This window comes from Amaricoccus tamworthensis (assembly GCF_049800875.1).
In the GTDB taxonomy this organism is placed as follows: Bacteria; Pseudomonadota; Alphaproteobacteria; order Rhodobacterales; family Rhodobacteraceae; genus Amaricoccus; species Amaricoccus tamworthensis.
The window spans coordinates 1-57,195 of sequence record NZ_JBNAFV010000007.1; the positions used below are offsets into that span (position 1 = coordinate 1).

Annotated in this window: 53 protein-coding genes and 3 pseudogenes (1 of these 56 only partly in view); 20 read left to right on the plus strand and 36 right to left on the minus strand. The window is 60.5% G+C overall.

The window, feature by feature from the left end; all coding sequences use genetic code 11:
* Positions 1-109 precede the first annotated feature (109 nt).
* From tnpA to ACP15P_RS12690, 4 genes are read left to right on the plus strand one after another with little or no spacing between them, the layout of a single operon-like run.
* Positions 110-493, plus strand: coding sequence for an IS66-like element accessory protein TnpA (gene tnpA / locus ACP15P_RS12675; protein ID WP_424928839.1), 384 nt, complete (start codon positions 110-112; stop codon positions 491-493).
* Complete coding sequence (tnpB, locus tag ACP15P_RS12680) at positions 490-843, plus strand: IS66 family insertion sequence element accessory protein TnpB (protein ID WP_424928840.1); 354 nt, start codon at positions 490-492, stop codon at positions 841-843. The genes tnpA and tnpB overlap by 4 nt, the downstream gene beginning before the upstream one ends.
* Before the next feature lie 52 nt (positions 844-895).
* On the plus strand, positions 896-2,410 hold the full coding sequence (tnpC, locus tag ACP15P_RS12685; protein WP_424928841.1) for an IS66 family transposase: 1,515 nt from the start codon (positions 896-898) through the stop codon (positions 2,408-2,410).
* The gene (locus ACP15P_RS12690; RefSeq protein WP_424928842.1) at positions 2,386-3,768 is read left to right on the plus strand and encodes a YecA family protein; all 1,383 of its coding nucleotides are present in this window, start codon (positions 2,386-2,388) and stop codon (positions 3,766-3,768) included. The genes tnpC and ACP15P_RS12690 overlap by 25 nt, the downstream gene beginning before the upstream one ends.
* Positions 3,769-3,930: 162 nt before the next feature.
* On the opposite strand, the pseudogene ACP15P_RS12695 reads toward ACP15P_RS12690, so the two are convergent.
* Both ACP15P_RS12695 and ACP15P_RS12700 read right to left on the minus strand, forming a co-directional pair.
* A pseudogene (locus ACP15P_RS12695) lies at positions 3,931-4,203 on the minus strand (helix-turn-helix domain-containing protein); the annotation flags it as partial.
* Between the two features lie 209 nt (positions 4,204-4,412).
* On the minus strand, positions 4,413-5,060 hold the full coding sequence (locus ACP15P_RS12700) for a CPBP family intramembrane glutamic endopeptidase (protein ID WP_424928979.1): 648 nt from the start codon (positions 5,058-5,060) through the stop codon (positions 4,413-4,415).
* Between ACP15P_RS12700 and ACP15P_RS12705 the strand changes: the two are divergent.
* The 3 genes and pseudogenes from ACP15P_RS12705 to ACP15P_RS12715 form a co-directional block, all read left to right on the plus strand.
* Positions 5,061-5,387: pseudogene (locus tag ACP15P_RS12705) on the plus strand (aldehyde dehydrogenase family protein); the annotation flags it as partial. It lies immediately after the preceding gene.
* A complete protein-coding gene (locus ACP15P_RS12710; protein WP_424928843.1) occupies positions 5,384-5,998 on the plus strand; it encodes a glutathione S-transferase family protein in 615 nt (204 codons plus the stop codon). The pseudogene ACP15P_RS12705 and the gene ACP15P_RS12710, both read left to right, overlap by 4 nt.
* A 17-nt stretch (positions 5,999-6,015) precedes the next feature.
* On the plus strand, positions 6,016-6,609 hold the full coding sequence (locus ACP15P_RS12715) for an SDR family oxidoreductase (RefSeq protein ID WP_424928844.1): 594 nt from the start codon (positions 6,016-6,018) through the stop codon (positions 6,607-6,609).
* A 101-nt stretch (positions 6,610-6,710) separates the two neighbouring features.
* Here ACP15P_RS12715 and ACP15P_RS12720 read toward each other — a convergent pair whose 3' ends face one another.
* Positions 6,711-7,295 (minus strand): sulfatase/phosphatase domain-containing protein, encoded by a 585-nt coding sequence (locus tag ACP15P_RS12720; protein ID WP_424928845.1) that lies wholly within the window; start codon positions 7,293-7,295, stop codon positions 6,711-6,713.
* 578 nt (positions 7,296-7,873) lie between these two features.
* Here ACP15P_RS12720 and ACP15P_RS12725 point away from each other — a divergent pair.
* Positions 7,874-9,673 carry a hypothetical protein gene (locus ACP15P_RS12725; RefSeq protein WP_424928846.1) on the plus strand — a complete coding sequence of 600 codons (1,800 nt, stop codon included), beginning with the start codon at positions 7,874-7,876 and terminating at the stop codon, positions 9,671-9,673.
* A gap of 17 nt (positions 9,674-9,690) precedes the next feature.
* Here ACP15P_RS12725 and ACP15P_RS12730 read toward each other — a convergent pair whose 3' ends face one another.
* Positions 9,691-10,170, minus strand: coding sequence for a hypothetical protein (locus tag ACP15P_RS12730; protein WP_424928847.1), 480 nt, complete (start codon positions 10,168-10,170; stop codon positions 9,691-9,693).
* A 142-nt stretch (positions 10,171-10,312) separates the two neighbouring features.
* Here ACP15P_RS12730 and ACP15P_RS12735 point away from each other — a divergent pair, with 142 nt between their 5' ends.
* Positions 10,313-10,750 carry a hypothetical protein gene (locus tag ACP15P_RS12735; RefSeq protein ID WP_424928848.1) on the plus strand — a complete coding sequence of 146 codons (438 nt, stop codon included), beginning with the start codon at positions 10,313-10,315 and terminating at the stop codon, positions 10,748-10,750.
* A gap of 138 nt (positions 10,751-10,888) precedes the next feature.
* On the plus strand, positions 10,889-11,338 hold the full coding sequence (locus ACP15P_RS12740; protein ID WP_424928849.1) for a hypothetical protein: 450 nt from the start codon (positions 10,889-10,891) through the stop codon (positions 11,336-11,338).
* Between the two features lie 1,202 nt (positions 11,339-12,540).
* On the opposite strand, the gene ACP15P_RS12745 is transcribed toward ACP15P_RS12740, so the two are convergent.
* Positions 12,541-12,780, minus strand: coding sequence for an integrase core domain-containing protein (locus ACP15P_RS12745; protein ID WP_424928850.1), 240 nt, complete (start codon positions 12,778-12,780; stop codon positions 12,541-12,543).
* A gap of 890 nt (positions 12,781-13,670) precedes the next feature.
* Positions 13,671-14,312 (minus strand): DUF3047 domain-containing protein, encoded by a 642-nt coding sequence (locus tag ACP15P_RS12750; protein ID WP_424928851.1) that lies wholly within the window; start codon positions 14,310-14,312, stop codon positions 13,671-13,673.
* A 743-nt stretch (positions 14,313-15,055) separates the two neighbouring features.
* Here ACP15P_RS12750 and ACP15P_RS12755 point away from each other — a divergent pair.
* The gene (locus ACP15P_RS12755) at positions 15,056-16,102 is read left to right on the plus strand and encodes an ABC transporter ATP-binding protein (RefSeq protein ID WP_424928852.1); all 1,047 of its coding nucleotides are present in this window, start codon (positions 15,056-15,058) and stop codon (positions 16,100-16,102) included.
* A gap of 15 nt (positions 16,103-16,117) precedes the next feature.
* On the opposite strand, the gene ACP15P_RS12760 is transcribed toward ACP15P_RS12755, so the two are convergent.
* A complete protein-coding gene (locus tag ACP15P_RS12760; protein ID WP_424928853.1) occupies positions 16,118-17,794 on the minus strand; it encodes an ABC transporter permease in 1,677 nt (558 codons plus the stop codon).
* Positions 17,795-17,818: 24 nt separating this feature from the next.
* Between ACP15P_RS12760 and ACP15P_RS12765 the strand changes: the two genes are divergently transcribed.
* Positions 17,819-18,433 carry an isochorismatase family protein gene (locus ACP15P_RS12765; RefSeq protein WP_424928854.1) on the plus strand — a complete coding sequence of 205 codons (615 nt, stop codon included), beginning with the start codon at positions 17,819-17,821 and terminating at the stop codon, positions 18,431-18,433.
* A gap of 225 nt (positions 18,434-18,658) precedes the next feature.
* Positions 18,659-18,880 (plus strand): SDR family oxidoreductase, encoded by a 222-nt coding sequence (locus ACP15P_RS12770; RefSeq protein WP_424928855.1) that lies wholly within the window; start codon positions 18,659-18,661, stop codon positions 18,878-18,880.
* 337 nt (positions 18,881-19,217) lie between these two features.
* Here the strand turns inward: ACP15P_RS12770 and ACP15P_RS12775 are convergent, their stop codons facing one another.
* From ACP15P_RS12775 to ACP15P_RS12800, 6 genes are all read right to left on the minus strand, one after another.
* Positions 19,218-19,883, minus strand: a complete 666-nt coding sequence (locus tag ACP15P_RS12775; RefSeq protein WP_424928856.1) for a hypothetical protein — start codon at positions 19,881-19,883, stop codon at positions 19,218-19,220.
* Entirely contained in the window at positions 19,880-20,362 is a 483-nt protein-coding gene (locus ACP15P_RS12780; RefSeq protein WP_424928857.1) for a hypothetical protein, read from the minus strand. The genes ACP15P_RS12775 and ACP15P_RS12780 overlap by 4 nt, the downstream gene beginning before the upstream one ends.
* Positions 20,363-20,374: 12 nt before the next feature.
* Positions 20,375-21,145: a class I SAM-dependent methyltransferase gene (locus ACP15P_RS12785; RefSeq protein ID WP_424928858.1), complete on the minus strand. Its 771-nt coding sequence runs from the start codon at positions 21,143-21,145 to the stop codon at positions 20,375-20,377.
* Between the two features lie 147 nt (positions 21,146-21,292).
* Positions 21,293-21,928, minus strand: coding sequence for a sulfotransferase family protein (locus tag ACP15P_RS12790; RefSeq protein WP_424928859.1), 636 nt, complete (start codon positions 21,926-21,928; stop codon positions 21,293-21,295).
* Positions 21,929-21,975: 47 nt separating this feature from the next.
* On the minus strand, positions 21,976-22,428 hold the full coding sequence (locus ACP15P_RS12795) for a cupin domain-containing protein (RefSeq protein ID WP_424928860.1): 453 nt from the start codon (positions 22,426-22,428) through the stop codon (positions 21,976-21,978).
* A 134-nt stretch (positions 22,429-22,562) separates the two neighbouring features.
* Complete coding sequence (locus tag ACP15P_RS12800; RefSeq protein ID WP_424928861.1) at positions 22,563-24,062, minus strand: winged helix-turn-helix domain-containing tetratricopeptide repeat protein; 1,500 nt, start codon at positions 24,060-24,062, stop codon at positions 22,563-22,565.
* Positions 24,063-25,779: 1,717 nt separating this feature from the next.
* On the opposite strand from ACP15P_RS12800, the gene ACP15P_RS12805 reads away from it, so the two are divergent.
* On the plus strand, positions 25,780-27,495 hold the full coding sequence (locus ACP15P_RS12805; protein ID WP_424928862.1) for a hypothetical protein: 1,716 nt from the start codon (positions 25,780-25,782) through the stop codon (positions 27,493-27,495).
* Positions 27,496-27,733: 238 nt separating this feature from the next.
* Here ACP15P_RS12805 and ACP15P_RS12810 read toward each other — a convergent pair whose 3' ends face one another.
* The 15 genes and pseudogenes from ACP15P_RS12810 to ACP15P_RS12880 all read right to left on the minus strand — a co-directional run bounded on the left by ACP15P_RS12810 (position 27,734) and on the right by ACP15P_RS12880 (position 41,010).
* On the minus strand, positions 27,734-28,441 hold the full coding sequence (locus ACP15P_RS12810) for a copper homeostasis protein CutC (protein ID WP_424928863.1): 708 nt from the start codon (positions 28,439-28,441) through the stop codon (positions 27,734-27,736).
* 619 nt (positions 28,442-29,060) lie between these two features.
* Positions 29,061-29,168, minus strand: a pseudogene (locus ACP15P_RS12815) (hypothetical protein); the annotation flags it as partial.
* A 43-nt stretch (positions 29,169-29,211) separates the two neighbouring features.
* Positions 29,212-30,099, minus strand: a complete 888-nt coding sequence (locus ACP15P_RS12820; RefSeq protein ID WP_424928980.1) for an aldose epimerase family protein — start codon at positions 30,097-30,099, stop codon at positions 29,212-29,214.
* Between the two features lie 21 nt (positions 30,100-30,120).
* Positions 30,121-30,876, minus strand: coding sequence for a FadR/GntR family transcriptional regulator (locus ACP15P_RS12825; protein ID WP_424928864.1), 756 nt, complete (start codon positions 30,874-30,876; stop codon positions 30,121-30,123).
* A 6-nt stretch (positions 30,877-30,882) separates the two neighbouring features.
* Positions 30,883-31,830, minus strand: coding sequence for an ABC transporter permease (locus ACP15P_RS12830; protein ID WP_424928865.1), 948 nt, complete (start codon positions 31,828-31,830; stop codon positions 30,883-30,885).
* Positions 31,831-31,868: 38 nt separating this feature from the next.
* Positions 31,869-33,404, minus strand: a complete 1,536-nt coding sequence (locus ACP15P_RS12835) for a sugar ABC transporter ATP-binding protein (RefSeq protein WP_424928866.1) — start codon at positions 33,402-33,404, stop codon at positions 31,869-31,871.
* Between the two features lie 72 nt (positions 33,405-33,476).
* Complete coding sequence (locus ACP15P_RS12840) at positions 33,477-34,442, minus strand: substrate-binding domain-containing protein (RefSeq protein ID WP_424928867.1); 966 nt, start codon at positions 34,440-34,442, stop codon at positions 33,477-33,479.
* Between the two features lie 28 nt (positions 34,443-34,470).
* Positions 34,471-35,232 (minus strand): SDR family oxidoreductase, encoded by a 762-nt coding sequence (locus ACP15P_RS12845; protein ID WP_424928868.1) that lies wholly within the window; start codon positions 35,230-35,232, stop codon positions 34,471-34,473.
* Entirely contained in the window at positions 35,232-36,404 is a 1,173-nt protein-coding gene (dgoD, locus tag ACP15P_RS12850; protein WP_424928869.1) for a galactonate dehydratase, read from the minus strand. Before dgoD ends, ACP15P_RS12845 begins: the two co-directional genes overlap by 1 nt.
* 244 nt (positions 36,405-36,648) lie before the next feature.
* Positions 36,649-36,957 carry a hypothetical protein gene (locus ACP15P_RS12855; RefSeq protein WP_424928870.1) on the minus strand — a complete coding sequence of 103 codons (309 nt, stop codon included), beginning with the start codon at positions 36,955-36,957 and terminating at the stop codon, positions 36,649-36,651.
* 55 nt (positions 36,958-37,012) lie between these two features.
* Positions 37,013-37,504: a hypothetical protein gene (locus ACP15P_RS12860; protein ID WP_424928871.1), complete on the minus strand. Its 492-nt coding sequence runs from the start codon at positions 37,502-37,504 to the stop codon at positions 37,013-37,015.
* 119 nt (positions 37,505-37,623) lie between these two features.
* Positions 37,624-38,466, minus strand: coding sequence for a transglutaminase-like domain-containing protein (locus ACP15P_RS12865; RefSeq protein WP_424928981.1), 843 nt, complete (start codon positions 38,464-38,466; stop codon positions 37,624-37,626).
* Between the two features lie 34 nt (positions 38,467-38,500).
* Entirely contained in the window at positions 38,501-39,310 is an 810-nt protein-coding gene (locus ACP15P_RS12870; protein WP_424928872.1) for a hypothetical protein, read from the minus strand.
* Entirely contained in the window at positions 39,307-39,693 is a 387-nt protein-coding gene (locus ACP15P_RS12875; RefSeq protein ID WP_424928873.1) for a hypothetical protein, read from the minus strand. The genes ACP15P_RS12870 and ACP15P_RS12875 overlap by 4 nt, the downstream gene beginning before the upstream one ends.
* Positions 39,694-39,810: 117 nt before the next feature.
* Entirely contained in the window at positions 39,811-41,010 is a 1,200-nt protein-coding gene (locus ACP15P_RS12880) for a DEAD/DEAH box helicase (RefSeq protein WP_424928874.1), read from the minus strand.
* 456 nt (positions 41,011-41,466) lie between these two features.
* Between ACP15P_RS12880 and ACP15P_RS12885 the strand changes: the two genes are divergently transcribed.
* Positions 41,467-41,673 carry a cold-shock protein gene (locus ACP15P_RS12885; protein ID WP_424928875.1) on the plus strand — a complete coding sequence of 69 codons (207 nt, stop codon included), beginning with the start codon at positions 41,467-41,469 and terminating at the stop codon, positions 41,671-41,673.
* A gap of 367 nt (positions 41,674-42,040) precedes the next feature.
* Here ACP15P_RS12885 and ACP15P_RS12890 read toward each other — a convergent pair whose 3' ends face one another.
* On the minus strand, positions 42,041-42,844 hold the full coding sequence (locus tag ACP15P_RS12890; protein WP_424928876.1) for a class I SAM-dependent methyltransferase: 804 nt from the start codon (positions 42,842-42,844) through the stop codon (positions 42,041-42,043).
* Between the two features lie 308 nt (positions 42,845-43,152).
* Here ACP15P_RS12890 and ACP15P_RS12895 point away from each other — a divergent pair, with 308 nt between their 5' ends.
* From ACP15P_RS12895 to ACP15P_RS12905, 3 genes are read left to right on the plus strand one after another with little or no spacing between them, the layout of a single operon-like run.
* Positions 43,153-43,380, plus strand: a complete 228-nt coding sequence (locus ACP15P_RS12895; RefSeq protein ID WP_424928877.1) for a DNA-binding protein — start codon at positions 43,153-43,155, stop codon at positions 43,378-43,380.
* Between the two features lie 26 nt (positions 43,381-43,406).
* On the plus strand, positions 43,407-45,569 hold the full coding sequence (locus tag ACP15P_RS12900) for a tyrosine-type recombinase/integrase (RefSeq protein WP_424928878.1): 2,163 nt from the start codon (positions 43,407-43,409) through the stop codon (positions 45,567-45,569).
* A 4-nt stretch (positions 45,570-45,573) separates the two neighbouring features.
* On the plus strand, positions 45,574-46,971 hold the full coding sequence (locus ACP15P_RS12905; protein ID WP_424928879.1) for a hypothetical protein: 1,398 nt from the start codon (positions 45,574-45,576) through the stop codon (positions 46,969-46,971).
* 509 nt (positions 46,972-47,480) lie between these two features.
* Here ACP15P_RS12905 and ACP15P_RS12910 read toward each other — a convergent pair.
* From ACP15P_RS12910 to ACP15P_RS12940, 7 genes are all read right to left on the minus strand, one after another.
* Positions 47,481-48,305 carry a carbohydrate ABC transporter permease gene (locus tag ACP15P_RS12910; RefSeq protein ID WP_424928880.1) on the minus strand — a complete coding sequence of 275 codons (825 nt, stop codon included), beginning with the start codon at positions 48,303-48,305 and terminating at the stop codon, positions 47,481-47,483.
* Complete coding sequence (locus ACP15P_RS12915) at positions 48,302-49,189, minus strand: carbohydrate ABC transporter permease (protein ID WP_424928881.1); 888 nt, start codon at positions 49,187-49,189, stop codon at positions 48,302-48,304. Before ACP15P_RS12915 ends, ACP15P_RS12910 begins: the two co-directional genes overlap by 4 nt.
* A 77-nt stretch (positions 49,190-49,266) precedes the next feature.
* Positions 49,267-50,541, minus strand: coding sequence for an extracellular solute-binding protein (locus tag ACP15P_RS12920; protein ID WP_424928882.1), 1,275 nt, complete (start codon positions 50,539-50,541; stop codon positions 49,267-49,269).
* A gap of 70 nt (positions 50,542-50,611) precedes the next feature.
* Positions 50,612-51,688: an ABC transporter ATP-binding protein gene (locus ACP15P_RS12925; protein ID WP_424928883.1), complete on the minus strand. Its 1,077-nt coding sequence runs from the start codon at positions 51,686-51,688 to the stop codon at positions 50,612-50,614.
* A gap of 10 nt (positions 51,689-51,698) precedes the next feature.
* On the minus strand, positions 51,699-53,210 hold the full coding sequence (gene arfA / locus ACP15P_RS12930; protein WP_424928884.1) for an arabinosylfuranosidase ArfA: 1,512 nt from the start codon (positions 53,208-53,210) through the stop codon (positions 51,699-51,701).
* 120 nt (positions 53,211-53,330) lie between these two features.
* Positions 53,331-54,260 (minus strand): ArsR/SmtB family transcription factor, encoded by a 930-nt coding sequence (locus ACP15P_RS12935; protein ID WP_424928885.1) that lies wholly within the window; start codon positions 54,258-54,260, stop codon positions 53,331-53,333.
* 124 nt (positions 54,261-54,384) lie between these two features.
* Positions 54,385-55,281, minus strand: a complete 897-nt coding sequence (locus ACP15P_RS12940; protein WP_424928886.1) for a LysR family transcriptional regulator — start codon at positions 55,279-55,281, stop codon at positions 54,385-54,387.
* Between ACP15P_RS12940 and ACP15P_RS12945 the strand changes: the two genes are divergently transcribed.
* Both ACP15P_RS12945 and ACP15P_RS12950 read left to right on the plus strand, forming a co-directional pair.
* Positions 55,276-56,559: an MFS transporter gene (locus ACP15P_RS12945; RefSeq protein WP_481736473.1), complete on the plus strand. Its 1,284-nt coding sequence runs from the start codon at positions 55,276-55,278 to the stop codon at positions 56,557-56,559. The genes ACP15P_RS12940 and ACP15P_RS12945 overlap by 6 nt on opposite strands.
* A gap of 143 nt (positions 56,560-56,702) precedes the next feature.
* On the plus strand, positions 56,703-57,195 hold the 5' portion of the coding sequence (locus ACP15P_RS12950) for an aldo/keto reductase (protein WP_424928887.1). Its footprint extends 332 nt past the window's final position; 493 of the gene's 825 nt are visible here — the first part of the coding sequence; it begins with the start codon at positions 56,703-56,705; its stop codon lies off the right edge, out of view.

Here is a 57,195-nt window from a genome sequence, read left to right on the forward strand (position 1 = left end):
GTAAGCGGTGTTTTGATCCCACCTTCCTGAAGGCTTCCTGATCTGCGAGTCCGTTTCCGAGTATAGATTGGAATTGGAGGCTGGGTTGGTAGGAGATATATCGCTCCATATGGAGGATACTGGCCGTATGGATGTCATGGTCGGTCCTTCCGGGAAACGGCGCTGGTCTGATGCCTATAAGGGCCGTGTGGTCGCCGAAACACTGGTGCCGGGTGTTACCGTCAATGAAGTGGCGCGGCGGCACGAACTGCTGCCAAATCATTTGTCGGCGTGGCGTCGGCTGGCGAAGGAAGGCAGGCTGGCGGTTCCGGATCTGGCCGGAGCGGAGTTTGAGTTTGCGTCGTTGGTGGTTGAGCCTGTGACCGCGCCGGCTCCCGCCGCGTCCAGTGATGCGGTTGAGATCCTCTGTGGCGATGTCACGGTTCGTCTGGGGGCTGATACATCTCCCGAGCGGATAGCGGGGATTGTTCGTGCCCTGTCCGGGTCCGGATGATCTTCCCATCACAACGGGTTCGGATTGTTGTGGCGACGAAGCCGGTGGATTTCCGCAAGGGCCACAATGGACTGGCGGCTCTGGTAAAAAATGAACTGCATAAGGAGCCGTTCACCGGAACCGTTTTTGTGTTCCGCTCGAAACGTGCGGACCGTCTGAAGCTGCTCTACTGGGATGGGACGGGACTGGTTATGACGTACAAGCGGCTGGAGGAGACGACTTTCACGTGGCCTGCGGTTCGAAACGGTCTGATGTCACTTAGCCACGCGCAGTTTGAGGCCCTGTTCTGCGGTCTGGACTGGCGGAAAGTGAAGGCCCTGTCGGCCCGTCCACCGACTGCGGCAGAGTAAAAAACCATCCTTTACCCTGGTCCCCGGGCACTGGTTTTGGTAGTCCGGGATCATGATTTCGACGGCTGATCTTCCGGATGACGTGGATGCGCTCAAGGCCATGATCGTGGCGCAGAGTGAACGGAATGACCGTCTGGAAACTCTGGTTGCATCCCTCAGACAGGCCCTGTTCGGACGAAGATCCGAAAAATCCGATCCTGACCAGTTTGAACTGGCCCTCGAAGATCTTGAGACCGGTATTGCTGAGGTGGAAGCCGAACGTGAGGCTGATCCAGCGGGTGCGCAAACCCGGACCTCAAAGCCGCGCGCAACCAACCGGGGGGCGCTGCCCAAACACCTGCCGCGCATTGAGGAGGTGGTCGAGCCGGACAGCACGATCTGTCGTTGCGGTACCGAACGCCATGTTATTGGCGAAGACGTGAGTGAACGTCTGGACATTGTGCCGGCACGGTTCCGGCTGATTGTGACCCGACGCCCGAAATATGCCTGCCGTTCCTGTGAGGACGGTATCGTCCAGGCCGCCGCACCGGCACACCTGATCCCGGGCGGCATGCCAACCGAAGCCACCATTGCCCATGTGATCGTCAGCAAATACGCGGATCATCTGCCCCTGTACCGGCAGGCGCAGATCTACGGACGTCAGGGGATTGAACTTGACCGCTCCACACTGGCTGACTGGGTTGGTCGCGCGGCATTCGAGCTGCGACCCGTTTTTGATGCCCTGATCTCCGACCTGAAAAAATCGCCGAAGCTGTTCATGGATGAGACCAGAGCCCCTGTTCTTGATCCTGGCCGGGGAAAGACGAAAACCGGATACTTCTGGGCGCTGGCCCGCGACGACCGGGCGTGGGGTGGAGATGATCCGCCCGGTGTCACGTTCACTTACGCGCCCGGACGATCCGGCCAGTATGCGGATCAGATACTGCAGGACTTCCGCGGCATTCTGCAGGTTGACGGGTATGCCGGCTACAACCGGCTGATCAGGCGGCCGTCACAGGGTATTCAGCTGGCCTACTGCTGGGCGCATGCGAGGCGGAAGCTCCACGAGGTTGCCCGGACTGGAACCACACCGATCGCCGATGAGGGTTTGCGACAGATTACCGCCCTCTACAGGATCGAGAAAGAGGTCCGCGGCGAAAGCCCCGCCAGGCGGTTGGCTGCAAGACAGGAGCGCTCCAAACCCGCCCTTGAGGCATTCGGGACATGGCTCACGGCAAACCGTGCGCGGGTGTCAGCCAAATCGCCCCTTGGAGAAGCCCTGAAATACATCGCCAAATACTGGGACGGCCTCTGCCTGTTTCTGACCGACGGGCGCATCGAGATGGACTCGAACCCCGTGGAGCGAACAATCCGCCCCATCGCTCTAAACAGGAAAAACGCACTCTTCGCGGGTCATGATGCCGGAGCACAAAACTGGGCAATCATGGCGTCCCTTATCGAGACCTGCAAACTCAACGCCGTCGATCCCCACGCCTGGCTGACCGAAACCCTCACCGCAATTGTGAACGGCCACCGACAGGCCAACATCAAAGCACTGCTGCCGTGGAACCATCAACCGAAGGTGTGATCAGGACTTCGCTTACAGATTACGCGAAGACCTTCCAGAATCGGCAGAAGATGATGAGCGAAGCTGCGTTTGCCGAGATTCTTGTGTCGCAGCTTCCAGACGCAGCGCTTTTCCAGGAGGTCTATTATAAGGACCCATCCACCAAGCAGTGGTCCGAGAATGATACACTCATCCTTATCGATGATGTATTGTTCCTTGTAGAGGCCAAGGCCGGCGCCGCCGCCACAATCGCGTCGCCAGCGCTTGATTTCGCACGCCACGCCCAGTCGGTGCAGGATTTAGTGATCAAGGCCTACAAGCAGTGTGAACGGTTCTTCAATTACCTTAACTCGGCTGACGAAGTGCCGCTCTATCGCTTGGTAGACGGGAAGTATGAAGAGTGCGGCCGTCTCCGCCGCTCCGACTATCGCGTGATGGTGCCGATTGGGCTAACGGTCGAGTCGTTCTCACCCTTTTCCACTTACTGCAAGGAACTCCCGCAGATTAAGCCGCTCCTTGGAAAGCACGCCTTTCTTTCACTGTCCATTGATGACCTATTCGTCCTCAAGCGATTTTTGCCGACCCCCGGTGAGTTTGCTCACTACATGGAGGTGCGACAGGCCGTAGCGGGGATGCGGCGGGCTCATCTGTTTGATGAGTTCGACCATCTCGGCGCGTACCTGAGGAAGAATCGTTTCGATCTGGACATTGCCGAGCAGCTGCGTGACGACAACACAACCATGATCATCTGGGACGGGATGAGCGATATCGTCGACAGGTGCTTCGAAGGTGAAGATTGGGAAAGCAGTCCGTTTCCGACGCAGGCATTCCCGGACGAGGTGCTGAGGCTGCTCGGCGCGCTCAACGCCACCCGAGCGCGTGGGTGGCTTTCAGCGGAGAGCCGTATCCGCAACCTCGGAGAAGAAGGCCGGAGTAATCTGGCTAAGATGGTGTCCGATCTTCGCCTCACCTTGAGCCTGCATCCGACTCGTTACTTTATGCTATCCGGGGATAATGAGCCGCTCTTCATCTGGCTTCAGCGGCACGACCAAGAATTTGACTGGGCTGGGGTGCACGACAAGGCCAGTGCGGCCGCCTTGGTCGTCAAAGTGCCTGACGTCATCGGCGTCTTGGTGGAAGTTAACTCTGACGGAGCATTCCGCGCGGCCCAGCCTTTCCCGGTCCATATACCGGCGACCCGAACGTCTGCAAACGATCACATTTACGAAGACGCGATGCGGATGGCCGAACGTACGCGGATGTTGAATTCCAACCAGCCAAAGAAACCTGTCCCAGTTCCCAAGACCAAAAAGCCGGGGCGGAACAATCCGTGCCCCTGCGGGAGTGGTCTAAAGTACAAGAAGTGTCATGGCCGTTGATCAACGCCATCCACGCTGAGCGGATCACCCCATTCGACTTGCTCAACGACGTTATCGCCGGACCGACCCCCTCCACCTCCTCGTTCAGCCGGAGCCCCATGCCGATTAGCCCGTGAAGGGCGGCATGGGCATAGACAAAGGTGCCGAGGGCCTCGTTGCATTACGCAGTTCCTCATAGATCCGGATGAGCGTCAGGCGTTCCCGCTTCGGCCGCCGGACGTTCTCGGCCAGCATCCCGTCCAACTCAGAACGCCAGGGATCAATCTTTGGGCGGGGCTGCGTCGTGCGGTCATAACTGAACTCGGTCGCACCGGATCGGATGACTCTACGCACCGTATTGCGGGATAACCGCAGTTCACGGCAAATCTGCTTGATCGACTTGCCTTCGATAAAATGCGCACGCCTGATCTTCGCGATCGTCTCCACAACCAACATCCCCTGACTGCTCCCCCATGCTTTTGAGGAAGCTTCTGAACAGATTTATAAGGGGGGTCACTTTTGGACGCCGATTACCCCAATATGAGGGTCAAAATTGCATGCCGTTTCACATCCTCATCTGACTTGGCGGCAGGGTTCGAGGCGATGCTGCGATTGTTCCGACGACGGCAGAGAGCCCGATGCGAACCCCAACAGAAACGTCTCTCTCACGAGCCGAGCGACCTCACACCCAGTTCGCCGGTCCGGGCATAGACCAGAGCGACGGCAACAAGCGCAAGGACGAGATAGAGCCACATGCTCGAAGCGAACCAACTATTTGGGTCGCGAAAGCCGGCGAAAAGTGCAAGATTTGAGGCGAGGTTCACCGTCAGGTGGATTAGGATGGCTGGCAAGATGGACCCGCCGCACAGAGTGTAGGCCGCGCCGATGATGACCGCATAACACATCACGTGCCCGGCAAAGAGCGGCAGTGAAATCTGGGCGTGCGGAGAATCAATCGTCCAGAGCGGCAAATGCCAGACCAGCCAGATCATACCCACCAGCAAAGACGCCGCCAACCACCCGATGTGTTGGTTGAGATGCTCCTGCAAGACCCCACGACAGCCGAGTTCTTCGCCAAGCGGACCGAGGATCAGATTGAAGGCAACTGCAGTGGCGACGATGCCCAGACCGATGGGCGTGGCGTCCTCTGGTGCAGACGGACGCAGCAAAATCAACAGGAAGATCGGCGCGATCATCAGGAACCAGGCGGAGACCGGGATCGTCGAAATTGTCACTGTACGACCGAGAAGCGCAGTGAACTGACCATCGCGCAGGCTCAGAATAATGGCGGCCAGCGACGGCCCCCAGACCATGACGAGCCAGAAGGGAAACCCGCGTATGACGATGAGATATTCGGCCCCGTGGCCGCCGTAATCCGCGCCAGGGACGATGAGGACGCGATGCGCATCGCAAACGACAGCCGCTACGGGCTGGGCGGTGGCATCTTCTGCAAGGACGAGGAACGCGCGCTGAAGCTCGCACGCGATCATTTCGACACCGGCATGGTGCGCATCAACTCTTTCGGTGCAGCCGATCCCAACATGCCCTTTGGTGGCGTCAAGGATTCAGGCTACGGCCGCGAACACGGCGGATTTGGCATGAAGGAATTCGTGAACGTAAAGGCGATCTTCCTGCCATGATCACACTCCACGCTTTGCAATATTCCCGCGCGACGCGCGTCCTGTGGCTGCTGGCCGACCTCGGCCAGTCCTGCAACCGCGTTGACTATGAACGGACGGATGAATTCCGCGCGCCCGACACGTTGTCGAGGGTCCACCCTCTGGGCAAGTCGCCGGTAATAGAGGATGACGGACTGACCCTCGCGGAATCCGCGACGATCCTGCGCTATTTGGCCGCCAGGTTCGGCGACAATAGCCATACGCCACCCGTCGATACGGCGGAGTACTGGCGGCACGAGGCCCTGTTTGACGGGGTCGAGTCCACGCTCGCCCCGGCGGCAATGGGGCCAATCCTGGCTTCATTCCGCGGCGAGTCCGTTCCAGATGCGGCACGGGCCGCTTTAAACCGGCAACTGGATTTCATCTCCGTGGCTGTAGGAGACGGACCTCTGCTCTATGGAGAGACGGCAATGCTGGCCGATATCCAGATCTCCTACATCATCGCGCTTCTCGCGCGGTTCGATCTTCTGGCGGAACATCCGAAGGTTGCCGCCTACTGGGACGCACTGCAGCAACAGCCCGGATATATCGCCGCCGTCCGGTCTGCCGGACCGATGGCTCCCCCCGCCTAAAACGAAAGGACAATCCCATGAATATTCTAATCGCTGGCGCAACCGGCAAGACCGGCCTTACCCTGACCACGAATCTGCTGGACCAAAACCACCACGTGACGGCACTTGTCCGCGAAAACTCCGATACCTCCGATTTACCCGAGGGATGCGAAACACGCCACGGCGATCTGACGGATCTACAACCCGGCGTATGTGAAGGAGCCGACGTGGTTATTTTTGCCGCAGGCTCTGGCGGGTCGACCGGCCCGGAGATGACCGAAAGGGTAGACCGCGACGGCGCCAAACGACTGATCGACCTGGCGAAGGACGCGGGCGTCGCCCGCTTCGTGATGCTCAGTTCCATCGGAGCGGACCAGTCCGACCCGTCGGGCGATCTGGCACATTACCTGAAGGCCAAACACCTGGCTGACGAACACCTTAAAGCGTCCGGCCTGACCTACGCCATCCTGCGCCCGGTCTCCCTGACAAACAACGGGCGCAGCAATGACGTCATCCTCGGCGACAGCGTGGACAAAACAGCCGAAGTCAGCCGCGCCGACGTCGCTGCCGTTCTGGCCGAGGCCGCGACCGGAATCCACGACAACAGGGTCATCGAGATGCAGGCGGCCTGAACGCGTCAAAGGCCTGGGCTCAATCGCCCGGGCCTTTGCCATGGGCCCCAACCGTTCACTCTCAAGCCAAGTGGGTCAGGGCGAAAATCCACAAAATTGTTCTACTGCGCCCCAAACGGCCGGTGTTCCGGAATGTCACCGATCTCCAGCATCCTGGCATCGAGTTTCCGCGTCATCTCAGCCCGAACCTCCGCATATGCGGGATCATCGTAGACGTTGAACAGCTCCAACGGATCCTTTTCGCAGTCAAACAACTCCCATTCCGGCTGTTCATCGACCGATGGATGTGCACCCGGCTGGTCGAGGTCGTCATTGTACCAGTAAATCAGCTTGTAGCGGTGGTCGCGCAGACCATAATGGGCAAAGGCATTGTGGCTCTCATCCTTGTGCATCCAGTAGCGGTGATAGGCCTCCTTCGGCAAATCGCCGGGCACCTGGCCCGCAATCGTACCGCGCGCACTGCGGCCCTGCATGTAGGACGGGATTGGCACACCCGCAAGGTCAAGGAAAGTCGGGGCAAAATCGACATTGGACACCATCGCGTCACAGGTCGTCCCGGCGCCAATCTCACCGGGCAGTCTCGCCAAAAACGGCACCTTCAACATCCGGCAAGGCAGAGCGACAGATCCTGCCAATGCGGGGTACATTGACGTAACCCGACCGGGTATGTCCTCAACCGAATACATTTTCTCCCTTCAGTTTGTTTCTGAATCGGAAACAGCCTCCGCTGACGCGTTGTCAGAGAAACCGAAGCCATGACCAAAGGTGTCATATCTCTATAAGAAATCACAATAGAGGCGCGGCACCTTTGCCGTCGCGACCACGCTCGGACTGTCGGAAAAAAATTTTTTTGTCCCGACAGCATCCGCACCCAGGTCCTCCCCAATGGAGGAAAAACATGAAACAGGAAAAAGCATTTGAGGCAACGATCAGGGTTCCGTGCTGGTCGGAACCATTCGAGGCACGGAAGCTGCTCGACCACAAAATCGATCTTTTCGTAAGGTCGGCAGCCGAGGCGACGGGAGCACCGGATGCCGCTCTTGCCCTTAAGGTGACAGCCGGACTCGGAAAGACCGCGACCGCACTGCGTTGCATCGCTGAACACGGAGAGGCACTACTGGCCCGTGGCCATGTGCTGATATACGTGCCAACACTTGATCTTGCGGAACGCGCGTGTGCCGATTTTCGCAAACTCGCCCCAGGGCTTCCGTGCCGTGTTATCCGGGGGCGTGACGCACCGCGCCCGGACGACCAAAGCAGGAAAATGTGCGAGCGTGCCGGAATTGCGAAAAAAATATCCGGGCTGGTGCCTTCGGTTACGCAGGCGCTCTGCCGCGGACACTGTCCCGATGGGACGTTCATTGAATCGCCCTGCGCATCCGGATGCCCCCATCTTCAACAAAAGGACATTTCGGGGCCACATGTCGTGTTCACGTCTCACGCCTACCTGACCGTCAATCTTCCTGTCGACCGCGAATACCGTATTGCACTCCGGGTTATTGATGAGAAAGTCTGGCCCACCCTGACGCGCACGTCATATCTCTCGATCGACGACTTCATGCGGACGCCGCCGGGCTCAATTCCGGAGAGTTCTTGCCATCAGCTCTTACGTGCAAAGGATGCGATCGTTGACGGCCTGCAACGTGGCCTGCCGCTTCACGACCATCTGCGGGAATCCGGGATCTCTACCGATGCACTGCTGCGCTTCGCGGCAGCGGAGGAACGGTCGCTGCAACAGTTGGAAATCGGACCCTGGCAATCTGTCGAAACGGCCACATTCCGTGTCGATACCTTCGACACGGGACCCTTTCTTGCGGCAAGACGGCGGCAACAGTTGTTTGAACGCCTGGCTGAAAAGGAATCCGGGTACTGCCCCGGTGTCAGGCTGACCGAACAGGAGACCAGCCATGGCTCCCGGCGCGTGATCCAGTTATCCGGCCTTCATCATCTCAAACGCGACGCACCCCTTCTTTTGCTTGACGCTGATGCCCATCCGGACATCACCGAACAAATCGCACCCGGCGCGGTATTCGTCTCACTCCAGTCTCCACCCAGGGCGGACATTGTCCAGGTCTCAGATCTGACGCTGTCGAACAGCTGGCTGCTTCACCCGGAAGACGGTGCAAAACGGCGAGCCGGAATCCTGGGGGTCATCAGGCGGGAAGTCCTCAGAGCGGCGGGAGGCGGTGTGCTCGTCGTTGCGACGAGGGCCGTACTGAAAGCGCTTCATGAAGATGTCGGCAACCCGATCGCTGGAAGCGGCGACGAGGGCCTGAAGCAACCCCTCATGGGCGCTGATGCCCGCTGGTTCGGCCCACGAACCCAGGGCGTGAATGATTTCGAGGGCTTTGCGGCCATCGTTATCGTCGGCCGCCTGCAGCCTCGCATCGGCGATATCGAGACTGCGGCGCGCGCGGTATTCTCGAGAGATGAACTGCCGATCACCGCGCATGTTTCCGGATCTCTTCCATCCACCGATGCGCAGATGTTAATGCAAGACGGATCCTTCCAGAAGGCCCTTCTGCGCGCGCACCCGGACCCTCGCGCGCAGGCGATCCTTGCCCAGTCGCGCGAATGCGCAACGCTTCAGGCCATTGCACGGCTCCGGCTTGTCGCGCCGGACCGCACGAAGCGGGTGGTCATCATGAGCAGTCTGCCGCTGCCGGACTTCCCGATTACACGCCTGTCCACGCTTGCCGCTCTCGAAAAAAATCTTGAACATGAACCCGACTGGAGGGGAGCCGTGCGCATTGAGAAGGCCCTTCAGGCCTTCGACGGGCGTCCGGTGCGCGGCACCCGACTATCGGCGACCGGGCTCAACATGGACCTGCCACTGCACTTCGAGACGGAAGACAGCGCCAGGCGGTTCCGCAGGGGACGGACAACGTCGCATCTTGTCGGGCTCTGCCGGCGTGCCGCTGCGGCCAAAGGTTGGCCGATCACCGCGCTCCTGCTCCGAAGAGAAAACGGAGGCAAGGCGGTGCCCGCAATTGTTCTTGAAGACCATGCGCCCCTTGATTTGGCCGCAGTGCTCTGGCCGGATCTCACCCCCCAATTGGCATGAACCTGTGCAAGTTTTTTTCAATCGTCGCGAACAAACCAACCTCCTTCGAAGCAGGCCTCACCGCCGCTTTCACAAACGCACCTTGGCAAAGACTCTGCGAAACCCACCAAGGACATGTCGTAATCAAAGAGAATACCGGCCGCCCGACCTGGAATAAACAGGGCAAAACCTGTGGATCGGCATCCACCAACACTGCTTGCCTGGGTGAAAACGGGTTGGAGGAAAACGCTGCGGTCACTCATCTCCGGGGCTTGTCTCGACGAAAGCCCGGAGTTGAGCGACTGCAGCAGAAAGGAAGAACTGGGGAGTGAGTACAGGTTCCACCGGGATGGATCATACGGTTTCCCGGTGCCGGGTTCGGGGTTCCGAAAATTCGACGTGAAAAGGCCGCTGTCCGCGTTAGGCTGGCCGGAACGCACCGACATTCCATTCCCGTTTGATGTTCGTTGGAACAATACGTTTTCATCCGGCAGGTCCGGCATCTCCTCCCCCGACAATTGATCTCCTGACTGACGAAAATTTCGCATGGGGATAGTCGGAGCTGATCACCTGCGCCGTGTATTTCGGCTTTCCCGAATGCAAACGCATCAGGACATTGACCCGTCAAAAAAGGCGGATTTTTCCAGTCAGGAGAACGAAATGCTCACTATACCCGTAGACTACGACGACGCGTGTTCATGTGCCGCCGCGGCTTTTTCATACGCGCGCGAAGCTGCCGATCTGCTCGAAGGACCGATCGCCACCGCACTTGTCGGAAACCCGACGGCGGAACTGGCTCTCCTCGCGCGGCGGGCGAGAGAGCGCAGAATCCTCGACACCTTCTTTTACGAAAGCCTCGTCGACGTCATTGCCGGCATCGACGAAAAAATCGAGGAGAACACGGTGCACGGCTGGGAAACCCACCCGATCTGGGATGAGAACTGCAATGAAGGCTCTACGGACGTGCCGGCCAGCGAGATGCTGCCGGAAGCTGAAGCCCTTGCCCTGGCGTCCCGGCCACTTCGTGTCCTGCGCGATCTCATCGCGCGGGTTCAGGATCTGCGCGCCGCACCGTCCAAAGTTGCGGCCTGTCGCTGAAACCCTTTGCGCTGTCCGGCGACAACAGGCCGGACCGGTTCACCGGCATGGGCTCATGCCCGTGCCTTACCGCCTGACAGGATCAGGCGGATTGACGGCCCGTCATCCCGGCGGGCCAGAATCCGAAGGGATCCTCTCATGAAAATGCAACCCAATCCGGTTTCGTGGTCAGCTTCGCCGCAACCGCATCCCCGGGTGACCCAAACTCAGCGGACGATCATCGCCGAGGCGCAGCGTATCGTGCTGCGCTACGGCCGGGACATCACCGCACACTGCGCGGCTGTCGCCGGCTCTGAGGGCGCGAAATTCGCGGACGAGATTTGCAACACGCTGCTCTGGAGCCGCATGCCACCTGAGACCTGGCCGATCTCCCGACTTCTCGTGTTACTCGGAACAACGCCACCGACAACCGGTATCGCCCGGCAGACCGCAGTGTCACGCGACGCCTTCCGCCGGATCGCATCAGACATCGCGAAGTTGAGGGCCCTAAGGGTTCTCCACGAAACCGTGGCCGTCGAGGAGACGCAGAAGCGTGGCATGTCGCCGCGTGGCAGTGCCCCGGAAACTCCGGGCTCCCGTCCCGGATAAGCGTTCGTGCAGGGAGGACAGGGACCGCGCCCTGCCCTCCCTGCATGACGCCCTGATGACCGCCGGCCTCGACGAGGCTGTACCTTCCCGCCGAGACCGACGGGGTAAATCGTCGTTACTTAAACGTGAGTTCCTGAGCACATACCATTCGACCCCGGTTCTGCGCCGCGAGTTCAGGATCAAAGATTATCCCGTGCGGAGGCTCGTTCCCGATTTCCTGCGCGTCAACCGACCCTGTGCAATTCGGGGCGCGCAGCAGATGCCAGGGCAAGGCTGCCGGACAGTGCGGGAAAACGACCACACGTAATTCACCAAGGTCGAGCAAATGGCGCAGTCCGGGCGAACGCGACACCTGGGTGTCGCGACACGCGCGTCACCAGTCAGTTTCATGTTCTTGCCATTGGTTCACCACGCGGATGCACACGTCCAGCGGCAACTTTGGATTTTCCGGAGGAATACCCATGGCCGGGGCGGAAAATCATCCATCACCGCAATTCACTCTGAGCCATCATTATTCGATTGCACAGGTTCGCCAACCAAAACAGTGTCGACAGCCACAAGAGATTGGCTTCACCAGTGTTGGTAACTCTCTTGAGTGACCTTCACCCGAGTTGTCCTCTCCGATCCTCCAAAGCAATTCTCCGGTGGATCGGCTTTAAAAGCAACCGAACGCCTTTCGCCTCCAGTGTTCTCCGCTCGTACTCAAGGCGGTTCCTGAACTCATACCGATCTGCCGCACCATGCGTATCATCGAACCCGTCGCGCAATCTGAACGCATGTACTACGGCGTCGCCGAAATCATGCCGCTCCCGTGTCGAACCCGTCCGGCAAAAGTTTTGGAGAAGCATGCCATGCAAATCCTCCCGCGAATGGTCGAGGAACAAGGTTATTCCCGCGAGCCGAACACGTCGTCGTCGCGACAACGCGCGACTGATTGATTTGAACATTAATCTACCCCCACCGACGCGGTGCAAATTAAACACTGTTCGGCCGTTCGAACTGCCTTCGTTGGAGCGTTCGGTTAATCTCCGCTGACCCGGCCCCCTGATCCGGGACGATCAGGTGTAGAATCCGTTCACAATTGGTTCCATCGGTCGGTTTGAGGTCAAGGCCTACTTAGCGGAGCCATTGCGGAACTCAAGCGAAGCAGACCGGTCGGAACGTTTTAGTTTGGCATGGACAGCCGGAGCCATCCCGCCAAGCTATGTACGTGGTCTGTGTGTATTGTAATCGATCCTCCAGTTTTCGTTGGTTTTCCGGGTTTCAGCGAGTTTACCGAGGATATTTTCGTTCAGAGGTTCAACCCGCAGGCGGCCATTGATGGGGAAAACGGCTCGGCTCCTGAGAAGGGACCGTATGGTGGCCCCACTTTGCAATAGAAGCTTACCATGCACCCTGCCAAAGTTGGCCACGAGCGCGCCAAGAACGTATTCCATGTCCATGTCGTCGATGCATCTGAATGTTCGAGCAATAGCAGGAAGCTAACGCGCCGCAAGTTGCTATCTTTCTTTGAGGCCTTAACCACGATGACCCAAAAAATGTACATCTCGTTTTCTGGGTGAACGCGGTGAACCCATATATTGCTTGAGCGAAGGCATCGCTCGAAAAGTAACCCAGTCGCTCATGGCGCAAATAAGGAATAAAACCATATGAAAATCCTAAGTTTGAAAGCAATAGACTCGGAATTTTTTGTTGCGGATATCGAAACTTTTGACGGAATTATTTCTTTGGAAGCGGAGATGTTTGCAAACAGACCGATCCATATCGAACGTGCCAATTGGAAGGATAGCGGTAGGGATGCTTCCCCGTTTGTCTGCGCGAATTTGAAGAGCATAGAAGCGATCTTTGCGGTCATGCCCCGATAAAGCGCGTAATTCGGATAAAGATGAAAACAAACTTGCTACCAGCGAACTCCGATGTTCGTTGGTAGCTGGAGTTTTTTTGGGTCTATATCATACAAGATGTTAGTGTGATCCACATTTCGTTACCCGGAATGTCAAGGTTCCCGTCTGGAAAGGAAATAGAGCCGCCGGCGCGGAGTACCTTGCCATGCAAGCGGCGCAACACTCTCAAAAAAATGTCCTTTGAAAACTGATCAACGGACCGCTCGAAGACGTCGTCCTGCTTTAAAAGTTTGTAGAACTCCGTGAAAAACGGTCCAATTCCACCCTAAGCATGAGCGAGACACCCATCACTGCCTGAAAGCACGCCACCAGAACTCGATCAGAGCCGGAATGCGTAATCTCAATTGAACTCGGCCCATTGCTTCCGTTCAACGGTACAACCAATGCTGCCAGAATCCACTGCTCGGCAATCGGCCTGGAAGACCATGCTACTGGAGGATCAGGTTCCCGATTGTGGCGCGGATAACGCTGTCCGTGTCGTCACTGTCGCCTGATACGGCCAATCCAACCAGCGCACCCGTTTCACCGCCGAAGGCACGCGCATAGTCTGCGGCAAGATCAACACGTTCACTATGGGATCCGGTGCCGGCCTGCCGCAATGCAATGGTCACACCCTGACCAGGTGGACCATAGGGCGACTGGATGATCTCATTCGCACCGTGATTGCCACCCCAGGCGTATTGGATAATCCGCACATCATCTTTGCCGAGAAGACTGCGGATATTTGCGTTTTGCAGCTCCGGTGCCACGTCCTCCGGCACAAACACGAAGTAAAGCGAGATATTTCGGTCATCCCCGCCCTTTTGCGCCAGGTTGGTCGCCGGCACCGATTGATCCACCGTCCAGGTCCATGAAGCGCCGGTGCTCGCCCACTCCGTCCGCGCAACACGGGTCCAGGCGATCGAGACCGATCCCTCCGACACCATGCCAAGATTGGTGCCGAAGTCGTAGTCATTCGAACTGAAAAGGGATAATCGCTGTTCCTGCCAGCCGTTGGTAAAGCTGACCGGAGCCGATGAGGCGGCCGATGTCAAAGTGGCAAGCAGTGCAGACAACACCACAACACGCATCTGATACACTCCAGTTGTAACTGGATTTGAAATAGCGCATCGCGGCCGGACGCACACTTCCAATTCGCTGACATAACGCCATTGTCAGACCTGAGGGCGTGCGACACGGTGGTGCGGACAGAGATTCACGGCACCGTCAGCTACCACGTGTATAGCTTCACCATGGTTTTTGAAAACCATATAAGCTTGGTAAAAACTGCTGGGCTGGAGGATAAATATCCGAGGCGTGGACTTCGCCACCCATTTTTTGCAGTTACTCCGATACATCCTCTAAAGCGCCCGGTGGACAATGCAGCGGTGGTTTGTGCCCGTACCGGTACCGGTTGGCTTACAATCAACAAATATTCTCGTTGCAAAGTACCCACAGGTCTCCCGGAATCTCCACGCCTGGCGCCCTCCCTGCTCGATTGGCGAACCGGTTCAAATGCGCTTTCTACCAGATCTTTTCTCCGGTCAGGAAACGCTGGGACTTGGTTTCGATGCTTCTGAGGCGGTGTTGCGTTTTAAGTTCGAAGCCGCAACTGTCAGAATGATGTGACCGGCGGCGCCCGGCCATTCTCCTGTGGGCGGCCCGGTGATGTGCTTCCAAAACGGTGCCATCTGATTTCATGCCTTGCGTAGCCCGCACGGGCCATCTTTACCTTGCGGACCCGGCTGGGACTGCTCTCGTCACGTCAACGACACACGGTTGCGGCACAAGCCCCTGGAAGGAATACCACGAGATATCAAGGAGCTGTACCGAAATGACGGGAGGGATCGAAATTCATCACCTCTGCAAGGCATATGCAGGAGCGCCGGCAGTCGACGGCGTCTCCCTACAGATCGCCCCGCAAGAGCATTTTGTAATTGTCGGTGAATCCGGCTGTGGCAAGAGCACGCTGTTGCGCCTGATCGCCGGGCTCGAGGTACCGGATCGGGGAACGATCCGGCTGCATGGGGAAATGGTCGCTGGCGATGGGGTGATGGTCTCACCTGAGGGGCGGGGAACCGGCTTTGTCTTTCAGTCCTACGCGCTCTGGCCACATATGAGCGTGCGGGACAATGTCGCCTTTCCGCTGGAGGCCACCGGGATGCCGCGCCGGGCAGCGGCGGCGGCGGCGGAGCCACATCTGGACACGGTGTCATTGAGACATCTGGCCGAGCGCAAGCCGGATGCGCTCTCGGGCGGGCAACGGCAGCGGGTCGCGCTGGCCCGCTGTCTGGCGGGTGGGGCGGGGACAATCCTCATGGACGAGCCGCTGGCCAATCTTGATCCGCATTTGCGCGCCACGATGGAACGGGAACTGCTGGCCTTCCATCGCTCGTCCGGCGCGACGACGATCTACATCACCCACGACCAGCGCGAGGCCATGGCGCTGGCCGACCGGATGGCGGTAATGCGCAACGGCAGCTTCCTGCAGGTTGGCACACCGCAGGAGGTCTACGATCGGCCGCAATCGCGGGAGGTGGCCAAGTTCATCGGACAGGGGACGGTTGTGCCGGTTCAGTATGCCGATCACACGGCGCAGCTGGACGGCGTGAGTTTCCCGGTTGAGGCGATGGCGGGACAAGCGCCGGGCGCAGCGATGGCAATCCTGCGCCCTGAAGCGATAGAAATCCTTGCGGAGGGCGATACGAAAGGGCTTGCCGGAACGGTTCGGGAAACCTTCTATCGCGGTGGCGGATGGGAAGCGGAGCTCGAGCTTGCGGGCGGATCAGTCCTGACACTGTCACATCGCGCGCCACTGACGCCCGGCCAGAAGCTCTTCGTGCGGATCAGGATCGCCTGGATCCTTCCGGAGGGCAGCTGAAGGGTAGTCCCCCCACTATATTCTCCAGGGAATGACACCGGGCGGCGCGCGCCGCCCCAGCCGATCAAGCAGCACCATCAACACGATGGTCGCCAGCACCGTCACCGAGGACATGGCCGAGGCCAGCGTAGTATAACCGCCGTCCTCGTAATTATAGATCGCGGTGCCGATAGTTTCGTTTCCCGTGGACCAGAGCAGCGCCGAAACCGTGACCTCGTTGTAGGCCGTCAGGAACACGAGGATCCCCCCGGAGGCCGCAGCAGGTGCAATCAGCGGCATGAAAATGCGCCGCATGCGGAACAGGAAACCGGCCCCGGCGATGCGCGCGGCCTCGTCCAGCGCCGGATCAAGTTGCACATAGGCTGCCGAAACGGGCTTGAGCGCGATGGCGAAGAAAGCACATAGGTAGGCAAGGAAGATGATCCCCAACGTGTTGTAGAGGGAAATGTTCAACAGCGGCAGCGGCTTGATGAAGGCGAGGATGAAGGCGATCGAGATGACCAGCCCGGGAATGGCATAGGTCATCTCCGCCAGCGTGGCGAGCCCGGTCGAGAGGCGGCGCACCGGCCCGCGCGGCCCGGTCACGAAGCGGGCGAGGAAAACACACCCAAGCGCTATGACGGCGGCCGCGACCCCGGCGGTCAACGTCGAATTCAGGAAGGCCCGCGCCGTGACCGATTGGCGGAACAGGATCTCGGTGAAATTGTCCAAGGTGATCGTCTCGGCCGTAAGCGGCAGGCCATAGGTGGAGACGAGCGCCGTGGCCACGAGCGCCGTGATCGGCAACACGAGGGTCGCTGCGATCAACAGCGCCAACCCCCCCTCAACCAGGCCGCGCAGTGGCCCAAGCGCGATGTGCAGCGGAGCCTGCGGCGGTCCAATCAGCCGGCTGCGGCTGCGTACCAGAAGCGCGGTCTGAGCCAAAATGATCCCCACGGCGACAAAGGCAAGGAGCGCCGCGATCACGGCCACATCGGTGAGCACGGAGGGACCAAAACTCGCCAACCGCTGCCAGATCAGCACCGGAAGCGTGATGTAGCGCGCCGGAATACCCAAAAGCGCCTGAATGCCGAAGTTACCGAGCGCCGATACAAAGGCCAGCGCGAAGGCGGCAATCAAAGTGGGCGCCATCAACGGCAGCAAGACACGGCGCAGCAGGCGCAGCGGCGTGGCTCCCGAAATGCGGGCGGCATCGCTCATCTCGCGCGGCAGGCTCCGCAGCGCGGCGAGGACCACGAGAAATACCAGCGGCGTGTGCTGGACCCCCAGCAGGAAAATCATTCCCCCGGCGGAGTAAAGCGGATGCGTTGTACCGATCTCGGGTGCGATGCCGAACGTGCGCAGTATCGCCGAAGACGGCCCCATGGCCTGCACCCAGGCAATCGCCGTCACATGCGGCGGGATCATCATCGGGATCAGCAACAGGAAAGTAAAAGCGCCCTTACACCGGATGTCTGTCAGCCCCATGACCAAAGCAATGCATGTGCCCGCGATGAGCGAGAGGATTGAGGAAAAGGTGGCTGTGACAAGGGAATGAACGAGCGCGCGAAGCACGGAGCGGCTGGCAAGCGCATCCATGAGCGGCCCCAGCGAGAGGGCTCCATCCTGGGTCACCCCGACCCGGGCCAGCAGGCTCAGCGGGAAGACGAACAACGACAGGGCGAATATAACGACAACGGCGAGGGTACCCAAAACCAACCCTGAAAGGAGAAGGCCGTGACGAACCTGAACAATCCAGCCCCCCTTACCCGTGACAATGCCGCCGTTGTGTTTGTCGACAATCAGGTCGGGCTGATGACCGGTATCCGCGACTATTCAATCGCGGACCTTAAACACAACATTGTCGGCCTGGCCGACGCCGCAAAAGCTCTCGGTCTGCCGATTGTCGCGACCACGACATCGTCAGAGACTTTATGGGGCCCTGCCATTCCGGAATTGCAGGAAGCGCTGCCAGATCAGACCTTTATCGACCGAACAACGGTCAACGCGTGGGACGATCCACGGGTGGAAGATGCAATTCGCGCCACCGGCCGGAGCAAACTGATCTTCGCCGGGTTGTCGCTGGAAGTCTGCGCCGCGTTTCCTGCAATGCGGGCCGTGCGCGAAGGGTTCGAAGCCTACATCGCCGTCGATGCCAGCGGGACTTTTAACATGACAAAGCGTGAGACGGCTTTGCACCGGCTTACACAAGCCGGAGTGGTCATCGCGGATGGTGCCAGCCTGATGATCGAAATCCTTGCAGATAACGCGAACGAGCAGGCCGGTGACGTCTACAGCGCCCTGGGCATGGATTGGTCGATCCTGGTCGGCCAGGTTCGGGCGAGTGTATAGCGAGGCGCTGCGAAACCCATGTGCCTCAAAGCGGGCAGGCGTTCCGCAATACGCGCCTTTGCCAGGGGTCGCAGGTACAGTTTTGTCATATCCATGACCCGTCGCCTGCTTCCCTGATCGCAATGGACTGGCTGCCGCCAGGTTTCTTTAGCCTCAAGAGCCGTCCTGCCCTCCCTTCCAATTCGACACAACCAATCAGCTTTCGGCTCACCACAGGAGATGACCATGACCAACCAACCGATCCTCGTAATTGGCGCCACCGGTAAAACTGGATCGCGCGTTGTCACCAAGCTTGACACCATGGGCCTGCCCGTTCGCCGCGGCACGCGCGGTTCCCAAACCCCCTTCGATTGGGAAGACCAAAGCACGTGGACCCCTATCCTGACAGGCGTACCCGACCGGGTTTCGTCCATCGGTCTGGAGCCCGGCTGCTGTGGCACACACTAAAGGGGCGCGCCGGGGTCGCCCAAAATTACCGGAAAACCGGAAACCTGTGCGCAGTGCAACTCCTTCCCGGATATACAATGATGGAAGGTACCATGCGATATCCCAGTTGAACTCGAAGACGCACTGGCGATTTTGGAGGCCGTAGAAATTTAACGCTTTTGGGTCGTCTTCGCAGGCGGCCCACAGCTGCCGCCGACTCCACAAATAAGTGCCGCAGAGCAGCTTCACCGAACCGGTCATTGGTGCGCCGCACAGCGTTTACGAAAGTGGAGCAGCAGGTGTTACTTGCCAATGTCTGGTTGGCAACGCGAAGCGGAGTCGACGCGTCTCGACAAGCTCAACTGCCCAATATCGCTATCGTAAGAGGAACTGGGCAGACCGCGATTGCGAAAGCCAGGATTGTTGGCAGCGGAGCGAACAGACCGCTCAGTCCCGCAAGGAGGGCGATACCGCCGCCGCCGCCCACCAAAGCGTTTCCGGGGATGTTCAGCGCCAGAGCGAGGGACAGGTAGCGACGACGGAGTGCCAGAGCCACCAGGCGAGGCGGTGCGCCATCGAGGAGCATCGTCAGACGCTCCTCCTCGGACAGGGGCGCCGCACGTCTCACGAGATCCGCCGCACGTCGCATCCGCAGCAAACCGAGAAACCGTACAAGCACCGAAATCGGTACGATACGACCAATCGTGTAGGATAGACACAATGCAAGCACGGTCCCGATATAGACCACGGGCACAATGGCGGCGCCAAAGGCTGTCAACATCGCCAGACCGATCTCGGCGCCCGGAACAAACGGAAGGGCAAGCAGCACGATGAACGCTACCGTACCGACCATAATACTTTGATGAACCTGCTGCTCGTTTTCAGGCACGATCCGAATGTCCAGCGAGTCCCGCACAATATGCGCCGTCAAGGTCGCCACGACGACCAGCGCCACCAATACGACGACGCGCAGGGCGAGGCGCGCCAAGCCTCGGGAGACCGGTTGGGCGGACGGCGCGGTCATGTACCGGAGACCGGGCCTGCCGGTGCCGTAGACGTCCCTCGGCCTTCGAAGTATATCTGATGGGTCCAGTACCAGCGTCGCGTGGTCCACGTGCCCTGGAAGCGAAGACTGTCATCATCAACCGTGCCGTACCAAACAACAGTATGCGGAGCGTGGGGGCAACGTGTCGTCGCCGTAAACTGCAGCGCACCGTTGACCTGCTTCACCTGATAATCCGACCACCCGAAATCGCAGTACTTTTGGCACATTGCAGACTGAAATCGACCGTCCACGAAGTGCAATTCGTCGTGTAGGACGTCATCGGAGTCCGCGATCCTGTCGACCGTGTAAAAGACGCGCCCGTCCAGCGCGCTGGACGCCTGCCACGGCCCTTCGGGTACCGCAAGATCGGGAATATCCCGGCCCATCACACTGACCGCCCCGATTGCAGCGCCGATCACAATGGCTCCGACTGCAAATGCCTGGGGTATGGGTGTCATGTGGCCTTCCTTTTAATGACCGAAAGACTGCCCCGTCAGATGAGGCCCGTGTAAAAGGTGTCCAACAGCAGCGACCAGGTATCGCGCCCGCGCACCAAACAAAAAGCTGCCATCGGATTTCTGAAACGGCATCAGAAACTGCGTCGAGGCGGCGGTTAGGGCGGCCTCGACGGAATGCTCGGCCACCTTAACCGCCACGCCCGAAGATTTCATGCCGCGCAGAGCCGTGTCAAGATCGGGGTAGTGCCATGGGGAGTCCACATCAGCCACTTCGAGCGGAGTTAACCTGTCGGCTGTGGCAAAGGCACGCAGGTTCGACTCTTCCGACAGTACAAAGGGCCCGCCAGCGCCGGGCGGGGGCGGCGGCATCAGCGGCTTGAGAGCCGCAACACGTCCAGCCGCCTCCATACCTGCGGTTTCGCCCCACGTCATGATCACGACCCTGCCGTCCGGCCGCGTCATCCGTCCAGCTTCGCGCAAAGCCCGCGCCGGATCGCCTGCGAACTGAAAGGCATTGAACCCGGTGACCAGATCGAAGCTGTCATCGTCGAAGGACAATTCCTCAAGATCGCCCTGCGGGAAATCGCCGCCGGGGCTGCGCTCCCGCGCGATTTCCAACAAGGCGTCCGAGGCGTCGAGTCCCGACACCACCGCGCCAAGCGTGGTCGAAAGCGCTGCCGCCATGCCCGCGCCGCAGCCCACGTCGAGATGTCGTGTTCCCGGGCCGACCTCCGCGTTGGCGAGGACGGCGTGGAATACCGCCGCGAACTGCCCTTCCTGCATCTCGGCCCAGTCGCGAGCGTGTGCACCCCAAAGCCGGCCATTGGCCTGTGCGGTTTCTGTCCTGATGTCTCGGCCATGCCATGTTCTCTTTTCGATACTGCGTGTGCGAGGATGATCGGTTCGCACATGGTTCAGGCGGATCGGAATTTAGGCGGGTTCAGGTTCACCCCCGAAAAGCGCCCAGAATTCGTCCCGCGCATTGCTGCGGGGAAACTCCCCCTCTGGCGCGGGAACGCTTAGGAACCGGCACAGCGGGTCCCAACCGTCCGACGGGGTGAAAATCAGCAGTTTGTCAGCCGGAACCGTCTCACGGACCAAGGCATTGTTGCGCCGATAGGCCGTGATGCATGTTTCGCGTTGCAGGCCGCCGAAGACACCGTTCACGAGCAACTGCTCCATTGTGCTGAACAGATTCACCAGTTCCGGCGGCAATGGCAAGGTTCTGTAGTGTTGCCAGAACTTGCCGATGGTCGTTGAGTAGCTGGCCCACCATTCCTCTTCCGGTCTTTCCGTGTGCAAGACCTTGGCGTCGGGAAAAGCGCGGAGAAGTTCCGGCCAGACAGCGGCGCACGGAAAGTCCACCTGAGCGGTGTATTTCGCGAAGGCGGATTGCCAGTCAACAGCTTCGCCGGCCACCTGCGCTTTCCAGAACGGGGGCTGTTCCGGATCGCCCATCACTTCGGTCATATGATGGCACGGCCCAAAGCCAAGCTGTTCAAGGGCCATCTTCGTCGACATCGTGCCAGTCCGGCCAAAGCCGCTTCCGATTATTTGCAATGGCATGTTTTGTGCCCCCTGTTTCTTTGCGTCCACCTCTTTGGGCCGCGACTTCAATCCACGCCGACCGGAACCATGCCGCTTGGGCCCATGGCCGTGCCGACGGCAAGCACGTCACCGTCCCGCGCCCACCCGAAATGGTTCGCCCCGGAAGGTTCGGTCCAGAAACTGCCGGGAGTCAAAGCGACCATCGACGCTTCGTCGAACTTATCACCAAAGGCCCACAGGAGCGTGCCCGAGATTATGGTGCTGTGGCGCCACGCGTCGGGATGGGCATGTGGCGGCAGCCGTGTGCCCTGTGGGACCTTGACCATGAAGGAATAGGGAGCTGCCTTCGCGGGGTCACCTGTCAGGATCGCCATCTCCATTCCCGAGTTGCCCATGGAGCGCCAGGCGAGGTCCTCGTGCAGCAGGATCACAGGCTCGTCGGCACTGGCCATGGTTGCGCAAATTGCGACAGCTGCTGAAAGAAGAAGTGGCTGGAGATACGTCAACTTCCTGGGCATTCCATAAATCCTTTTTTATTTGAGTTTCAAAAGTTCCTCCCCACCGGGAGAGCATTGGACCACATGCGGCTGAGCATTTCCCACCCGTCGCAGTCTGTCCACTTGCCCGACTAAAAAGATCTAAAACGGCAGTGTCAGCCCAGTACTTCCGCCGCCTGTGGCGGCGCGAGACCGGCGGCGACACGGAAGAACGTGTGCGCGCGCGCCAGGTAATCCGGGTTCGCGCTCAGCCAGCGTCCCGCAAGGCGGGCCTCGACCAGTTTGGGCGCGATGCGCTCGACGGCCTGAAATGTCCCGGCAGCCTTTTCAATCCGACCCTGTCCAACGTACGCGATGGTGCCGAGGATCAACGGCGTCGCGCTCTGCGCGGCCTCGGCCAGGGCAGCCTCCGCAGCGATTGCCGTGGCGTCGTAATTGCGCGCTGCAAACTGTGCAAACCCAAGGGCGCAGAGCATCGAACCACGGGCAGGGTCCCGCGGAGAGCGCCTGAGACCGGCCTCGGCCAAGGGCACGCCAATCTCTGCACAACCATTGATCGCCTCATAAAACCCAAGCCAGCACAAGGTCACGGCGCAATTCGGGTTCATCCTGTGGGCCTGCCGCAATTCAGGGAGACCCGCCGAAACATCCTGTTTCATGAAGTGCAACTGTGCCCGGAGCCTGCGAGCCTGATAATCCGTCTTGTCGATGGTAATGGCCTGTGTCGCGGCGTCGATGCCTGCGGCCAGTGTGTCAGGAACGCTGTCGGTTGTGCCGTGGTAGACATTCCACCAGGCAACCCAGGCCAGAACCCGCCATGCAAGCGCAGACCGCGCGTCGCGCGCCAGAGCCTGTTGCGCCATGTCCGCGGCCGCGTCGCGCGGACCCGGATCATAGGCCATTTCGCCAGAGGAGATCGCGAACCAGGCACGCTGGGCGATACCATAGCTGGTCAGATCCTTGGGGGGAACGACGCTTATGCGTTTGGCCTCGGCCCGGTCAATCTGCGGCGAGAGGCAGGTGACGATGCTTCGCGCAACCCGCGCCTGTGTCTCGAAGTGATCGGCCATCTCCCGGTCGAAGCTCTCTGCCCACACATGCCCGCCCGTGGCCGCGTCGATCAGCTGCGCCGTGACCCGAACCCGGTCGACGCTTGCCCGCACGCTGCCTTCAACGACATAACGCACTCCCAACTCGCGCGCGACCGCGCTCAGGTCACGCGGCATCTGGCGATAAACGAAGGCGGAGTTGCGGGCGACGACGAAAAGATCGCGGAAGCGGGAAAGCTCCGTGGTGATATCCTCGACGAACCCATCGGCGAGCCAGTCTAAAGCAGGATCACCGCCCATGGTTTCGAACGGCAGCACGACGACCGATGGCCTGTCCGGAAGCGCCAGATCCGGGCCGTGCGACAAAACGTCGAGGGCGAAGCAAAGTCCACGGCCCGGGACGGTGACAATCGCTTCCGGACCCAGAGCCCGACGCAGATTGGCGACCTGTACGTTCAGATTGTTGTCGCCGACCACCGTGTCAGGCCAGACGACCCTCATAAGTTCGTCCCGTGGCACGACTTTGTCGCGCCGAAACACCAGCGTCTCCAGAAGATCGAAAGCACGGGACCCGATCGGAACAACTTCCCCCTCACGAAAGAGCATCCGCCTCCGACAGTCCAGGATGAACCCGTTGAAACAAAGTCGATCCATGATTTCTTTTTTAATCAGAATTTGTCATCGATGGTGGGACAATATCAGAATTCGCGCGTTCATCCCAATACTATGACGAGGCGTCACGTCTGTTGGCTCAAGCTTCATTAAAGAGGATCCAGGGGCCTTACCGTACTGCGAAACAAAAGGTGGCCTTGCGGCCATCCGGAAGTCGGCTTTTTACGTCGCCGCATTCCCTCTTGCGCCTGCTTGGAAAGTCCGGTTGCCGCCACACCGGACGAGTGGCGACCGGCCCTTTGATGCCGGTCAACCTTACGATCGGATGTTGCAACGCGGCGCTCCACTTCTGACATTCACGGCACCGGCATGCACCGGCCACATGCAGACCGGGAGGAGACGGATGAAGCGGCCGTGCGTGCGTATTGTCGGAGATCAGCCGTAGCACCCATTGTGCATTCAGTGATGAAACCTGGTCAGGAACTCAAGGCACCGTCCCCTGCACTACCTGCTGGCCGCCTCCAAAAATCGGGAAGAGATGGATCGAGAAGATAATGAACAACGCCATCATAGCGATACTCTTCCAGCTTCGCTCCCGGCTTTTAGGCACACCATTCATCGAATACCTCCTCCCCGTCGAAGGATTCAGGCTTTGCCGCATGCACCTGAACCGGTGTGCCGGCCACCAACTCAGGTCACGTTGCCGGACCGGCGATGAACAGAATACCGCTGGCGTCTGGTTTTTTCGCACATGCGCGCGCCACCGTTCCAGCTCTCATCGAAACGCGTGCAAGAACACGGCTGTAAAATTGCCTGTCAGCCACTTGCAAAGCGCGCTCTGCGGCGGCTTCAAGTCCGATGTCCTTGAGAATTGCAAGCCCGCCATCACAGGTCGCGGCTACTCATCCATCGAAGAGCTCCGGCGTCATCACATCATGGCCTGCACCGCGCCGCTCCCCGGCAAGCTCAAGTTCGACGGGTCGCAAACCCAGCACGGAAAGAATAAGCAATACTGTGGCCATCTGCGACTTCCCATATCAATATGGTCCATATTTGTTCCGTCGTGATTTTTGAAACGCGACAAGTCTTCCGCTTTCCATCCGGTCGTCATTTTTGCTCACCGACCTTGCGGCGCCACACTGCAAATCCCAAACCAGTGGACCGTCATGTGTCCACCGGTATCGGAAACGCTGCGTACGACAGGCCTGAGGTACTGCTGCTCGGTTCAGGTTTGACACCCGTCGTTGCAGGCGGCCAGAGGAAGAAGCCGCTTGTGCGGCATTTGCGCCCATAACTGGCGTCGGTCGCCGGTTTGATTGTGGTGCACCGTGGGAATGGGCGCGCCTTTCTGATGCTGTGACCTCTCAATCGACAGAAAGGAGGACGAAAGGACTGAAGAAAAAATTTTGCCGTTGCGTGCGCGGATGATGGAGGACATGCGCATTCGTGGGATCGGCGCCAAGGTGCAGAAATCACATATCAGGGCGATGGGGGATTTCGCGGCGTTCCCCGGGCGCTCACTATGAGACAGGTGCCGTCGGAGGGAGGCTGCAAGGCATTTGTTGGCCGCGTCGAACGTGCACTGATCGTTGCCGCCGGTCCGGATTGAGCCGGCTCAAACGGACCCCGGAGTTTTGTCGCGGTCCGGGAAGCTGTTGCATCACGGGTTTATAATGCACCCACCAGTTTTTGGGTGATTCCGGAGGTCCAGATGAAACATGCTTCACTAAGCCCAACCACGCTGCTGGCGCTCGGCATTGCGGATATCAACAGTCGTCAACCGGTGAAAAAGGAAAATGTTCGGGACGCCGCCCAAGGTTTGATGGAGACGCTGTCCGGTGATGAAATCAGTTCGGCAGTTGACGCCATGGACGTCGAAATTGACCGGGTGGATGTTCAGTGGTCCATAGAGAGCGATGTCGCGGAATTTCGCGACACAATCCTTGAGGCCCGGTCTCTTCTGTACAGGAGCCTGAAACTCAGATTTGACGGTGTTGACATGCTGGTGGCCAGGGTAAACCCGGATGGCTGGTCGGCCGGTGCCGCGGACATGGTGATGCAAAGAACCTGGCCGGACGGCACAATCTTCCGTTCCAGCGAAGTATGGACCCGGGTCCGGCACGGACTCGCCGCGGCCCTGAACGCGGCCGACGACTGGATCAGGCACGATCTTTACGGAACCGGCAACCGGGACAGGCTGCTTGAGGAGCATGAACCGAAGCCGAAGCGGACCGCACCCGAACAGGAAATGCCGCCGCATATGCTGTTCACTCTTGGCGAATTTCTTGAAACCAACCCGTCTTCCGACATCGTGGATATTCAGCGGCACCTGCGAGCGCAACTAAACGCGCACCTCGCGGAATGGTCGGGGCAGGCAAAACGCGCACTGCTGGAAAGCCGCACCGCGTTCCTGAAGCAATTCGGCGTCGATGAAAGCCTCGACACCCGCCGCGCGCGTAGGAAACGGCTGGAAGAGGCCCTTGAAAAGCGCGACATGTCGGAACGTCTGGACCGGCTCATGATATCCAGCGTTCCCGAAACGGTGCTGGAGGCCCTGACGCAGGGTTTTCAGGCTGCCAGTCCGGGCGCCACGACAGCCGATCTGATGGGACATCTGCGGACGGGAATGGAACGGCTTCGCGATATTCACGAACGTCTGGATGGTCTGGGCAACGCCTCCCGCTACGGATACGTGAAAACGGCGGACTTTCTTGAGCTTGCCGATTTCGACGCTGCAGCCACGGTCATTGAGGAGGTCCGCGCACTCGCGCAAAAACTGGCAGCCAAGGGGACGCCCTTTCTGCCACCAGCACCGCCACGCCGAACGCGCCGTCACCTCTATGGCGTGGACCTGCGCGGCTTTAAGATGGTGGAGCCGGAAGTGGATGATCTCCTGCCGCGGGATTCCTTCCTGAAACAGGGCGTCTACGCGGCGGCCCTGAATGGTCCACCCGTGCGCTACGCAAGGGCGGCGGCGAAACTCGGCAATCATTTGGCCCGGGACCGGCAACAGATCACGAGAATGCAGTTCCGCGAACGGCTGCAGCTGTCAATTGGCTGGTGGGAGGCAGCCACAGCCTGGTGGACCCGCCCAGACTACCCGCGAAAATGGGGCGTGCTTTCCTGCAACATGGCAAACGCACGGGCGAAACTAAGCATGCTCAGGAACGAACCATCGGGACTCGCACCGGCCCTTGCCGAAATGCAGTCCGCAAGGGACGTACTGGAAGAAGCGGGAGAGGCATGGTGTTACGCCGCCGCCCATTCGGCATTCCTTCGCATCAGATCAGACATGATCCGGCACGGTATCGAGGCGTTGCCCGCAGGTACCGGACACGAAGCCATTCCCAAATCCGACCAAACCGGGCCAGGCTGCACTGCGTCTCCAACACTGGTCCCACCATGTTTCAAAGGTCGACCCGTGTGAGAAGGACGCCTGTTCGGTAACCTGACCGGCGCCCGGTGGTCCGCCTTCGACACCTGTTTATCAGACCGCTCAGCGATCGAATGCCCTGACGGATCATCTGCCTCCGGCAAGAGCCATCTGACGAATTTCCGATGCCGGGGGAAATGAGACCCGTGCATGGAACGCGCTTTTGGATGTCGTACCAAAATGTTGACGCTTCTGATTTGAACCCGCGCCGGTCCTGGACGGAAGACGGCCACTACGCTGCGCCGAGTGCGGCGACCATCATTCGTACTTCGGTCTCGGATGTTTCGAAACGACCCCCCGGCGGATCGAAATCCGAAAATGCCGGATCCCCCGTAACAGCTCTGCGGCAGGCGGCATGAGCCTCGGTTGCGCCGGTCACCGCAAGTACATGTGAAACATTTTCCGGCGTGAGGCCGCATCCGGGCATTACAGATATCCTCCCGGCGGCCTGAGAAACCATCTTTCGGATGAGGTGAACCCCGTCCGGTGCGAGGGGTTTCGCGCCGGACGTCAAAACGCGTTCAAAGCCAAGTGCAATCGCCTGTTCCATGGCCACCAACGGGTCGGGAACCACGTCAATCACACGGTGCAGCGTCTTGCCGAGTCCTCCGGCTGCCGTGACCAGTCGCTCCAGGACGGCCATGTTCAGCGTTCCATCTGAGAGTTGTGCGCCCAGAACAACACCCGCCAAGCCTGCTTCGCGGGCAATGGCGATATCAGCCAGCATGATATTCGTGTCGGCATCGGAAAATACAAAAAGGCCGCTACGTGGCCGGATCATCGCGTAGCAGGGCACTGGCAATCCAGCCGCAGCCCTCATCAATCCGGCGGATGGCGTCAATCCACCCTCAGATAGTGACGAACAGAGTTCTATACGTCCCGCACCGCCGTTTATTGCGGCCTGGGCTCCTTCAAGAGTGTCAACGCAGACTTCCAACATACTCCAACCTTACTACTGCAGAATATCCCAATGTTTACGGGAACCACTCAAAAACTATTCGGCCCATATGTATGTCCCGACTGCTGTTCGCAAATAATTTCTGGCATGTTCTCGGAAGTCGCTCATACGTATCCGGCCTACTGATCGACACGCGGGTCGTGGCCCTGTTGGGGTTACGCACGCGCCGTGGTCTAATTAGCGGCAAGGTCCAAATTGACCGAATGGGCCGTCAGACTCTGGGGGCGTAATTGTTCCGTTTCATGCTTTCTGTCAGTCGCGAAGTCCTCTGGGTCGATCCGGCTTATACGCCGACAGCAACCTCGTCTCTGGGCCCGTCAAACGCCGTCTTGTGTCTCAAAATGCTCCACGCCATTCGCGCCAGCTTGTTGGCCAAGGCGGCAGCAAGCTTGTTGCGGTTTGGCCTGCTGCCGGTTTCGTGGACGGCAACTTAAGCTTTCATAGCCCGCTCCTCAAAGATTATCGGACTTAGATAACCAATGGTCGAGTAACGACGCCTGGGGTGGGCTCTGAGGGCCGCTTGCAGCATCACGCGCTCAATCCAATGCAGGCCACAGGATGGCTCTTGACGCGGCCGGGCTATTGCGCGTGCGAGCAGGTTTCACAGGACAGGCTCGAACTCAGCGTTTGCCTGCTGGGCCGCGCCGCGCGGGTCTCTGACGAGGGCGATGACCGTATCCTCGGCGCTCATCAACCAGAGGCGCAGGTTCGTCGATCCCCAGTATGAGGCGACTCAGGCGGCGGAGGCAATGTCAGGTTGCTACATTTTGTTTATGCAGCGGGCCCGAACTGTGCGGATGCACTGATAGGGTCATTGCAATCCGGTACTCTTGTTTAGGGCGCAAGGCCGTCAGGCCATTTGGCCCAGTGTGCGTTTCGCCGCTGACATGCGATTGCGGCTCTACGGCAAAGCGGTTCAGCGCTGGGTCGGCGTAGAACATCAAGACCGTCGTGCCGATTGAAGTGAGGGTCAGATCGTATTCAAGGCAGGGTTGACTGATGTTTGCGGTGCCCTTCCAACCAGAATAGCATTCATTGCGCCAACCCGCCGGTAGACTGCGCCCCAGCTTGTAATCGGCGGCGTCCGGCACGGGGACGTGTCCCATTGGCAGGTGACCAGGGCCTTCGGGCCAGAGTGTACTGGCCTCAAAACGAAGCGTGGTGTCGGGATGCCTCGGAAAGAAGGGATGAAACCCCAGCCCGACTGGAACGGTAGCAGAGCCGTCGTTCACGGCCCGGAGGCTCAGGGTCAAGCCCGTCTCCGAAAGTCGCATCCGATAGCCAAGGCTCAAGTTATAGCCGTGATCGAGCAGGCGCAGGGTCAGGTGACATTGATCCGTCTCAACCTGCGCGACGTGCCACGGACGATGCCACGCCCAACCGTGCAGGCAGAGCGGATCGTCGGTATTGGGCGAAAGATCGGCAGTGCGCCCTGCAATGGTCAGACGGTTGTCACGCACCCGGTTCGCGAAGGGCGACATAGGGAACAACGCAGATTGCCCTGCGTCCTGCGGGCTTGGACAGGCTGCTGCCAGAATGGGCAGACGGCCAGAGGCGGTCACGAGGTCAAGCGACCGAATGGACGCGCCCTGATCCGGATCGACCGAAAGGTTGAGCCTGTCGGAGGACAACTCAATCATGGCCAAAAGAAGGGAGGGCGGTCACGGGTGATTTCCCGGGTTGCCCGTTTCGAACGCAGCAATACGGTTCAGTTCCCCCGCTGCGAGCGCAACCAACCCGGTCATCAATTCACGCGCGCTGTCGGCGTCGCGCATCCGGATCGCCTCGAGTACGGCGCCATGCGTTTCCAGCGAGGCCTCAAGGTTCTCCGACGCGCGCGTGGTCAGGCGGAAGCTCATGCGCAGCGCCGATCCGATAACAGCACCGAAATTGGCGAAGATGTCGTTTTTTGACGCCATAAGGATAGACTGGTGGAAGTCCTCGTCCGCCTCGACGGTTCCTTCGATGTCGCCTGTCGCACCGGCGCACATGCGGTCGTATGCGGTCTGGATACGCCCAAGGTCCGTCCCGTCAGCGCGCAACGCAGCCATTTCGGCGGCAGCCGGTTCAATGACCTGCCGCGCTTCGGTCAAGGAACGGATGAAGCTGGCGTCCGGAGGCAGGCGTTCGCGCCAGGCAAGGATATCGCTGTCGAGATGATTCCACTGCTCTGACGGCAACACGACGGTTCCGATGCGTGGACGGCTTTCGATCAGACCCTTGCCGGCGAGCATCCGCACGCTTTCGCGCAGGGCCGTCCGGCTGACCTCCATCTCCTGGCTCAACTCTGCCTCTGTCGGCAGACGGCTGCCGGGCGAAAATTCGCCCGACAGGATTCTCCGTGCCAGCGTACTGGTCACCATTTCACGTTGGCGCGGAGGTATGCTTCGCAGCGGTCCTGTCCTGTTAATCGCCATGCGTCCTCAGCTCTTGTTCAGCCGGTATTCCGCGAGAAATACCGCGAGGATCAGAAGTGTCCCCTTGGCAAGCATCTGGTAAAACGTAGGGACTGCCGTCAGGATCATGCCGTTGTTCAACACCCCGATGATCGCCACGCCCAGCAGTGCGCCGACCACCGTGCCACGGCCACCCTGCATCGCGCAACCGCCGAGGAAAGCGGCAGTGATCGCCTCGAGTTCCAGTCCGTCCGAGCCCGAGATAGGCTGCCCCGAACCGGTCCGTGCCGCCAGCATGATGCCGCCCACGCCAGCCATGATGCCCGACACGACGTAGATCGCCACCCGGTAACTGGGGATGTTCAACCCCGATAGCCGCGCCACGATGGCGTTTCCGCCAATGGCATAGTAGTTCCGGCCGACGATGCTCTTGTGCATGAAGACGTAGAAGCCGATTGCCACGGCGACGAGGATCCAGAGCGGCGCGGGCAGGCCCAGTATGCGGCCAGTGCCGATCCAGCGGAAGGCGTCGTTGAAGATCGAGATCGACTGCCCGTTCGACAGGATAAAAGCGATACCGCGGAAGATCGCCATGGTCCCCAATGTCACGATCACCGCGTTGATCCGCCCGTAGGTGATGAGCAGCCCGTTCACCAGCCCGGCGAGTCCGCCGACAACGATGCCCGCCAGCAGGCCCACGCCCGCCATGTCGGTGGCCTGGATCGCCATGGCCGTGGCCACGGTCGTCAGCCCCACGATGGAGCCGACTGAGATGTCGAGTCCGCCCGAGACGATCACCCCGGTCTGCGAGATCGCCAGTACACCCAAGATCGCCACGCCCATGCCGATGTTCAGCAGGTTGCGCGTCGAGAAAAAGACGTCGCCGCGCAGCACGCCGAAAATTACGAGCAACCCCACCAGCGCCACCAGCAGGCTGATGTTGTGAATTCCGATACGTTCTGTGACACGGTGCATGCTGAACCCTCCGTGCCCAGAATCTGCGGTCTGCTCGGTCATTGACCTACTCCTTCAAGTTGTGCCGAGGCCTCGGCCGACCCGTGCGTTATGGCCGCGGCCATAACGGCTTCCTCACTGGCATCGTTGCGGTCGAACTCGGCGCGGATCCGGCCGTCGGCCATGACCAGCACCCGATCGGAGAGCCCGAGCAGCTCGGGCAGCTCGGAAGATATGACGATGACGCCCAACCCTTGGGTGTCGGTGAGATTGCGGATTAGGTCGTAAATCTCAGAGCGCGCGCCCACGTCAATGCCGCGCGTGGGCTCGTCGAGTATCAGCACCTTCAGGTCCGAAGCCAGCCACCGGGTCAGCACCACCTTCTGCTGGTTGCCGCCCGAGAGCGACGTTATCGGCGCGTCCAGCGACGAGGCTTTGAGCCGCATCTGCTTCGAGATGCCCGAGATCAATTCCAGCGCCTTGGAACGGCTGAAGAAACCGCCGCTCGACACCTTCTGCGGCACGCAGAGCACCGCGTTCTCGAGGATTGTCTGCATCAGCAGCAGCGCCTCCTCCTTGCGATCCTCTGGGGCGAACCCGATACCCGCCGCGATGGCCGCGGCGGTGTCGCCCGAGGGCAGCTCAACTCCGTGGATCAGCACCCGTCCGGCGCGGCGGCGATGGAAGCCAAAGATGCCCTTGGCCAACTCGGACCGCCCCGCGCCGATCAGCCCGCCGATACCCAGCACCTCACCCGCCCGCAGGTTTAGCGAAACGTCCGTGACATGCTCCGTCGTAATATTCTCGACCTCGAGCACCACATCGCCTGTGGCGGCCGCGCGGTCCGGAAACATGTCAGACAGTGGCCTGCCCACCATCAGGCGGGTAATCTTTTGCTCGGTGATCCCGTCGGCGGGCAGGTCGTCCACCAGTTCACCGTCGCGCAGCACCGCCACCCGGTCGGCCAGTTCGGTGATCTCGGCCAGCCGGTGCGAGATGTAGATGATCGCCACGCCCTCCGCCCGCAACTTGCGGATGATGTCGAACAGCCGCCCCGTCTCCTCGTCGGTCAGCGACGAGGTCGGCTCGTCGAAGGCGATCATCCGCCCGCCCGCCTGAACCGCGCGCATGATCTCGATCATCTGCCGCTGCGCTGGCCCCAGCCCCGCGCACAGCTGGCGCGGCCGCAGTTCGCCCGCCATGCCGAAGGTCTCGAGAAGCGCGGCGGTGTCGGCGTAGAGCTTCGACCAGTCGAGGAAGACCCGCCCCCTGCGCGGCAGGTCGCCAGTAAAGATGTTCTCGGCCACTGTGAGGTCGGGTACGATCTCGGGCTCCTGGTGGATCACCCGGATGCCCGCCGCATGCGCCTCCCGCGGCTGAGCGAAGCGCACCTCGCGGCCCTCGATCTCGATACTGCCCCGAGACGGCGGAAAGACCCCCTCAAGCAGCCGCATCATCGTGGACTTGCCCGCGCCGTTCTCGCCCACGAGCGCAAGAACCTCGCCGCTACGCACGTCCAGCGTGATGTCGGTGAGCGCGCGCACCGGGCCGAAATGCCGTGTCAGCCCCCTGGTGCGCAGGAATAGTGTCCTCATGACGGGCTCTTCTCCCTTGTGCGTCAGGTTCACGTGAGACGGGCGGCGCAGACCGCCGCCCGCCGTCCCGGCTTAGCTGCAGAGCCGGTCCGAGTAGTCGCCGAAGTTGTCCAGCGTGATGAACTCGGGGTCGGAATAGGTCGCCTGCGGCAGCTCCTCACCATCCTGGATCGCGGCGAGCAGCAGCTTGACCGCGTCGCGGCCATGGTTGGCCGAGTTGAGCCACATCGTGCCCTTGAAGGCAGACTCGCGCCCGTTGCCGAAGGCATCGCAGGAGCGGCTGCCGTCGATCCCGATGCCGATGCCCGCGTCCGCCGGATAGCCCGAGTTCTCCATCGCCCGCGCCGCGCCCAACACCCCGTCATCGTTGCAGGCGTAGAAAATCCAGTGATCGTACTGCGGGTTCGCGGTCAGCGTCGTGGTCATGACGTCGATGGAGTTAACCATCGTGTTGTCATAGGCGGCACGCACGATCTGGTCTTCGGTCAGATCCGAGTTCTCGAGCAGAGCTTTTTCCGCGCCGCCATTGCGTTGCATGCAGGTGTCGGCCTTTCGGTCCTCGATCGACACAATGCCGACGGATGACTTGTCCCAGCCCGCGGCCTTGTAAAAGTCGGCCAGTTCCTTGCCGACATTCTCACCAATAGCAAAGGCATTTAGGCCGACATAGGGCACGGGATCGCCGTTTTCGGTCTGGATGTCGTCATCGACCGCGATCAGCGGCACACCGGCCTCGGCGGCGCGAGCGGCGACCACCGGGCCAAGCGCCCGGTCGGGCACCACAATGGCGATGCCGTCCACACCGTCGCCGATCATAGTGTCGAGCGTTGTGATCGTGAGGTCGGCGTTGAACTGAACGTCCTGGCTGACGAACTCGGCGCCGCCCTCGCGCGCCGCTTCGGCTGCGCCCGCGACTTCGGCCACGAACCATGGGTGATCGCCCATTTTGTTAATGTAGCCGATCTTGAGGTGCTCAGCCTGGACCGAGAGCGGTAGCAGCAGGGCCGCACCGATTGCAGTCAGTGTCAAGGTTTTCATGGTTTCTCCTCCCATTGAATTGACAAGGTCAGTCGTGAAAAAGTGCCGATCGCCCCCCGTCGATCGTGATCGTCTCTGCATTAATAAATGTGGCCTCGTCCGAGGCCAGGAAGACTGCCGTCATGGCCACCTCCTCGGGTCGCCCGATCCGTCCGGGCGGGTGCAGCTGTTCGGCCTTGCGGCGTTCGGCGGCAGGGTCTTCGAACGTGTCCCAGTAGGCTTGGGCGATAACCGTATCCACGTAGCCAGGCGCGATGGCGTTCACCCGGATACCTTCGGCGGCGTATTCGATGCCGAGCGATCGCGTCAGACCAATCAGACCATGCTTGGCGACGGGATAGGGGAAGGTGTGCGGTATGATTTTGAAGCCATGCGTACTGGCGATGTTGACGATGGCACCCGCGCCCCGGGCACGCATGTCGGGCAGCACAGCTTCGGACATGGCCCAGCCGGCTTCGAGGTCGAGCGCCATGCAGCGGGCCCACTCGGACCGTGGCATCTCGTGCGGGCGGTGAAACACGTTGGCACCCGCGTTGTTGACGAGGATATCGATCCGGCCAAAACGGTCGAGGGTCTGGCGGATCGTCGCGTCGATATCCGCCTGATCCGTTACATCGCACCGGCAAAACAACCCCTCGGTCTCGGTTGCCACTGCGGTTCCGGCGACTTTGTCGATCTCCGCGATCACCACCTGCGCGCCCTGGGCGGCAAAGGCGCGAGCGATAGCCGCGCCGATGCCCCGACCGGCACCGGTGACGATCGCCACCTTGTCCTGAAGCCGCCCCGCCATCACCAGTCCACCACCGTGCCGTCGGGCATCACGGCGTTGCGGGTGTGCAGCACCTCCTGCTCGAAGGGATGACGGGCAATCTCGGCCTCGTCGACCTCGAGCCCGAGGCCCGGCCTATCGGGAAGATCCCAGCGACCGGGTTTGCGGTCGATGGGCCATTGCACGACGTCGTCGTACCAGGGCACCGCGCCGACCATCTCTTCCTGGATGATGTGGTTGGGCGTCGACACGCCGAAGTGCAGCGCCGCGATCCCAGCGATGGGCCCCAGCGGGTTGTGCGGTGCAACGCCAACTCCCGCAATTTCGCAGACCGCCGCGATCTTCTTCGCCTCGCCCAGACCGCCCACGTGCACGATATCCGGCTGCGCAATGTGAAAGGCCCGCCGGCGGATCGCATCCTCGAAGGCGGCCCGGCCGATCAGCCGCTCGCCCGCCGCGATGCTGATCCGCGAGGTGCGGGTCAACTCGGCGCAGCTCTCGATCTGCTCCGGCGGCACCGGCTCCTCAGCAAAGAGCGGCCGGGCCGGCTCCAGCGCGCGCAGGAAGTCTCGAGCCAGCGCCGCCGAGGCCGGGCGGCCGTGGAAATCGACCATGATATCGACATCGGGGCCTACCGCCTGCCGCAGCGAATCCATCGCCATGCCGACGCCGTCGATTGCACGGTTGGGCGCGATGTAATGGACATAGGGGATCGAGACGACCTTGACCGCGTCATAGCCCGCGTCGACCACCTGCCGGCCGCGCTCGGCCAGTTCGTCGGCGCTGTTGGTCTCGTAGACCGAGCTCATATTGCCCATGCCGAGGTGCGTGTAAGTGCGCAGGTGCTCGCGGCACTTGCCGCCCAGCAGGCGCCAGACGGGTGTGTCGAGTGACTTACCGAGGATGTCCCACAGCGCGATCTCGATGCCGCTGATCGCTGACATGCCGATCACGCCCATCCGCCAGAAGCCGTGTCGGGTCATCACCTGGAAGCACTGTTCGATATCGCGCGGGTCCATCCCGAGGAGCAGCGGCTCGAAGTCCGCGATCGCCCCGATGACCGAGCGCGTCTTCCATTCGAGCGTCGCCTCGCCCCAGCCGATTAGGCCAGGGACGTCGGTCTCGACCCGGACAAAGACCCAGTTTCGCATCTGCGCATTGCAGGCGACAGCGCTGATCCCGGTGATCTGCACGACAATTCCTCCCCATTTGTAGTATAATTACACGTTAAGAAAGACAGCTGTCAATAACGATGTCTGTCTGCCATGCCCTCGTAAATTGCCGAGCGCCAGACGGCCGACCCCTTGCAACGGGAACATATCCGTTCGCCGAACCCCTCGCTCCAGAAGGTCGACCTGCATCTCAGGCAGGCCCGCGCGGTAGCAACGTCGGCCGTCGCCTTAATTGTCCCGAAATCGGACTCCGCTGATTTGATCGTCATTTTCGCTCCTCGCGCTTTTTCAATCGTTCCATGTCGCCAAGCGCACGCTTGATGAGTTTCTGAATGCGCTCATCGCCAGCCTCGGGCGTTGTCGCGTAACGGTTGAGAAGGAACCGCCACTTTTTCAGGACTTCGGCCCACGTCCGTGCCGGCTCCGCCAGCATCTGATCTTCGAGGCTTTCAATGTGCGGTTGATGCGGGAGTGTAAGTGGTGGCTGGCTGTTCGCAGGGCGCCGTCGCATTTCCGACGCACGCTGTCCCGCAACGGACCTGCGGCCGTCGAGGTCGATCGGGTCATTGGTCATTGCGGAACCCCATCGTTCCTAAAATGGACGGCGACCGGTCTGCCCGACACGGCTGTCATTCTCCGATGCCCGGGCGCGCGCTTCCGGAGCGTGGGCCGGCATCGCTGTCATGCGTCCCGCGACTGGGCTCTCCCGTATTGCAGGGCTTGTCTTGCGCTGCCTGCCGTCTTTCAGACCGAGGCGAATAAAGGGCGCGAAGGTCCTGCTCGGCCACGCCGTCGGCCTGCATGACGAGGCGGGTCATCGGATCGGCCAGCATCTCCTCGAGAAAGAAATCCGTGAGAGCTTTTCCGGTCAGCTTGTCCTTGGCAACCGCGTGCTCCAGTTCGGCGAGCGGCACGGTGAGCGTTCGGCTGAGCCCTGGATGCGAGGTGCGCGGATGGAGCCGGACAAGCACCGACGAGGTCCAGGTGCCCGGTTCGATCCAGTCCACAGGTTCCAGCAGCCGGGTCTCGATCTCGTATTCGCCCGGCGGAAGGGTCTCGTTGAAGCTCGGAAGCTGGAACGGTCGCAGGAATACGGCAGTCGTCTTGATCGAAGTGGTCATTGAGGGTCTCCAGAACGGCTCGTGACTTGGGATGACATGACGGGGAAACCGGCAAAGCGGCCGGCCTCGGGAGCCGGCGACAAACGAACACACCCGTCCTTTGCTGGGACGCTACCGGTTCAATTCCGAGACACAGGTGCCGTACCGGCTGGGTCATCTCTTGCGTCCCACGTCCAGACGTCGAACTGCGTCAGGGTACTCGGCCCGAAAGTCTGGGTCAGCGGCACATCGGAGGCGTCCCGGCCACGGCCAATCAGGATGCGCCCCTTGCGCCGCGTGTTGTTGCGCGGATCGAAAACCCACCAGTGTCCGTCGAGAAAGACCTCCATCCAGGCCGCGAAGTCGTCCGGGGCATGGGGCTCGGGTTCGCCGAACTCGCTCAGATACCCGGTGCAATAGCGGGCCGGAATGTTCATGCAACGGCAGAGGGCGATCGCGAGGTGGGCGAAATCCCGGCATACACCCTGCCGTCCGGCCAGCGTTTGCGACGCCGTGCGCGTCGCGCTGGCCTGCATGTAATCGAACGAGACGGTTGTGTGCACGAAGTCGCAGATCGCCTGCACCCGCGACCAGCCGGGCGGAGTGCTCTCGAACAGGCGCCACGCCTCTTCCGACAGAAGATCCGTGTCGCAGTAGCGACTGCCAAGAAGATAGACCAGCGTCGCGAAGGGCAGATCCTGGACAGCCGCTTGTGTGGCGTCAGGCGCGACCGGATCGGGCAGTCCGCAATCGCGGAAGATCCCGTCGGTGGACAACGTGAAGTCGCCGGCCGGCGCTACCATTCGCGTGCACCAGTTTCCGAACCCGTCGCGATAGCTTTCGAGCGGCACACTGGGCGAGGTCACCAGATAATCGGCGCGCTCCAGGTCGCCGAAGCGCGAATAGTGCACGTTCAACATGGCGATGAGTGGTGTCGGTTGGGTCAGCCGGTATTCCAGGCGGCATCCGATCCGCATCCGGATGCCGGGGACGTCGCCGTGGTCTGATCGGAGCGTTTTATCGTCCAAGAACGCACTCCCCATTCGCAAGTTGAAAGTCGCGATCGCAGCGCCATGTGTTCCCGGATCGATCGAGATGCGCGTTTGCCGGAAGGTCGATCGCGACACAGGCGGTGTCGACGGTCTCAAATCCCCGCTCACAGCGCCATCCGGGCCCGTAGGACGCCGGGTCCAGAAAGGCGTTCGCCGGAAGCGCGACGGGATCGCAGCGGCCATCGACTTCGAAGAAGCCCCTTTCGCAGGCCCAATCGTCGCCGTAGTCCGCATTGGTGAGATAGCCGTTCTCGGGCACCGCAATCGGAACGCAGTCGCTGGAACTTGCCGTGAAACCGCGTTCGCAGGTCCATCCGGAGCCTGAGGTATCGTCGGAGAGATAGGCGTTGTTTGGCAGCACGATGGGAACGCAGGCCTCGCGATCCTGCCGGTACCCGCGACCGCACTGCCAGTCATAGCCGGAGGATCGCAGGAACGCATTGTCCGGCACCGGGATCACTGCGCAGGAGGTCCCTCCCGCTTCCTCGTAACCGCGCCGACACCCCCAGCCCTTACCGTAGGACCGGCCGGTTGCATAGGCATTGTCCGGTATGTCGATGGCGACACACTCCTCGCCGGCCACCCGGTATCCGAGGGCGCAGTTCCAACCGCCGCCATAACTTCGCGCCTCCGCATTCGCGGGCATTGGTCCGGTGCCGTTTTGTGCAAGGACCGGAAACGCCAGGAAGGCGATCAAACTCACCATGCCGAAAACGGCAAGCCGCTGCTCACGGCTGAGGAATTCCTGGCGTGTCAAAGCGATGAAACCGTTCATCCCTCATCCGCCGCAGCTTCTGGGCGCTCCAGCGACGCATCGAAGTCAAGTGAGGCCAGGCAGGCCTGCGCGATGTCGCGGTTCGGCGCCTCGGCGCCGGGAACAGTCGCCCAGCCGGCCGCCATGAGCGCATTTCGGCGCTGATAGGTCTGGGTGTCGCGAATAACCGCAAGCTTGGCCGAGCGATCCGGATCGGTCTGCGCCATGTCGAGGCAGACCGGCACCATGGCTGCGACGACGTCGTCATGTGACATCGCCATCGCCCTGTCATGCGCGGTTCCGCCCGTCACCCAGCCGCCCCACGTAAAGCCGCCGATACCGACGACCGCGGCACCGATCACGGCCCCATAGATGCCGGGTTTGAGCCATTCGGGAGTGTTCATTGAAGTATCCTCCTGCGGAGAAAGCGCCGCCTCGCTGTGAAAGCTTGCCCGGGTCGCAGTCAGCTGCCGGTACAGCGCAGTCTCTGTCGTATGTCTCGAAACGCCCGTGGCCTGAAGTCACGCAGCCATTCGATCCTGACGGCCGGCCGAACGCCGACGTGGCCGCCTTTTCTTCTGCGGCGCGTCGGTCACCGCATCCCAGGGACGGCCGCCGGCAGTCTCGACACGGGTGCCGAGCAGCTTTTCGATGGCCTTGAGGTCTGTCACTTCATCGGCGGCGCAGAAGGCAATCGCACGACCGCTGTTGCCGGCACGAGCCGTCCGACCAATCCGGTGTACGTAGTTTTCGGGCACGTTCGGCAGGTCGTAGTTGTAGACATGGCCCACACCCGGAATATCGATTCCGCGCGCCGCGACATCTGTTGCCGAAAGCACGCGCACCGATCCCGCCTTGAACGCAGCGATGGCCCGGTCCCGTTGTCCCTGGCTCTTGTTGCCGTGGATCGACGCGGCTGCGAATCCGGCGCGTTCGAGGTGCTTTTTCAGCCGCTCGGCCCCATGCTTGGTGCGCGAAAACACCAGCGCCCGGTCGTCGCGGTGCCCGTCCAGCAGACGGGTCAGCAGGTCCTGCTTTTCGTTCTTGGCGACGAAATGCACCGAATGGGCGACCTTGTCGGCCACCTTGCCCGGCGGTGAAATCTCGATGCGGATCGGTTTGTCCAGATACTGGCGGGACAGCTCTGCCATAGCCTTCGGCATCGTGGCCGAGAACATCATGGTCTGCCGGTCCGTGCTCAGCCTCGCCGCGATTCGGCGCAGCGCATGGATGAAGCCGATATCCAGCATCTGGTCGGCCTCGTCGAGAACAAGGAACCGTGTCTGCCCGAGGTCGATGGATCCGCGATCCATCAGGTCAATCAGACGGCCGGGCGTGGCCACAAGGATGTCGGTGCCGCGGGCGAGCTTCTCGGTCTGCGCATTGATCGACTTGCCGCCAACGACGAGGGTGATGCGCAGATCCTTCGTCAGCCCCCGAAGGCTCTGAAAGATCTGGCTCGCGAGTTCCCGGGTCGGGGCAAGCACGAGCCCTCGGGCCGAGCGCGGCACGGGCCGTTCCTGCCGCTTTGACAGCGCCATAATCAACGGGATGCCGAAGGCGGCGGTCTTGCCGGTCCCGGTCTGCGCAATCCCGAGGATATCGCAGCCTTGTAGCGCCTGCGGGATTGCCTCTTTCTGGATAGGGGACGGTTGCGTCAGTCCCAGGGCGTCAAGCCGCGCGACCATGCGGGCATTCAGCCCAAGTTCATTAAAATTCATGCCAATCCTTGACCGGACCATGTGTCCGGCGTCACCAACGAACGCAATTGCGCTTGGTCGGTCGGGGTGCACCCGGGGCGAACACTCCGGCACGGCATTGTGCCAGGAGCCGCCTTGGGCAGCGTCCCCCCTTCGTGATGTGGGAAAACGGTGCGTCACGGCCGGGGGCGGAAGTGGACCCGCCTGCTCACGCGGCAGAGCGATAACGCAAATCTTATATGGGAATCCCTCGATGCCTTTTCAATGCCGCCCCATCATCGGTCATCGCCTGTGAAGCAATTTGGCGACGTCGCAAGACACCCCTTGCAAATCGCATTGGTAGGGCGCAAGTCTGTGCGGTGATCGTTTTTCTCTGCGACCCTCTGCTTCCGTTCATCCGGCTTCAGTCGATCTCTCAGTCTGACTTTGCCGGGCTGTCGCATCCTGCGGGCAGCATATGAACAGGAGACCACGGATATGGCCAATGGCACCGTGAAATTTTTTAATTCCCAAAAAGGCTTCGGCTTCATCGAAACGGATACGGGCGGCAAGGACGTTTTTGTCCACATCTCCGCTGTCGAGCGCGCCGGTCTCACCGGCCTTTCGGACGCCCAGAAGGTGACGTTCGAACTCGAAACCGGCCGCGATGGCCGCGCAAGCGCGACCAATCTCGCGCTTGCGTGAACCCACCGCTACCGGGTGCCCTACGGGTGCCCGGCCCCCGTGAGGCTTTGGTCCCATCCCGAAAATCTGGACCGGTCTGAATGAGAAATTTCCGGCTGCAATGGGCCATTGACGACACGCCCATGACCAAAAAGGGATAAACAGGAACTCTTCATCCCGCTCATGGCGGTGATATAGAAAGCTTTCATTGCCAGGCGGCACACGCGCGATGTAACGGGCCAAACGCTGCAAGCCGAAAATCGGCGCCAGACGTCTCAGGAAGACGTGCGATGCGGGATCAAATGGATGCCGAATATCCACTTCTTCCAACGATTGAACGGCCGCGGCTGAAACATGGCTGGCAGCACTGGAACTTGACGCCACCGCCTCAGCCCCACGCGACCGACTTCATCGCCCATGCACGCGCTGTCAATCGCACGGGGCCACCTTCATCGAGCTTCTCCGCGAGAAGTGCCTTCAGGGCTTCGCGGTGCTCATCCGAAAGGCTCTTACAGTAGCCGGGAGCCGGGCCCGCCCCCAAGGTGAACGGGTACCAGAAGGCTTCGAAATCGGGAAATTCCGTGATTATCTCGATTGGGGCAATATCGGCATCTGGAAGGCCGGCATACGAACACAACTGACCCAGACCTTTTGCCGTACAGAAGGGAAATCGCGCACCTTCGTCCAAATCGACAGCCTTTTCGTCGAGTGAGGCCGCAGCCTTCCAGAAAGCATCAATGAAGCTTACCCCTCCACCAGGATAATCCCAGACATAAAACGACAGGATGCCACCCGGCCTCAGTACGCGCCGCATCTCAATCAGTGTCTCACGGTGATCCGGCACGAAGTTCAGGACAAGCGCTGATGTGACGATATCGACGCATTCGTCCTCTACGGGCAGGTCTTGCGCCGTGGCGGTCTTGAAACTGGCCTTGGGGTCCTTGATGGTCTCGCGCGTGTGGTTGACGAAGTCGGCGGACGCGTCGGTTGCAAGGATCGAGTTGGGCTCATAATCCTGCAAGATCTCTGAGGTCAGGGCACCTGTTCCGCAACCGATTTCCAGCCAATCGGCCGACTTTTTCGGATCAAGCCAACTCAAGAACTCTTTCGCCACCATCCGGCTCCACCGGCCCATGTAGTGTTCGTAGCTTTGGCCGGCACTCCAAGAGTCGAAATCTGATTGTGTCGGCATCTTTCATCCCCTCCAGCTTCATCGAAGCACGAGATGAAAGCGTTCGCCTCGCGTCAACACCATACCACATAAAGGTCTCTGGGTCCGCTTCAGGCTCACAGCCGCCTTGCGGCAGTGCAGAGAACACCTCGGCTTCATGAGAATGTGGATGCGCCGCCGCAGTCCCGGAGAATCAGAGAGGGGGAGTAAGGACCGCCGATCTGCCTCGACCCGTTGCGATTGACGGGCCGAAACAAACCTGGCGGTCAGAGATATTTTGAGTGGATGTCGACGGGGCATAAGTCCTCCTCAACAGGAGGTACAGACCCATGAATGAAATTGCCTATCTCACCGTGAAAGATGTCGCCACGCGCCACCGGCGCAGCCCGCGAACGATCCGCGACTGGATAACGCATGGCTGCGTGACGCCCCACGGGCGCATACGGCTCGAGGCGATCCGGGCCGGAAAGAAATATTCGGTCTCCAGCGAAGCTCTCGAGATTTTTGAGGCGCGGCTGCGCCATTCCAGCCAGCGCACGCCCCTCGATACCACCTGATCTCCCAATCACCTGAGGAAACCCTGATGAACCCGATCGCCGACGCCATCCGCGCCCACATTGCTGAAACCGGCAAATCCATGAGAGCACTCAGCCTCGAACTCGGACAGGGCGAGAAATTCATCGCCGACATCCTGTCGGGTAAGTCCAAACGGCCGACGCCAGAGGCGCTCGAGCGTCTCTCGGAAAAGATCGGCGTCGATCTCAGGGCCCTGCCCGTCAACCGCCAGATCACGGTGGCAGACATGATCGAGCGGCTCAGGAAAGACCCGCCGACAGACTGGAGCACCTCCAGGATCAGGGGCACGATTTCCGCCCTTGGGTGGTATGCGAAGACAAGCTGTGCCGCAGGTCCCGAGCACACAATCCTCGACAGACCCTCGATGCGGTCGTTTCTGAGCGCCACGACCGCGGCGGCGCAGGGCGTTGAGCCAAACAGCTTCTCGACCTATGCGAGCCATTTGCGCGATGTCGCGGATCTTGTCGCCAGGACGGGGCGGCCCCTGCAGATCCGCGATGTGACCGGACCCTGGCGTCAGGCATACGACCAGATGTCGGAGCATGGTTTCACCGAATGGGACAAGGGGCTCGCGGGCCCCTTCCTGGCCTGGTGCTCTGGAAAAGGTATCGGGATCAGGGACGTCGTCCCGGAGACGTTTCAGAGCTACCTGAACATGCGGCTGACGTCCGGAAAGCTCACGGCTTCCGAGGCAAAACACCGCAAGGTCGCCATGGAAGTCCACCGGCTCTGGAACAGGCTCACGACGCAAGATGCGTACCGGGACCTGGGCATGCGCGCCGTCGCGTCGCCTTTTGGCGACGACCGGAATCGGTACGGCATGCCCCCGGAGCTTCTCGAGCCGCTTCTTGCCGAGTTTGACCGGCACGTTGTTCCCTGGGTCCGCGGCGAAACGACACCTGACGGAACACCCGTGGATGTCATCCTCGATCGACTCTCTCCCGTTCAGGTCGCAAGCGGCAATTGCAAACTTGCGCAAGCGAAGAAATATATCGGGAAGAGCAGCCGTACGGGACGCAAGGACCGCGAAGCGCGACTCAGTGCGGCCGGTGTGCTGCTTAGCCGTGCGCAATGGCAGGACAACACGGTCCGAAAGGCGCGCGCGGGGATCAAATCGCTCGCCATGGCGCTCTGGTCGCAGACCGGGGTCGTCCTCGAATCCATCGAGGAACTGACGGACCCGGAACTCGCCGAAGCGGCGGCGACCGCTCTCGATGAGATGACTGACGAAGAGGGAATTGGCAGTTCTTACGTCGAAAGCGTCCTCAAGAAGGTCAAGAAGCTTGCAGGCGGCTATGTCGGGAGATCCGCCGAAGAGGTCATGGCCATCTCGAGCCTGATCTCGGACTTCAAGCCGGATTTTGCGGGCATCGCGCCGCGCAATCGTCGGAAGTTACAACAGCTGACGCCAGAGCGGATCGACCGGTTTCTGGCTCTGTCGGAAGAGATCGTCGCAGAGGTTAACCGGCAGCAAAAGAGCCGCAGATCAGGCGGCCGGAAGAACAGGAAGCGCAAATCTGCCAAAGGGAATCAGCCCCGCTTCGATGCGGATCCTGCCGCGCAGCTCGAAGTCGCCCTTGCCCATGACATCATGCTGGCAAGAGCGCCACGCACGGCCAACCTCCTGTGCATCGATCTCGCGCATCACGTCCGGCGCCGGGCGGACGGTGGCATAACGATCGAACTGCCACCGGATCTCACCAAGACAAAGATGAGGCTCGAGATCCCGCTCGGGACGGCACAGTCGGCGTTTTTCGACGCCTACGTGGAGCATGTCCGGCCTGCGCTGATGACGCCCGTTAATGCGGGCAACACGCACCTGTTTCCCGCGCGGCGCTCGCCTCACGGGCACTACACGATGCTGACGAAAAAGCTCGTCGACACGGTCCACCACCGCGTCGGCATGCGCATTCATCCCCATCTCTACCGCCACATCGTCGGCTGGATCTGGCTGAAGGAAGACCCCAATGCCCTGCCTGCCGTTCAGAAGCTTCTGGGGCACAAGCGGCTTGAGACGACGATGCAATTCTACGCCGAACTCGATGAAACCCTGGCATTGCAACACTGGGCCGACCAACTGGAAAGGAAATCCGATGAACGAAACTCCAGGGTCCAAACAAGGAACCGCAGTCGCGGAAAGCCAGCCGGCGACAACAGTGCCGCGGCCTGACCTGATGGCACATGATCCCGAAAGCACACTCGAGTCCGCGATGGCGGCCGGGCTTCTGCCCAATGGGGTGCAGCCGTGCGAGATGCGGCGCGCCCTTGCCAGTTGGCGCAGATGGTGTCTCACGGAAGCGCGCGATCCGAACCGGCTCTCTCCGGAGGCGGGGGAAGCCTATCTCGGGCATCTGCGGGAGGGTGCAACACCGCGTTCCGCCAACAGCCGTTTCGCAACGTTTCAGATTGCCGCCGGGCTCGCATGGGGACCGGAGACCTCATCCCATCTGGCGCTGACCCTGCGGGCGGCGCGGGTCACACACAAAGCCCCGCCTGCAGATCGTTGGGCCCGCGCCGGGAAGGCCGTGGGGTTGCTTCCCATCGACATCCGGCCGCCATTCATCGACCTGCTGACCGTCTCGCGAGATGCGCCTGGCACGCGTGGTGTACTCATCTGGAGTGCCGCCCGGATTGAATCCGTTGCGGGTTCCCTTCGCCGGTTTCACGACTACGCCACGAAGGCCGGTCTGGACCCGGTCCCGACAGCAAAGCTCTGTCAGTCATGGGCGGACTCCCAGTCGCCTGAAGTGGCGGCCATCAGTATCTCGACCTATATTTCGCACGTCGTCGATGCGTTCGAGAAGGTCCTGACCCCGGGTCAGGTCTATGATGCCGCTGCCGCCGTAGCCGATCGCTGGGCCGCACGATCGCTGAGCGAGCCATCTCGAAAAAACAAGACGGCCGGAATTGTCCCGGCGAGTGATCTGGATCAGTTGGGCTTCGAGCTGATGGCCGAGGCCGATGCGGCGCCCCTGCGCCGCATGACCGAGGCTACACTCTATCGGGACGGGCTCCTGCTTGCCATGACCGCAACCCTCCCGGAACGGGCCCGGGCAATGTCAGCCCTGATCGTCGATGAAACCGTGTTTCTCGAACCGGATGGCATCATTCGTTTTGCGATCCCGGGCGCGTTTCTGAAGAAGCGGGAGGCGCACAAACCACGCACGACGTTTCACGCCAGTATCCGGCGGCCCAGCCTCCACCGCGCGCTCTCGCGGTGGCTGGCCGTCTATCGCCCGATGTTCGATGGCGGCGATTGGCTCTGGCCATCGCGGCTCGATCAGCACCATGGACTGACCGGGAAGAGCCTGGGAAAGATCATCGGCGATCGCACCGAACAGCGGCTCGGCCGGCGTGTCACGATTCACATGGTGCGCGATTGTGTTGCGACCGAGATCATCGAGGCTGATCCCGTCAATGGCGCGGTCCGGGCGAGCGCGACACTCGGGCATCGTGACAGACGTGTCACCGACGAGTTCTACATCCACTCCAACGGACTCGCATCGGCAACGGGCTGGCAGAACGCGATCGCCCGACGGATCGGAACTGACCGGAAAAGCCTCATAATATAAGATATTTGCACCACCACCCCCGTTCACGACCGCCGCTCCCGTAGATACCAGTGCACGCCTGATAAAGAACGGCCCCATATCACCCGCACGGGGTGATGGACAGCCGTTCCTGAAAACCGCCGCCCCCGGCCATGACCGCCGCAGGGGGAGATTTATCTGGAGCGGCGGAATTTATCAGCCGATCGGCCCCCGGTGACCCTGACGCAAGACCATATTTTTCGGACCGCAAGAGACACGGGAATCAACCCGGTCTTAACCAGGTGCCCGAAATTCCGCGAACAGGGCTGCACCCGGCTTCCGGAGAAATCAGGCGAAACCGCCACTTCGGGAAGCTTGAACATGAAGACCGGGACGCGCGAGTGATCCATTGAACAGGACGGGAAGACGCAGGCGAAAGACGCTGTTGAGCGGACAAAGAACACTGACCGTTCCGCTGTTCCGGATTGCGGGGCGATGGACAATGCAACAGACCCGTTCAATCCCATAATCCAGGATTTAGGCGGAACGCCTTAGCCCTTAATCCCGGAAGAAATCATGACCGCTTCCGTGACCCGGCGCTGGAAAATCAGGTAGGCCAGCACCACCGGCATCGCCGCCAGCATCGCAACGGACATGATACGGGCATAGGCTACACCGAAGGCATCATTGACCTGTGTTATTCCCACCGGAATGGTCATCATGTCCTCAGACGTGATCACCAGGAATGGCCAAAAGAAAGCGTTCCAAACCCCGATAAAAGTGACAATCGCCAGGGCCGTGGTAATACCCCAGTTCAGAGGCAGATAGACCCGAAACAGGATGGTATATTCGCCGCCCCCGTCCAAAACCGCCGCCTCGCGCATTTCCTTTGGCACCGCGTCGAAGAACTGCTTGTAGACGATGATGGTCACCGGCACGATCAGCTGCGGCAGTATAATACCGGCCCAGGTATTGATCAGCCCCAGATCGCTCATGAGAATGAACTGCGTGACCACCAGCGCCTGCGCGGGGATCATGAAGCTTCCCAGCACCACGAAATAGAGCAGCCTGCGCCCGGGAAACTGAATCTGGGAAAGCGCATAGGCGCACATCATCGAGATCAGCACCACCACGGCCGTCACGATCACCGCCGTCCCGATGGAGTTGAAATACCAGATCATCAGCTTGGTGTCGAAAACCGCCGACATATACGATGAAAGATTAAACTCATCGAGCAGAATACCAGGGTTGGCCGTCACGTTTTCCTCACTGCGCAGCGACGTCACCAGCGCCCAGTATAGTGGGAATATCCAGCACAGCGCCGCGATTACCGTGAAGCCCGTGACAATACCGTTCTCGACCCTGCGCATCGTCATTTTCCACGTCCTCCAATCCGCAACAGCTGGAACTGAAGCACCGAAACCACCACGATAACGATGAACAGGACCGACGCCACCGCCGACGAGTATCCACCGTGATTAAGCTGGAACGCCTCCCGGTAGACCTGCATCAACAGCACGTAGGACGAGTTGAACGGACCGCCATTGCTGGTCAGATAAACCTGGTCAAACAGTTTGAGCTGCAGGATCAACTGAAGTGTCAGCACCAGAGCCGTCACCGGCCAAAGCAGCGGCCAGGTCACCCGGAAAAACTGCTGCCGCGTTGTTGCGCCATCGAGTGCCGCCGCCTCATAAAGCTCGGACGGGATGTTCCGCAATCCCGCAATGAACAAAAGCACATTGAAACCCGTCGTCCACCAGATCGTAATCAGCGCGATCATCGGCATAACCCAGTCCGGGTTTTTAAAAACCGCGATCGGCTTGCCCGCCAGAAGGGAAATCAGCGGCTGCAGCACTCCGAACTGCAGGTCCAGCATCCACGTCCAGACCTGCGTCACAACCGACACCGGCAGCACATAGGGCAGGAAGAACAGGACCATAATCAACGCCTGCAACCGCCCGGTCAGCCTGTTGATCATCAATGCGATACCCAGCGCGATCAACGTTGTCGGCACGACCGTCAACAGGACGAAGTAGATGTTGTTCCAAAGCGATGTTTTGAACAGCCGGTCACTCAGAAGCCGCACGTAGTTGTCAAAACCGACCCAGTTCCCCTCCCCGATCAAAGGCGCATCGGTCAGGCTCAACTGAAACATTTTTAAGGTCGGATAGAAAAAGAAAACCAGAAAAACGATCAGGAACGGAGCAACCAGAGTCAGCGCGATCAGGTTTTTCTTACGTTTGTTTTCCAGCATGGCCATGGAAAAGGCCCTTCGCAATTGCCGTGTGTCGATCCCCGGCCCTGCAGTCAGGGCCGGAGCAATTGAGGCCGAGGGGCCTACTGCATGAGGTTCGTGAGTTCCTGCTGGATCTGTGCGACCGCATCCTCGCCAGAAAAATACCCGTGTACCGCCGGCACGATGATGTTCAGCGCCGTGTCATAGGTCGGTGAGGCAACACCGGTGATCGTGGTCTGCGGATCGAATGCAGCATTCCCGGCCAGCGACGCATAGGTGGAATTGGGTTCCATACCCTTATACTCGTCGCTTTCCGCAACCGGTTTGTATGCCGGAATATGACCTGCGTCAGCCCAGCGAATGGCGTTCTTTTCCATCCAGCCGATTACAGTCATCACGGCTGCCCGTTTCTCACCGGAAATGGTGTCGTCCCCCTCATTGGGAATTGCAAATGCATGGGAGTCAGCCCATGTGGCCTCACTTCCCATCAAAGGCGGCATTTCCACTGCGCCCCACTCGTAGCCGAGCGTGCCTTTGGACTGCATGTCGTTCATGGTGGGAACTTCCCAGACACCGTTCATCTGGAAGGCGCTCTGACCGGACGTAAACAGCGCAACCGACGCCTCATATTCCGCCAGCTCCGGCGTGTATCCGTTTTCGCGCCAGCCGGCCATGGTATTGATGGCATTCGCGGCTTTTTCAGCGTTATCGCCAGGCAGGATCTCTCCATCGACGATAAAATCGCCACCCTGCTGCTTCAGCAGCGTGTAGAAAACGCGCCAGGTGCCGCCGTCACCGCCGGTTTGGTAGGACAGTGGCGTCTCTACGCCCTGCTCTTTCAGCCATGCCAATGCGCCCTCAAAATCCTCCAGCGTATCCAGGCCGGTCAGGTTTCCGTCCGCATCCAGATAGTCCGAGCCCGCCAGCATGTCCGCATTGTAGTAGAGAACGATCGCATGAATATCGAAAGGCACAGCGTAGAGTCCGCCATCGAACGTTGCCGCGCCAATGCTGCTTTCGAAAAAATCATCAACCGATATACCGCCGTTTTCGAGGTCCTCCGCTGTGATCTCCGAAAGCACACCCTCTTCCATCGCCAGCGGTGCACGGGACAGGTGGTAGGTCATCACATCCGGCCCCTCCCCCACTGCGGCGGACGTACGTACCTTGGTGTAGAACGGCACACCCCATTCGAGCGTCGTTCCCGAAATCTGGATATCCGGATGTTCCGCATTGAAATCCTCAATCAGGGCTTTCATGCGAACACCGTCTCCTCCGCTCAGAAAGTCCCACCAGACCACTTCCGTCTGTGCAAGAGCAGGCATGGCAACAAGACTAAGGGCCGTTGCCGTCAAAAGGCTGTTCACGTTTTTCATGTTTTTCCTCCCGTTTTGACCGCCGTCTACCAGGTTGGCGGTCAGGTCCAAAGCGCGGTGCTTTCCGCACCTATCGCAGCCGCTGGCCTTTCTCGTCGAAAGCCAGGACATTCGCAGGGTCGGCTGTCACGCCGACGTTCTTTCCGTCCAGCCGGTCACGGGATCCGTGCCGCTCGACGATGATTTCGGTGCCGTCCGCTATGCGTGAATAGAGGTAGGACACATCGCCAAGCTCCTCCGCCACCTCAACACGCACCGGCATGCCATCATCGGACAGTTTCAGGTGCTCCGGGCGAATTCCGATTGAGATCCGCTCACCCGGCGACAGCCTGCTTTGTGTCAGTGCCACTCTCCAAGTATGGGCCACTTCACCCAGCGTCCGCGCAGCGACACTCCCGCCTTCGACGGAGACGACTTCGGCCGGCAGAAAGTTCATTGATGGGCTGCCAATGAACCCCGCCACGAAGCGGTTGTCGGGATTGTCGTAAAGTTCAAGCGGCGCGCCGGCCTGCTGGACAATACCATCTTTCAGGACAAAAATCTTGTCAGCCAGTGTCATGGCTTCGACCTGATCATGTGTCACATAGATCATGGTCGCACCGATCTGCCGGTGCAGACGTGTCAGCTCAAGCCGCATCTGAACGCGCAGTTCAGCATCCAGGTTCGACAGCGGTTCGTCAAACAGAAACACCTCGGGCTTGCGCACGATCGCACGGCCAATTGCAACCCTTTGACGCTGACCACCGGACAGCTGGGAGGGTTTCTTGTCCAGCTGTTCCTCAAGTTTCAGAATGCGCGCCGCTTCATGCACGATTTCACGGGTCCTGGCCTTCGGCGTCCGCGCCAGGCTCAGACTGAACGCCATGTTGTCGAAAACATTCAGGTGCGGATAGAGGGCGTATGACTGGAACACCATCGCGACACCGCGCTCCGCCGGTTCCACCTGGGTGACGTCGCGACCGGCAATCTCAATCGTCCCGCTTGTCGTTTCCTCGAGGCCCGCGATCATGCGCAACAGCGTCGACTTTCCGCACCCCGACGGTCCGACGAAAACCGCGAAACTACCCGGCGGGATGTCCATCGACACGTCCCGGATTACCTCGAAGGCGCCAAACTCCTTGCTTACGTTGTGAAGACGAACCCCCATGACTGCCCCCTCACGTTACGCTCAACCGTACCACATGATACGATAGCGGAGAGATGCTGCCCTTGAGTGCGCCATCCTCAACGCCGAGACCGTCGCCCTTGCCGGGAACAACCCGATCCGGGTCGGCACCACTATTACCCACCAGCAGCTCATGCCCTTCCATGGACAGATGCTCGATCAAACGCGCCCCGGCAAAGCCCTTGAGGCTCACGTCCAGTTCCGCCGCCTCATCGAGATGACGGTTCACCATGAACAGTGTCACAATGTCCGTCCCGGGATCGTGGACACCCGCCACATCCAGGTACTTTACATCATCTGCGACACGACAGTCATAGGTTGGCGCATCCACTCCAACATTGAGAGCGGTACCACGACCATACAGCGAAGCGAACTGGTAGGGATAGTAGATCGTCTGACGCCAGGCCGGTCCGCCCTTCTCTGCTCGGATCGGCGCGATCACGTTCACCAACTGCGCGATACACGCAATCCGTACACGGTCAGAGCGTCGAATAAACTCGTTGAGCAGACATGCCACAAAAAGCGCGTCCTCAAAGTTGTAAGTCTCCTCAAGCAGCGCCGGCGCCTCGGGCCAGTCCCATTCGCGAATGCGACGCCCGTCCTCCTCGCGCTCGTGATACCAGACGTTCCACTCATCAAAGCAGATGAACACATCGTTCTTGGCCCGCTTCTTCGCCTTCACGTAATCAATCGCGCCTGCAATTGTCTGGATGTACCGCCCGGTTTCCTCAACCTTGCCGAAGAAATTCAGTGTATCCCGGCTCCTGTTGCCGAAATATTTGTGCAGGGAGATGTAATCTACGTTCTCGTAACACTCCTCAAGGACCTGACGCTCCCATTCCGGATAGCTCGGCATCCCGTCATTGGATGATCCGCACACCACGGTCTCAATCGACCGGTCAAAACCCTTGAACGCCTTTGCCGTTTCGTTGGCCAGGCGCCCATATTCAACCGCCTTCTTGTGGCCAATCTGCCAGGGTCCGTCCATCTCGTTACCAAGACACCACATCTTGACGTCATAGGGATTTTCCACACCGTGGCTGCGACGCAGATCGCTCCATGTCGTACCACCGGGGAAATTCGTGTATTCGAGGAAGTTGCGCGCCTCATCAAGGCCGCGGGAGCCCAGATTTACCGCAAGCATCATTTCAATGCCGGCCATTTCGGACCACTTGGCAAATTCGTTGATGCCGACCTGATTGGTTTCTTTGGTCCGCCACGCCAGATCAAGCCGGACCGGACGCTGATCCTTTGGGCCGATCCCGTCCTCCCAGTTATAGGCACTGACGAAGTTGCCACCAGGATAGCGGATCGCCGGAATTTTCAGATCCTGGACGAACTGCAGAACGTCCTGCCGGAAGCCGTCCTCATCGGCCTGCGGATGACCAGGCTCGTAAATGCCACCATAGATGGCCCGCCCCATATGTTCGATGAACGCCGAATAAAGCCGGTCATCAATGCTGCCAATCTGAAAATCCCGATGAACGGACACACGCGCCTTCATCAATCCCCCCTTTTATCTGTATTCATTTTTTCGGTTTAAACCGATTTTTGTGATACAAAACGCATGAGGGGCCGTCTGTCAACACTTTTGTAAAGCCAACTTCAACCTGCGGCGCAGTACTCAGTCCTTGGCGCTAAGCCTCAAAACGATATCCTGGTCATAGTTGCCAAACCCGCGCCCGAAGACGTTGATCCCACCAGGATGCCGGGCCTCGGCCTTGACCTCGATCCTCACGCGAACCGATCTGTGCTGATCCAGTCCAAGGTCCGCAACCGTGACCGAAGAGATCATCTGACCGTCCACAAACGAGCCTTTGTCGGTGACCGTCCAGGACTTGAGCATGCCGTACTGGGACCCGCTCAGCTTCCACCAGTCAGGCGTATAGACCCCCCGTTTGTCCCCGAAATCTCCAGGCGACGTCCAGGGACCAAGCTCCACTCCATTTATCGAAACAGAAATGTCCGATGGCCAGTCCGTGTGAGTACCTGGCACCTCTGAACTCACCTCCATCGAGAACTCAACCTTGCCAATATCCATCGCCTTGATCTTGGCGTTGTTTGGAAACTGATATTCCACATAACCGCTTGTAAACCATAGCAAAGCCGCCTTCATGCGTTCCGGATCCATGAACGTCTCCGGCACATCCAGAAGCCCGATGACCCCCTCGGGAGAGCAGATTCCGCATGGGCCTGAAACCGAACAGTTGGTGTAGAGACCCAGCGGCATGGACACCTCAATCGACCGGTTTTCCAGCCTCTCGGATGCCTTCTGATAGGACACAATCAGCTCGTCGTAGCGGGCGTGACAGATTTTTTGACTGCCCTTTTTGGCCTTGATCGATTCCGTCCGGATCAGCCCGGCGTCTTCCAGAATTTGAATGTTCGAGGATACCGACGACTGCGGCAGGCCCAGACGGGTCGCGATCTCATTTACATTGAGCCCACCCTGCCGATGCAGCACTTTCAGGATCCGAACACGAACCTCGGAAGCCGCAGCCCTGAGGACAGCAAAATCCTCCTCCGCATCAACCAATAAAAACCGCTGTGCCATATTTTTCCGCCTCTACCAATCAGGCGTTTATATCAGTTTTTTGGATATGGACAAGTTGTGAAACGGAGTATGAAATTTAATCGGATACGCACCGAACGACCCAGCCTGCAAAATCATTCGGCAACTACTTTGCCTGTGCCGCCACGATCTCTTTCAGCCAGTCCAGAAAGACGGCCAGACGCCGCAACCCCGAGGCGCGTGTGAGGTAGAGCGCGGTCACATCGAGCGGCTCGGCCGCAACCTCCCCGGGGAAAAGCTCGACCAGCCGGCCCGCTTTCAGATCCTCGGCAACCATGAAATCGGAGAAGCGCGCGATGCCGCAACCGGCGACCACCAGCCGCCGGACCGCTTCCCCGTTCGAAGCCTCGACAGCGGCGGGAACCTCGACGGGGCGCTCCATACCGCGGAACTCCAGCAGGTTGATATGTGTCGGTGCCGAGAACCGCACCTGCGCCAGTCGCGCGAGATCACCCGGCACCTCCGGCCATCCCTGCGCCTCGAGATAGTGCGGGGCCGCGACAAGCTTCCACGGAGTTCGACCCAAAGGCCGCTTCAGCAGGTCGCTGTCCTCCAGCGGCCCGAACCGGATGGCGACATCAGCATGGGCACCGATCAGGTCGATCACGTCGTCGGTCATGTCAAACCGCAGGCGGACCTCGGGATAGCGGGCCTGGAACTCGGGCAGGCGCGGCGCGATGGCATGCAGCATGAAGGGCACCGGCGCGTTGACACGCAAGGGACCGCGCGGGGTGCGCCCGTTTGTGCCCAGCTCCGCGAGCGCCTCTGCCCGGGCCAAAATGTCGCGCGCGGTGTCGAGGAAATCGCGCCCCTCGGGCGTCATCTCGATCATCCGGGTCGTGCGGCGCAGAAGCGTCACGCCAAGCTGCTGTTCCAGCCGGCTGACCGTTCGGCTGAGGGTTGAGGGCGCGACCCCCAGGCGCCTGGACGCCTCGGCAAAGCCGTTATCCTCGACGATCGCGACAAAGGCCGCCAGGTCCCGGGTCTGGGGTAATTCGTGCATCTCGCGCAATGGCCCTTTCCGTTATCGTCTGTTCACGCAAAGGCTACGGCTTGCCATCTCTCCGGTCGAGACGAAAATTCCAATCCGGAGACCAAACCCATGCCACTTGCCCTCTGGGCGCTGACCATCAGCGCCTTTGCCGTCGGGACGACCGAGTTCGTCATCGTTGGCCTCATCCCCACCATCGCCGCAGATCTCGGCGTCCCGCTGCCCTCTGCCGGGCTCCTTGTCAGCCTCTACGCGCTTGGCGTCACCATCGGCGCGCCGGTCCTGACCGCTCTGGCCGGCAAGCTGCCGCGCAAGACGCTGCTGCTTGCGTTGCTGACCCTGTTCATTGCCGGCAATGCCTTTGCCGCCGTTGCACCGGGCTATGGCAGCCTGATCTCGGCGCGTTTCATCACCGGGCTTGCCCACGGGGTCTTCTTCGCCATCGCCTCGACCATCGCGACCGATCTGGTGGAGCCCGAGAAGGAGAGCTCGGCCATCGCCACGGTCTTCCTTGGCCTGACCGTTGCGCTTGTCACCGGCGTGCCCATCGGCACGTGGATCGGCCAGACCTTCGGGTGGCAGTCGACCTTCCTCGGGGTTGTCGCCCTCGGCCTGATCGGCCTGATCGCAAGCGCCGTGCTGGTGCCCAATAACCTGCGCCGCGGCGCGCCCCCGTCGCTCAGGGCGCAGATGCAGGTTCTGACCTCGCCGCGGTTGCTGCTTGTCTACCTGATCACTGCGGTGGGCTATGGCGGCAACTTCATCGCCTTCACCTATCTCGCGCCGATGCTGACGGATGTGACGGGCCTGTCGGCCGGAGCGGTCAGCCTCGTGATCCTGCTCTACGGCGCCTCCGTGGCGGCGGGCAACATCCTCGGCGGCAAACTGGCCGACCGGACCGGCCCGGTCCCGGCACTGACACTTATCTTCGCGGGGCTCGCGGCATCTCTCGCAGCACTTGGTCTTGCGCTCGCCTCGCCTGTCGCAGCGATCGCCGTTGTGGCAGTCTGGGGTGGCTTTGCCTTCGCCAACGTGCCGCCGCTGCAGAGTTACACCGTCGCTATCGCACGCGAGGTCGCGCCCGGTGCGGTCGACGTGGCCTCGGGCCTCAATATCGGTGCGTTCAACCTCGGCATCGCCGTGGGCGCCTGGACCGGTGGTCTCGTGGTCGATGGCATCGGCCTCGCCGCGACGCCCTTCATCGGTGCCGTGGTCGTCGTCGCCGGCATCGCGCTGGTCCGGCTGTCCGGCGGCCTGGCCAGGAGCAGCCACACGGTCGCCGCCGGATGACCGCCTCCCATCGAACAAATCGCAATTGAAAGTAGCGCCCTCATGAAACAGGTTCCGCAAACTTCGCACCTTTCGGCGTGGAACCATCCCGCCCGGACCGCTGTTCCAACCCCGACCACCCGGATCGAAAAGGACACCCCGCAATGACGATCAAACCCATCGGCCCCGCCGCCATCCCGAACCTCGGCCTCGGCACGTACAGGATGCCCGAGGGCGGGACGCGCGACATCGTCGCCGCCGCGCTTGCCGAGGGCTACCGGCATATCGACACCGCGCAGGCCTATGGCAACGAGGAGGAAGTGGGCGCGGGGATCCGCGCCGCGGACGTGCCCCGTGACCAGGTCTTTGTAACCACCAAGATCCTGCCCAGGCATTTCGCCGCCGGTGATTTCCGCGCCGCCGCAGACCGCTCGCTGGCGGCGCTCGGCACGGATTACATCGACCTGCTCCTGCTGCACTGGCCCTCAAGCACGGTGCCGCTGTCGGAGACGCTGCCAGTGCTGGACGCCCTCATCGCTGAGGGCAAGGTCCGCTTTGGCGGCGTTTCGAACTTCACGATCGCGCAACTAAAAGAGACTGAAAGCATTCTTGAGGCACCCCTTGCGGCGAACCAGATCGAGCTTCACCCGTTCGTGG

Coding starts and splice junctions, on each gene's coding strand:
- tnpA (WP_424928839.1), top strand. CDS start 110: ATGGAGGATACTGGCCGTATGGATGTCATGGTCGGTCCTTCCGGGAAA.
- tnpB (WP_424928840.1), top strand. CDS start 490: ATGATCTTCCCATCACAACGGGTTCGGATTGTTGTGGCGACGAAGCCG.
- tnpC (WP_424928841.1), top strand. CDS start 896: ATGATTTCGACGGCTGATCTTCCGGATGACGTGGATGCGCTCAAGGCC.
- ACP15P_RS12700 (WP_424928979.1), bottom strand. CDS start 5,060: ATGGTCTGGGGGCCGTCGCTGGCCGCCATTATTCTGAGCCTGCGCGAT.
- ACP15P_RS12710 (WP_424928843.1), top strand. CDS start 5,384: ATGATCACACTCCACGCTTTGCAATATTCCCGCGCGACGCGCGTCCTG.
- ACP15P_RS12715 (WP_424928844.1), top strand. CDS start 6,016: ATGAATATTCTAATCGCTGGCGCAACCGGCAAGACCGGCCTTACCCTG.
- ACP15P_RS12720 (WP_424928845.1), bottom strand. CDS start 7,295: ATGTATTCGGTTGAGGACATACCCGGTCGGGTTACGTCAATGTACCCC.
- ACP15P_RS12725 (WP_424928846.1), top strand. CDS start 7,874: ATGTGCGAGCGTGCCGGAATTGCGAAAAAAATATCCGGGCTGGTGCCT.
- ACP15P_RS12735 (WP_424928848.1), top strand. CDS start 10,313: ATGCTCACTATACCCGTAGACTACGACGACGCGTGTTCATGTGCCGCC.
- ACP15P_RS12740 (WP_424928849.1), top strand. CDS start 10,889: ATGAAAATGCAACCCAATCCGGTTTCGTGGTCAGCTTCGCCGCAACCG.
- ACP15P_RS12745 (WP_424928850.1), bottom strand. CDS start 12,780: ATGGACATGGAATACGTTCTTGGCGCGCTCGTGGCCAACTTTGGCAGG.
- ACP15P_RS12750 (WP_424928851.1), bottom strand. CDS start 14,312: ATGCGTGTTGTGGTGTTGTCTGCACTGCTTGCCACTTTGACATCGGCC.
- ACP15P_RS12755 (WP_424928852.1), top strand. CDS start 15,056: ATGACGGGAGGGATCGAAATTCATCACCTCTGCAAGGCATATGCAGGA.
- ACP15P_RS12770 (WP_424928855.1), top strand. CDS start 18,659: ATGACCAACCAACCGATCCTCGTAATTGGCGCCACCGGTAAAACTGGA.
- ACP15P_RS12775 (WP_424928856.1), bottom strand. CDS start 19,883: ATGACCGCGCCGTCCGCCCAACCGGTCTCCCGAGGCTTGGCGCGCCTC.
- ACP15P_RS12780 (WP_424928857.1), bottom strand. CDS start 20,362: ATGACACCCATACCCCAGGCATTTGCAGTCGGAGCCATTGTGATCGGC.
- ACP15P_RS12785 (WP_424928858.1), bottom strand. CDS start 21,145: ATGCAGGAAGGGCAGTTCGCGGCGGTATTCCACGCCGTCCTCGCCAAC.
- ACP15P_RS12790 (WP_424928859.1), bottom strand. CDS start 21,928: ATGCCATTGCAAATAATCGGAAGCGGCTTTGGCCGGACTGGCACGATG.
- ACP15P_RS12795 (WP_424928860.1), bottom strand. CDS start 22,428: ATGCCCAGGAAGTTGACGTATCTCCAGCCACTTCTTCTTTCAGCAGCT.
- ACP15P_RS12800 (WP_424928861.1), bottom strand. CDS start 24,062: ATGCTCTTTCGTGAGGGGGAAGTTGTTCCGATCGGGTCCCGTGCTTTC.
- ACP15P_RS12805 (WP_424928862.1), top strand. CDS start 25,780: ATGAAACATGCTTCACTAAGCCCAACCACGCTGCTGGCGCTCGGCATT.
- ACP15P_RS12810 (WP_424928863.1), bottom strand. CDS start 28,441: ATGTTGGAAGTCTGCGTTGACACTCTTGAAGGAGCCCAGGCCGCAATA.
- ACP15P_RS12820 (WP_424928980.1), bottom strand. CDS start 30,099: ATGATTGAGTTGTCCTCCGACAGGCTCAACCTTTCGGTCGATCCGGAT.
- ACP15P_RS12825 (WP_424928864.1), bottom strand. CDS start 30,876: ATGGCGATTAACAGGACAGGACCGCTGCGAAGCATACCTCCGCGCCAA.
- ACP15P_RS12830 (WP_424928865.1), bottom strand. CDS start 31,830: ATGCACCGTGTCACAGAACGTATCGGAATTCACAACATCAGCCTGCTG.
- ACP15P_RS12835 (WP_424928866.1), bottom strand. CDS start 33,404: ATGAGGACACTATTCCTGCGCACCAGGGGGCTGACACGGCATTTCGGC.
- ACP15P_RS12840 (WP_424928867.1), bottom strand. CDS start 34,442: ATGAAAACCTTGACACTGACTGCAATCGGTGCGGCCCTGCTGCTACCG.
- ACP15P_RS12845 (WP_424928868.1), bottom strand. CDS start 35,232: ATGGCGGGGCGGCTTCAGGACAAGGTGGCGATCGTCACCGGTGCCGGT.
- ACP15P_RS12855 (WP_424928870.1), bottom strand. CDS start 36,957: ATGACCAATGACCCGATCGACCTCGACGGCCGCAGGTCCGTTGCGGGA.
- ACP15P_RS12860 (WP_424928871.1), bottom strand. CDS start 37,504: ATGACCACTTCGATCAAGACGACTGCCGTATTCCTGCGACCGTTCCAG.
- ACP15P_RS12870 (WP_424928872.1), bottom strand. CDS start 39,310: ATGAACGGTTTCATCGCTTTGACACGCCAGGAATTCCTCAGCCGTGAG.
- ACP15P_RS12875 (WP_424928873.1), bottom strand. CDS start 39,693: ATGAACACTCCCGAATGGCTCAAACCCGGCATCTATGGGGCCGTGATC.
- ACP15P_RS12880 (WP_424928874.1), bottom strand. CDS start 41,010: ATGAATTTTAATGAACTTGGGCTGAATGCCCGCATGGTCGCGCGGCTT.
- ACP15P_RS12885 (WP_424928875.1), top strand. CDS start 41,467: ATGGCCAATGGCACCGTGAAATTTTTTAATTCCCAAAAAGGCTTCGGC.
- ACP15P_RS12890 (WP_424928876.1), bottom strand. CDS start 42,844: ATGCCGACACAATCAGATTTCGACTCTTGGAGTGCCGGCCAAAGCTAC.
- ACP15P_RS12895 (WP_424928877.1), top strand. CDS start 43,153: ATGAATGAAATTGCCTATCTCACCGTGAAAGATGTCGCCACGCGCCAC.
- ACP15P_RS12900 (WP_424928878.1), top strand. CDS start 43,407: ATGAACCCGATCGCCGACGCCATCCGCGCCCACATTGCTGAAACCGGC.
- ACP15P_RS12905 (WP_424928879.1), top strand. CDS start 45,574: ATGGCACATGATCCCGAAAGCACACTCGAGTCCGCGATGGCGGCCGGG.
- ACP15P_RS12910 (WP_424928880.1), bottom strand. CDS start 48,305: ATGACGATGCGCAGGGTCGAGAACGGTATTGTCACGGGCTTCACGGTA.
- ACP15P_RS12915 (WP_424928881.1), bottom strand. CDS start 49,189: ATGGCCATGCTGGAAAACAAACGTAAGAAAAACCTGATCGCGCTGACT.
- ACP15P_RS12920 (WP_424928882.1), bottom strand. CDS start 50,541: ATGAAAAACGTGAACAGCCTTTTGACGGCAACGGCCCTTAGTCTTGTT.
- ACP15P_RS12925 (WP_424928883.1), bottom strand. CDS start 51,688: ATGGGGGTTCGTCTTCACAACGTAAGCAAGGAGTTTGGCGCCTTCGAG.
- arfA (WP_424928884.1), bottom strand. CDS start 53,210: ATGAAGGCGCGTGTGTCCGTTCATCGGGATTTTCAGATTGGCAGCATT.
- ACP15P_RS12935 (WP_424928885.1), bottom strand. CDS start 54,260: ATGGCACAGCGGTTTTTATTGGTTGATGCGGAGGAGGATTTTGCTGTC.
- ACP15P_RS12940 (WP_424928886.1), bottom strand. CDS start 55,281: ATGCACGAATTACCCCAGACCCGGGACCTGGCGGCCTTTGTCGCGATC.